The organism is Paraburkholderia caffeinilytica (genome assembly GCF_003368325.1).
Lineage (GTDB): Bacteria > Pseudomonadota > Gammaproteobacteria > Burkholderiales > Burkholderiaceae > Paraburkholderia > Paraburkholderia caffeinilytica.
Map to the genome: position 1 here is coordinate 3,791,103 of NZ_CP031467.1, position 57,671 is coordinate 3,848,773.

The window sequence follows — 57,671 nt, forward strand, 5'->3', positions numbered from 1 at the left end:
AGGTCGGAGGCGTCCGGACTCCATTTGGCGTCGTCAGGACTTTGTCCATCCAGCGCGATTCTACGTGCGCGTGCCATGTCTTTCTTCACGAGCGGCAGTATTTCATCGACGAAATCGATTTGCGGCGTCCCACGTGTAATCAGTGCGTGATTACGAAGTTCTGCAACCGCTTCCACCGTGAAAAAGCGCGCCTGATATCGGCCGTCGACACTCTTCTGATTTATCGCACGGCCTGAAAATGGCAGACTTTTACGCGAATACATCAGTATCCTGGGTTCGCGGCCCGACTTGCGATATTCGAGTCCCTGCTGATTTTCGACGAAAGCGCCGCCGCGCCCCGTCGTCAGATGGGATAAAACATCGTGAGCGGTGAGTCCAAAGCCTTGTATTGCAACGGTGGCGTCGGGAGATACGCGTTCCAGTTGATCGATTGGGTAAGCGTGTGGGAAAAACGCGAGATTGCTGTTCTTGAATGACGAAGACTGGACAAAATCCTCGAATCGCAGATCGTCTTTGTCCTTGCGCCGTTTTCCATGGCCGGTGGTCAGAATAACGAAATCGGATTCCACCTTGAAGCCGCCGCTCAGATGAACGATATGACGCTCGTCTGTGCCTCTTTCAACACCAACCGCGCGATGACGTTGATGAATTAGCTCGACGTTGGCGGGCAATGATTCAGCGATCCGGTCGAACGCCCATGTGAAGTATTGCCCGAGCAGGTGGCGGGGCAAGTAATGCTGGTCATTGATTTCCTCGCCGGCGGTTTCGCCGGTCGGATAGCAGGCGCTGCCGAACTTCCGGTATCCGGCTATCCGCGCCCATTCGCCGAACGAAAGCCCGCCGGCGCGCGTGGCCGCGGTGTCCGGCGGGAAAATCGTAACCTGATTGGCCAGCGTGTTGGTCAGCAGATGATGTGGTTGCCGGGCCGAGTGAGTGCCTTGTCCGCATTCGCCAGGATCGACGAGATTCACAACGAGCTTCTGATTCAGTGATTGGGAACGAACGTGATGAGCGATTCGCTCCAGTACGCTGATTCCCCGTGGGCCCATGCCGATAATAGTAAGAACGGTCTGTGTCAAGGCTGTCACTCCTGGTTATGGTGGCGCGTCGAGCATCCGCGCAATACTCCGCGCTCTCTCAGGGCGGCACATTTGAATCGTTATGCTGAACTTTCCATAGTGGTGGATCACCTTCATCAACGCTTCTCTCGCACTATTGCTGTGCGCATGTCTCATTCCGAGTCGCGATCCTTAATCGCCAAACCGACCGTTCTTTTCGTCGCAAAATATACAGACCGTACTACCTGTTCGCAAGATTATTTTTCTTACAAAAACATTATTTAGTGGCTGCTTATAAAACCAGTAACAATAGAAAACACTCATAAATTACGGGGTTTAACAAAACTGTCTAAGTTCTTTTACAGCTAAATAAATTCCATAGAGGGGGATTGACAATCGAAGTTTGGCGAATATTATGTACAGACCCGTCTACCTGAAAATATGGATCTGACTGAAATTTTCTCGATGGCAGGTACGGTGGGCGCGTTATCCCAACTCAAATTTTCAGAGGTTCTAATGGATAGTCAGAATCGCTCTGCCGCGCTGTTCGAGCGTGGACGCAAGGTCATTCCCGACGGTGTGAGTTCGCCGATGCGGGCATTTGCCCAGGTCGGACGCAATCCGATTTGCGCCGTGTCGGCCAAAGGATCCCGGATCGTCGATGCAGACGGTCGCTCGTACGTGGATTTTCTCAACGCGTTCGGCGCGCTGCTGCTTGGACATGCGCCCGACGAAATCGTCAGCGCGATCTCGGAGCAAGCGGCACGCGGCCCCGTATATGGGCTGTCCACCGAGGGCGAGTACCGCCTTGCCGAACGGATTGTCGCGAGCACGCCTGAGATCGAGCGAATCCGTTTCGTGTGCAGCGGCACGGAAGCCGTCATGACCGCGGCGCGAATTGCCCGCAGCCATACGGGCCGCAATCTGCTTCTGAAGTTTCGCGGCTCGTACCACGGCCATTCGGACGCCTTGCTGGCTAATCCGGCCAATCTGTTGAGTGGGGCCGGCAATGCCAAAGGCGTGTCGAAGGGCATCAGCGATCAGCTGAATCGCGACGTTTTGATCGTCGAATACAACGACGAGCAGGAAGTCGCCGCAGCGTTTGAAACGCATGGCGCGTCGATTGCCGCCGTGCTGGTCGAGCCGCACGCCACGAATATGGGCTTCGTCAAATCGAAACCGCAATTCCACCGGCTTCTGCGCGAACTGTGCGATCAGCACGGTGCGCTGCTGATTTTCGACGAAGTGGTGACGGGATTCCGCTTTCGGTTCGGCGCGGTCTGCACGGCATTCGGCGTGAAGCCGGATCTTGTGACGTTCGGAAAGATCATCGGCGGCGGCACGCCAGTCGGCGCATTCGCCGGCAAGGCCGAGTTTCTCGATCACGTCGCGCTGGGTCGGAACGTATTCCAGTCCGGCACCTTTGCCGCGAATCCGCTGACAGTCGCAGCCGGCAACGCGGCGCTGGATCTGCTGGGCAAGCCCGGCTTCTACGAAGCGCTTGAAGAGAAAGGCGCTTTCGTCGAAGGTCTGCTACGAGCGGGTTTCGCTGAACACGGTATTCCGTTTGTGGTGAGCCGGCACGGTGCGTTGCTGGGTCTCGCGTTCCGCGACAGCGCCGAGCCGCTGCTCAGCTATCGGGACGTTAAGACGCAGGACTACAAGTTGTTCGAGCAGTTCCACATCCAGATGCGCGAGAAGGGCTTCCTTCTGCCGCCGTCGCTCGAAGAGCCGATATTTTTATCGGCGGCGCACACGCACGAGGATCTCGAGCGCTTCGCTCGCGAAGCGGTTCAGACCTTGCATGCGCTGCGCAGCGAGTCCGTACCCGCCTGAAACCATCAACCCGTATCGCTAACCCATAGCTCGAGATAAACCATGAATGCAGTCGCTGAGGTAACCGATAAGTCCGTCGTTGATCCCGTTTCGCGCTGGTACGCCGGCGCCACCGTGCGCAACGCGCCGCGAATCTACGTTCCGCAAAATATCGCGGAAGAGAATATCTTTCCGCCGTCGCGACAATTGCTCGCGGCTCATCCGCTCGTCGAAAAGCTGGGGCAAGAAGCGATCTCTTATGTGCTTGCGCAATCCACGTACAAGTACATGTATGAGATCGGCCTGCTGGAAACGCGCTTCGTTATCGATTGCTCGCTGAAGATCATCAATGGCGAAATCGGCACCGACGTTCCCGAAGAGGATAAGCGCGAAGCGATCACGATCGTGATCGACGAGGGATATCACGCGTACGTCGCGCTCGATTTCATCATCCAGCTGAAGGCAAACACCGGTATCGAACCGCTTTCCGTTCCGCAGACGAACGGCAATCTCGACGCCGTCCACCGCGGTTACGAAGCATTGCCGAGGTCGTTGCACGGCACTTTCCAGCTGCTGGCGACGTGCCTGGCTGAGCATACGCTGACGAAAGACCTGCTCAGTATCGGCAAGGAGAAGGAAGCGACGGTCACGTTCACGAAAGTGATGACGGACCACGTTTCGGACGAAGGCCGGCACGCGAATTACTTCGCGAGGATGCTGAAGGATTACTGGAAAACCGTCGGCACGGACGACCAGAAACTCATCGGCAGTTTCCTGCCGAACTACCTGCGCGACTATCTCGCCGCCGATTTCGAACGCCAATTCGATCGCGACGTGCTGTCGCAACTGGATCTCACTGCCGACGAGATCGACACGGTATTGCAGGACACGGATGAGCGTTATTCGGCCGCCGCGAAGAGCTATATCGACGTGACGATCGCCAATCTGGTGAAGCTGCTCGATCGCAACGGCATTCTGGCCCATCCCGAGACCCGCGCCGTCTTTGTTCAGGAAGGGCTGCTAACCGTGTAACAGCCGGTCTGCATCACCCGTTCACGCATTTTCAAAAGACGCTCCTTGCCTGGCGGTGCTCCTCCAGGCGCAGGACGCGCTCGTACGCTCGAAGCGAATCAAGCGAGGCACTTGCTGCCGGCTGCGTCGGGCCATCCAGATTTCACCGAGGTGAGACATGCTACTCAATCAAATTCTGCTGCATGCTGCCGTCAGTCCTGATCGTGCGGCCGTCGTAGCAGGCGCTGAAGCGTTGAGTTATTCGGAACTGAAGGAACGTAGTGCCGGGATTGCGTCCGTGGTGATCGATGCCGGACTGGCGCAAGGACAACTGGTTGCAGTTTTTCTGGGGCGAACCGTCGACGCGCTGGCATCGATACTCGGCGCGATGTACGGGGGGATGGCATACACGGTAGTCGAAAACGAAGGCAACGCCGAAGAACACGCCCATCGGCTGAAAGCTATTGCACCGGCACTCGTGCTGACTGATGAAGCCGGGGAAAAGTTACTGGCCGGACACGGCTTCAACATTGCCGTTCTGCCGTCGTCGCGATCCGCCGCCGATGCGAAATCCCCGTTACCCGAAGTCAAAATCGACGACCTCGCTTACGTACTCTTCACATCCGGATCGACCGGTGTACCGAAAGGCGTGATGATTACTCATCGGAACGTCGAGCATTACGTCACCGCGATTCGCGAGCGGTTGACGATCGACACGCCGCTGTCGTACGCACACGTGAGCACGCTCGCGGCCGATCTCGGTAATACGTCATTGATGCTGTCGTTATATACGGGCGGCACGCTGCATCTGATCGGTAATCATATGCGCAAGGATCCAGGCGAATTGGCCGATTATCTCGCGCATCACGACATTCGATTTCTGAAGATCACGCCGTCTCACTGGCGTGCGGTTTTCAACGCATTCTCGACTCGCGCACGCGGTGCGTGGAAGCTCGAACATCTTGTGTTGGGAGGCGAGGCGCTAAATCCGGGGCTTGCCGCCGATACGCTCAGGTCCGGCGTGGTGCAGAATCTGGTGAATCATTACGGGCCGACCGAAACTACGGTCGGCGTGATGGCGAACCGGATGCGCGATGCCGACGCCGTGCAAGCGTTGACCTCGAAGACGGTTCCTGTCGGACTGCCGCTGGGACAGACGCGCGCGCTGGTCCGTTCCGAGGACGGCGCATTCCACGAAGCCGGCGCAATGGGTGAGCTATATATCGGCGGACCTTCGGTATCGCCGGGATATCTGCGCAATCCCATGGCCACGAAAGACGGCTTCGTCACGAATGTGGACGGACCGCACCGCTTCTATAAAACCGGCGATCTGGTCAATATCGACGAGAACGGCGTAGTCGAGTTTCTCGGCCGGATCGACCGGCAGGTCAAGGTCAATGGTTATCGCGTGGAGCTGGAGCACGTGGAGAGCGCACTGCGCTCGTTGCCGGGCGTCGAAGGCGCTGCGGCATTCCTTCTCGACATCAATGGGAAGACGGGTATTGCGGCGGCGATTGCGCCGTGTGACACGCTGACGCCGACGCTGAAGGACCGTTTGCGCGAGATCTTGCCGCATTACATGATTCCGAAATGGCTGGAAGCATTCGATGGGTTTCCGCGCAACGCGAACGGCAAGACGAATCTAGCTGAATTGAAAAAAACCATCGAACAGCGTCTGACGGGTTCAACCGTGAACCCGATTCCGCAATCGCCGTCTGCACAATCCGATTCCGTCACCTACATGATTCGCGCGGTCTGGCAGGGAACATTAGGGCACGGCGATTTCACCGACCAGGACGATTTCTTCGAGTTGGGCGGCGATTCGCTGGATGCGATTCAGGTGATCGCCGAATTGCAGGGCAAAGGCTATCGCGTGTCGGCCAATGCATTCCTGCGGAAACCGACGGTCGACGCGCTCGTCGCCCTGATCGGCGCCGAAGAAAAGAAACCGGCGGGCGCGGAACAGGTATGGACTACCGGCGCCGTGGCTCAGCAATTCTCCACCGCACAGCAAGCATTTTTCTCGAAGCACTTCGCGCAGCCGGATCACTACAACCAGTCGATTCTGCTCGAGTCGGATCGCCCGCTTTCAATCGATATCTTGCGAAAAGCAGTAGGTGTGTTGCGCGAGTGGCATCCGTTGTTGCGTGCGCGTTACTGGCAGGCCGACGGCAAATGGGCGATGCAGGCATCGGATACGCGTCCGGTAGTCGGTACGTCGTCGGTGGACGCGCTGGACGAAGACGAAGCAATCGACACGTTGATCCGCACTGCAGCGCAGGTTTATCAAACCACACTGAGTCTCGACGGTGGCCGCGTGTTCGCGGTGCATCTGTTCACGCGCGCCAACGGTCCGCACCAGCTATTGCTTGTCGCGCATCATCTGTCAATCGACGTGATTTCGTGGCGCGTGATCGTCGCCGACCTGACGCGTCTGTATCGCGCCATCGAGACGGCTCAAGCCATACCGGCAACGCCGGCGAATACGCCGTTCCCCGCGTGGGTCGATCATCTGTCGCAGCGCCGCGCGGCGTGGGGAGCCGATGCGAGCTTCTGGCGCGGCTTGCCCGGCAAACTGGCCGGCGCTCAGGTGTCAGAGACGTCGTCACTGGGTACGGAAGAGTTAGCCGAAACCGGTTGGCTGCGATTCTCGGGTGAGGAGACGCAAGCGTTGTCGCTCGAATTGCCGGCGATTTTCAGCGTGCCGTTGCATCACGTGCTGATCGCCGCGTTTCTGCACGTTTTGCACGATGCACAAGACGGCGCGCCGCGCAAAACGCTTGTCGAAGTGGAAAGCCACGGACGGGTCAGCTTCGACGACGACATCGACGTATCACGCACGGCCGGTTGGTTCACGTCCAGCTATCCGCTGGTGCTCGACAGCGCCCACGCCGATTTGAGGCGAAGCGTCGTGCAGGTCCACGACGCATTGTCGGCGGTGCCCAATCTCGGCGTCGCTTATGGTTTGCTGCGCGACGAACTGGTCGGCGAATGGGGCGGCGAACCGGTGCCAGCGGTCTGCTACAACTACCTCGGTGAATTCAATTTCGCGCGCGATCCGGGATTGCCGCTCAAACCGTCGCGCTACTCGACCGGCATCGCTCGCGGACCGGAAAACGAACGCACGCACGACCTGAAACTCACCGCGCGAATTCTGGATGGCCAGTTGCTCGTCGATCTGTCGTTCAACGGCGCGACCCACAGCCGCGATGTGATCGAGAATCTCCTTGTGCGACTCCACGACACATTGCTGAAGGCGGCGGGGCTTTCCTGCGGCGAAGCAAAGGTCGTCGTCGAACGGGGCAGCAGTTCGGGCCTGCTCGCCTATGCACCGGCCTCACTCGGTTGGATCGCGTCCGCGCCGAAGACGACTCGCGACTATGCGAGTGTGCTGCTGACCGGCGCAAGCGGCTACCTCGGCATCTACGCGTTACACGAACTGCTGACTACGACGCAATCGCACGTGTTCTGCCTGGTCCGCGAAAAGGCCGGAGTCGGCGCATTGCAGCGCTTGCAGGAAACGTTCAAATGGTATTTCCCGCAAGCCGAACTGAACGCGTTCTCGACGCGCTATACGGTGCTGTCCGGCGACCTCGAAAGCGACAATCTCGGACTCGCGGCATCGGACTATGCGAAGCTCGAACGCGAGATCGAAGCGATCTATCACTTCGCCGCCGACACCCGTCTGTTTGCCGACGAATCGACGTTGAAACGGCAAAACGTGGACGGCACGCGTCGGATGATCGAACTCGCGCGCAATGGCCGACAAAAGGACCTGCACTACATGTCGACCCTTGCCGTGTGCGGATTCAATCCGGGCGGCGATCCGGTCACGTTCGACGAAGAATCGCTCGATGTAGGTCAGGACTTCCTCAACGACTACGAGCGCTCGAAATTCAAAGCGGAACAGCTGGTCAACGCGTTCATCGCTCACGGCGGAAACGGTTACATCTACCGCACTGGCAATGTATCCGGACACTCGCAGAGTGGACGCTTTCAGCGCAACGGCAGCGACAACCGCTTTGTTCAATTTCTGCGCGCGGTTCTGAAAGTCGGTGAACGGCCGCTCAATCTAGGCGAGGACATCGCACTGAGTCCGGTCGATTTGGTGGTCGGCGGCATTGTCAGGTTGTCTGTCAATGCGTCACTGACGGGACACACGTTTCATGTTGACAGTCCGTGGCAAATCCCAATTGTCGACATTCTGGCCGCGCTCGAAGCCATCGGCGCTAAATTCACGCAGACCCGGTTCGAAACGTTCGCCGACGTCTTCCGGCCACACAACCAGACACGCGACCGCGATATATCCCTTGGCTATTTCTGGGCCAATCGGGAGAAACGTGCGATTACGCTGAAGCACGACCGAACGCTGTCGCAACTCGAACGACTTAACCACAGGTTCGATCCACTGAGTCGTGAATGGCTAACGTTGTTCTTCACCGGTTTGGTGAGCGACGGAACGCTTAGCATCCCCACGGAGTTCAAGGAGGGCGAGATCTTGTCGGTGTAAAAGTAAGGGCAAAGTGGCTGGGCACGTTGGCCCAAATCGCGGTCCAAAAGGCGTTGGGCTGAGGAAGACGTGTGCATTCTTTGATGTTTGAGAAAGCGCAAGCCTACACCCATATTTCGCCCAACCCATTGGACGATGGACGCTTCGTCCAATTCGCAGCGTGGGCGGATCTAGAATGGGCGGGGGAGCACTTGGACACGAGTCTACGAACGAAGTCGTCTTTCGGGCGACGATCTTCGAATCTGAGCAGTAGGGAGAAAACAGAGTGACAACCTTTGCTGAAATCGAACGCCTGTTGCTTCGGCTGGGAGTCGCAATCCCAATCATTCAGGCGCCGATGGCAGGAACCGGGACGATGGCGCTGGCCGCTGCGGTGTCTAACGCCGGCGCATTGGGTTCGCTTGCGGTCGGTGCGATGGATCCCAAGGCCGCACGCCAGTCGATCCGTGGGTTGCGAGAACTGACTAGCAAGCCGTTCAACGTGAACGTGTTCGCTCATGTTCCGCCCATGCCTGATCTGGATCGGGAGACGCGTTGGATCAAGTTTCTGGCGCCGCTTTTCGGCGAAGTCGGCAGCACACCGCCCGCGCGCTTGACGGAAATTTACAGGAGCTTCGTTGCTGACGACGCGATGCTGGAAGTCTTTCTGGAAGAACGCCCCCAAGTCGTCAGTTTCCATTTGGGCCTGCCTTCGAGGGAACGCATCGCCGTACTACGGGAGGCTGGCATTATTCTGTTTGCGACTGCCACGTCTGTTGAAGAGGCACAGACAATCGAGGGCGCGGGCGTCGACGTGATTGTAGCTCAGGGTATTGAAGCCGGAGGACATCGCGGCGTATTCGACCCGGCGGCAAATTCAGACGAAGCATTGAGTACGCTCGCGCTCGTATCGCGGCTGGCGCGACAGACGTCGCTTCCGATCGTTGCTGCTGGAGGCATCATGGATGGCGCAGGTATCGCTGCGGCGTTGGCGGCCGGCGCGCAAGCCGTGCAGCTCGGCACGGCGTTCATCCTCACTCCAGAATCTGCCGCTGATTCTGCGTATCGTGCCGCGCTGACTGACCCATCAGCTCACACAGAGCTAACAGCGGCCATCTCAGGACGTCCCGCGCGCTGCATCGCCAACCGCTTTACCGAGGCCGGACGGCGACTCGACGGTGTGGCGATTCCCGACTATCCGATTGCATATGATGCGGGCAGAGCACTGCATGCGGCAGCCAAAGCGTACGGCAACTTGCAATTTTCGGCGCACTGGGCGGGGCAGGGATTGGCGCTGTCGCGAGACATGCCGGCTGCACAAATGGTCAAGGTGCTCGCAGAGGAGTTACGGAAGGCTGCGCCCACACTGTGCCCGCACTGATCGCGTGTGAACGGTGAGTGATTTTGTTCGGCCATAGAGGAGACTGAAATCGACATGCGTATAGCCTTATTGGGTTCCCGGCGCAGTCCGTTTGTGCGGAAAATTCGCGTCGTTCTGGACGAGAAGAATCTGGAATACGAATTGTTGGAGGTGGAGATATCGAGCTCCAATTCGCCGGTCTTCGCGTACAACCCACTCGGAAAGGTTCCATGCCTTGTCGCCGGAGATATCGATAACGGCGAATCATTTTACGATTCGAGCGTAATCGTTGAGTATCTGGACTTCCTTTCTCCGACCCCCCGCATGTACCCGTCTGGATCGCTAGAGCGGGTGAGGGCCCGCCGCATCGAGGCGTTAGCCGACGGAGTGCTGGATGCAGGGATTCTTGCTCGCTCCGAACTCGTTGAACGCGCTGATGAGCTGCGAAATCCTGAATGGATCTGGCGGCAGATGAAGAAAATCCACTCGGGAGTCGCGGCGCTATCGCAAGCACTCAGTGGCGACCGCTACTATTGTGGTAACACGCTGACGATCGCAGACATCTCCACTTCTGTTACGTTGGCTTGGCTGGATTTCAGATTTCCCGAAGTTAATTGGTCGGCGCGTTTTCCAAATCTCCGGCGGCTCTTATCGGAAACCGGCTCCCGGACATCATTTACCTCTAGCGAACCTTGGGCTAGCTAGTGTGGAGATGCCGTTTTGCTACGTTGCATTACATGCTGCGCGGGGCGCTAACGGGGCCTGACATAGGGAGTCCCTTCGGCAGCCGGTCACGACAATCCGGAGAACGGAACATCCAGACACAACTCGTTAGGTGCGGTCAATCCGCTGCGGGATTAGACGCTCAATGCAGCGATGATCGCCCTGGCCGTGAGCGCGCCGTTGTAGCTCGTGTAGAAGCCAAATACGTCATAGACCGCGCTACCCCAGTCGCCCTGGACTTCGGCCGGCAGAGAAGCGTTTTGAGCGGTATCGGACACGTTTCGAACAAAGGTAAACTGCAACCCCTGTTGCAGACAGACCTGGGCGATGACTGCATCGTCCATTTCAATCACGGCGAAGTTGTCGTAAGAACCCGCCGGCAAACTTGCACATGATGTCGGCATTATCGCAACGTCGCGGCTCGCGGAATTCACCTTCACTTTCTCGGTTCCCCGTTGATAGGCCATCCAGATATAGATGGATCGCAGTTCAGTGTCGCATATGTAGCCGCGCCCGTGCGGTCAGCGCAGCAGCGTTGGGCACGATGTCATCGGGGCTCGATATGGCCAGGCCGCTCCGTCAGCGATTGCGGGCGGTCATCAAACAGCGCCGCGTAGTAGACCGTGTTCGACAACACATTCTTGACGTAGTCGCGGGTTTCGTTGAACGGAATCCGTAGACCGCATTAAAAGTGTCACTGGTTCGCAAGTAAAACTGTCACTTATGGCGTGCACCGCTTCACTCCGAACTTTCTTACGCGTGCGCAGGAATCCAAATATGGAATTCTTTGTTCACTTCAATATGGCGTGCGGATAACGTATTTCACTTCCCATGGCGACACGGCATAAATATGCCGGCGATTCGTGGTGCAAGGTTTCAGTGGATTGATCGTGAGCAGCACAGGCTACAGTTACCGGAGCGAGGTATGTCAACAGAGCTGATTTCCAGGGCGTCGCCGTCGAGCGCATATCCATGCGGGTACGGGCGTCGCCAACGGAATCCGGTTCGCCGTTACGCCGGTATTACCGTGGTTCTGCTGCTGCATGTCTTCTTCATCTGGGCGCTGATGAATGGCCTCGCGAATAAGGTCGTGCAGATCGTGCAGAAGCCGATCGAGACCAGGATCATCGAACCGGTGAAACCGCCACCGCCGCCCCCCATCCCGACGGTGAAACTGCCCCCGCCGAAGTTCACGCCGCCACCGCCACCGCGGCCGTTTGTGCCGCCGCCAGAAGTGGCGCTCACGCCGCCGCCCGCGCCGACGATCACGCATCAGGCCACGCCAGAGCCGACGCCGGTCGCACCGCCGCCCGCGCCCGTAGCGCCGCCGCCGCCCGCGCCCGCGAAGCCGGTTAGCCACGTCATCGGCGTCGTGTGCCCGAACTCGGACGAGATCCGCCGCTCGATGGGCTACCCGCAGGAAGCGCAGGACAACAACATCACGGGCGACGTGACGGTCTCTTTCGTTGTCGACCCGCAGGGGCACGTAACCGACGAGAAGGTCGAGCAGTCCGCCGATCCGATCCTTGATCGAGCGGCCTTCATCGCGGTGAAGAAGTTCAACTGCATTTCGCAAGGACAGCCGGTTCGCGTACAGGTGCCGTTCTCGTTCAACCTGAACTGAGTGGCGCGTGAGCGGTCCTGGCTTGCCTCGATGCAAACCCGTTCAATATCAATGACTGCACCATCTGGAGCATGTATGAAGAAGCGTTCCTTTGCCGCCGTGGCGGTTAGCCTGCTCATCTCGGCTACGGCCGTCAGCTTCCTCGGCGCGCCGCGGGCGGTTCGGGCCCAGGCGAGCGCGCCGGCCGTTTCCGCAGCGGTCACGGCCGGCGCGTCAGGTGTAGACCACGTCCCGGTGGCGTCGCAGACGACAGCGGCCATCGACCAGCCGGTACCGCCGCCCATCGCGGCGACGAGTACCGAGGTGACCAACCCGTACGGTCTCGGCGCGTTATGGGCGAACGGCGACTTCGTCGCGCGTTTCGTGCTGATTCTGCTCGTGCTTATGTCGATGGGAAGCTGGTACATCATGATCACCAAGTTCTTCGAGCAACTGCGTGCTAACCATCGCGCGAAATCGGCCGACGAGCAGTTGTGGAGTGCGCCGTCGCTCGCGCAAGGCGCGGAGCAGCTCGATGAGAATTCGCCGTTCCGTTTTATTGCACAGGTGGGGATAGAGGCCGGGAAGCACCATGACGAAGCCTTGCTCGAAGCGGTGGATCGCAACACCTGGATCGACGTGTCGATCGAGCGCGCCATCACCAACGTGTCGAACCGCTTGCAGGACGGTCTCGCGTTCCTCGGCACGGTGGGCTCGACGGCGCCGTTCGTCGGCCTGTTCGGCACGGTATGGGGGATTTATCACGCGCTCACCGCGATCGGCATCGCCGGGCAGGCGTCGATCGACAAGGTGGCGGGTCCGGTCGGTGAAGCACTGATCATGACGGCGATTGGTCTCGCGGTCGCGGTGCCGGCCGTGCTGGGCTATAACTTCCTCGTGCGTCGGAACAAGTCGGTAATGGAGCGCGTGCGTGCGTTCGGCGCGCAGTTGCACACAGTCCTTCTGCCTGGCACGAAGCGTCAGGTACGCGCGGTCGCGAACGCGCATTGAGCCAACCCAACAGGCGGAGCTAGAAGTCATGGCCATAAACGTTGGACAGGACGGTCAGGAGGATGAGGTGATCGCCGCCATCAACACGACGCCGCTCGTCGACGTGATGCTGGTGCTGCTGATCATCTTCCTGATCACGATTCCGGTCGTCACGCACACCATACCGGTGCAGTTGCCGAAGGAGACGGTGAATCCGTTGCAGACCAAACCGGACAGCATCGAGATCGCGGTCAACAAGGACGGCGACCTGTTCTGGAACGAGAAGCTGGTCGATCGGCCGACGCTGCTCGCGCGGCTGAAGGTGGCGTCCGTCAAGTTACCTCAGCCTGAGGTGCATGTACGCGGTGACCAGATTACACGCTATGAATTCATCGGACGTGTAGTCACGGCCTGCGAGCGTGCCGGGATCTCGAAGGTGTCATTTATTACTCAGCCGCCGGTGCACGGCGGCTAGCTTTGCATGGGATCGGAGTAAGCGCTAAAGCGCTAACTCTGGTCGACAGGAGCACACAATGGGAATGAACGTATCCTCAGGCGGCAGCGAGCCCGACGTGATGGTCGACATCAATACCACGCCACTGATCGACGTGATGCTGGTGTTGCTGATCATGCTGATCATCACGATTCCGATCCAGATGCACTCGGTGAAGATGAACCTGCCGGTCGGCAACCCGCCGCCGCAGGCCGTGCCGCCGCCGGTCGTGCAGGTCGACATCGATTTCGACGGCACGATCAGGTGGAACGGCGCGCCGGTTGCCGCCGGCGCTGATCTTGAGAAGCATATGGCCGAGGTCGCCGGGCAGCCGGACCAGCCGGAGATTCATCTGTTGCCGAACAAGCTTGCACCGTACAGGGACGTGGCCGCCGTGCTGGCGGCTGCGCAGCGCGAAGGGGCGACGAAGATCGGGCTCATCGGCAATGAGCAATATATGCAGTGAGCGCGCGCGACCAGCAGACGGCAGAGGTTTGTCGCCCGGCGTCTGACCGGATGGCCCGCGTCACAAAGGAGATCCCATGAGTACCCTCCACAATGAAATCGACCTGGATGCCGACGGACGTCACGTGGGCTATCTGCGTCTGCCGCACTCGGTTCATCGTTCGGCGTATGGCTGGATTCCGATTCCGATCGCATCGGTGCGCAATGGCGACGGCCCCGTCGTGCTGCTGATGGGGGGCAATCACGGTGACGAGTACGAAGGGCAGGTGCTGGTCTCCAGTCTGATTCGCGAGATTGAGCCGCAGTGGGTGCGCGGCCAACTGATCTTTTTGCCGATGGCGAATTTTCCGGCTGCGGTCGCGGGCCTGAGGACTTCGCCGCTCGACGGCGGTAACCTGAACCGCAGTTTTCCAGGAGACCCGCAAGGCTCGCCAACAGCCGCGATCGCCGACTACATCGAGCACACACTGCTCGCACGCGCGCAATACCTGATCGACCTGCATTCGGGCGGAAGTTCGCTTCTTTACGACGGCGCCAATATGCTGGCTATCGAGCCGCGCGATCCCGAAGAGGAAGAGCGGCTCAAAGCATTGCTCACTGCGTTCGGGTTGCCGCGCGCATTTCTGCATCGGCCGAATCCGGTCCATGCGGCGACCGCCGCGCGGCGCCAGGGCGCGATTTCCATCCTCACGGAGCTCGGCGGGGGCGGCACCGTACAGGCGAGCCTGCTGCGCGATGCGCGACATGGACTGCTGAATCTGCTCGGCTTCATCGGCGTGTTGAGCGGACCACTCGTACCGGACGGTCCGCCCGCGCGGACGCGCTTCTTCACGGTGTCCGGCTCGCGCCACTACGTGTATGCCTATGATCACGGCGTGTACGAGCCACTCGTCGAATTGGGCGATCAGGTCGCGGCGGGCCAGCCCGCGGCGCGAATCCATTTCCCCGACACGCCGCTAAGGGAACCCGTCACCGCATTTTTCGCGAGCGCGGGCGAGGTCGTTTGCAAACGTGTGCCGGCCGCCGTGGAGCGTGGCGACTGCCTGTTCCATCTCGCTGAACCGGTTTAAGGGTGATGTCGGATAAGTCCAGTGCCGCTATCGTGGAAGATTGCACGTTTTATCGGTGATCGCATCTGCGTTCGCAATGAGATGAATGGTGGCGTGGATTTAATTATTCAAATTGGTAGGAAGTGAAAAAATAACGTCGCTATTCTGGAAATTTACACGTTTTATTGGATTTTGAGGCGTGTTTCTATGGTCCGTCTGATCGCGTAGATCCAATATTTGAAGGCAATTTGAAATAATTGTGCAATTAACCGGTGCAAGTTCACGGCGTTGATTTTCTGAGCAATCTATACGAGCGTTGAGCTTCGGCAGTGATGCAATCAGATGGATGAAAGCAATATGAAATACGTGTGCAATAAATATTGAGAAAATTAACCCGCCGTACTGATGGCGAGGTTCTTGCCGCTATCGCGCGGATAACGGCGTGAATTAAATTTACAAGATATACGGAATAACGATCCGTTAAATCTTTGGTTCATTCAGAACGGGTGGCCTGTTATCTTATTTATAGCTCGACGGCAATCAAAGTCGGACGGCAAAAGGAAAGGGATTCAACGACAGGAATGACAGGGATAAGACCTATCCCCTATCCAGCATGACCTACGAAATTATTGATATTACACCGCTGGACCCCGTTGCACGTCCGCTATTGGACGCGCTGACCGTCGAATACACGACACGCTATCGCGACTTCCGGCCGGCAAGCGCGGCATCGGTAAGTGAAGAAATGATGCGTTATCCGGCCGAGTTGTTCGCACCACCCGAAGGCGCGTTCATCGTCGTCGTGCGCGATGGGGAGACGGTCGGCGGAGGTGCGTTCAAGCGCTATGACGCGACGACCGCGGAACTCAAGCGTATCTGGACACACGCCACTCAGCGGCGTCAGGGGCTAGGCCGCCGCGTCGTGCAAGAACTCGAAGCGCGAGCGTTGCGTCAGGGGTATCGCCGCGTCTATCTGACCACCGGCTTTAAACAGCCGGAAGCAGCAGGCCTCTATATCAATGCGGGATACGAGCCTCTGTTCGATCGTTCGATCGCACCGGAGATCCATTTTCGTCTTCCGTTTGGCAAGGACTTGCTGGAACCGGGCCGCGTCGATTCGTTACACGATCTGGTTGCGCCCGCGCCGCTCGGTCAACGGTAGTTACGCGCGTAACGCAGCGCATCGATCAATTTGTTCATCTCACGGGGTATATCGACTCATGAAGCAAAACAGGGGAATCCGGGCAGCGGCGACTGGAACATTTGCCGCATTGGCGATGGGCGTGGCAGGCATCGCACTGGCGGCAGGTACCACCTTCAATCTGAGTCCGGATCAGCACGGTCAGGTCCGGACCACGCCTGACGCAGCAGCCATCAGGGCCGTGCCGGCCACGTTTCCGTTTGTCGCGAAGGATGAGCTGGTTATCGGCATGACCGTGGCATATCCGCCGCTCGGCACGTATGCGACCGATAACAGGACGATCGTCGGTTTCGACCCGGATCTCGCGCAACTGGTCGCGGACGGTCTTGGGCGCAAACTGAAAATCGTGCCGCTCGCATGGGAAGACTGGCCGCTCGCCGTGCAATCGGGCAAGGTCGACGCGGTTCTGTCGAACGTGACGGTCACGGAACAGCGCAAGGAGAAATTCGATTTCTCCACTTATCGGCGTGACGTGCTCGGTTTCTACGTAGCCAGATCGAGTCCGATCAAGACAATCCGTGAACCGAAAGACGTTGCCGGGCTGCGTGTCATTACCGATTCCGGAACGAATCAGGAAAAGATACTGCTCGCGTGGGACAAGGAGAATGTTGCGCACGGGCTGAAACCCGCGCAGATTCAATACTACGACGATATTGCCGTCAGGGACGTGGCACTGCGCTCGGGGCGCGCCGACGCGGTTCTGAGTGTCAACTCGGCGCTTGCCTACGCGGCAGCGCAGAAAGGCGAAATACGCTCGGTTGGCACCATTAGCGGCGGCTGGCCGATTATGGCCGATGTCGCGATTACGACGAAGAAGGGCAGTGGACTCGCTGCGCCGCTCACCGTGCTGCTGAACGACCTTATTCGCAGCGGAAAATACACTCAGGTACTCGACCGCTGGAATCTCGGTTCCGAAGCGATCGATCAGGCGAAAACGAATCCTCCTGGGCTTCCCAAGACTTGAATCATCGAGGTAGTCGAGGCTGCCTCGATAAGCTCAGCTGTAAATAATAAGCATAGCTAAATTGCGGATTTGCGCATGACTGATGTCGGCCGTGTGCCGGAGAAGTGTGTCCGCAAATAACCAACGGGATAGTCGATGCGCGGGAAAAACAGGAAAGACAGGAAGTACGGGACCGATCGGCCCATCATTGGGGTTCGCAGAAAAGTGCTGTCGATTGCGGTGCTGGCCGCCACATGCAACGGCGCGGCATGGGCACAGGGCGCGGCGACGCCAACGGAAGCGAGCGATGCTGCCGCCGTCGCGCCGGGCGCCGCTCAGCCGGATGCTGGCGCGTCCAATGCGAGGCAGACCGGCACGGCCATTACCGTTCAGCAGGATACGGTGGTTGTCACGGGTACGCGCACCGATACCAAGGCAAGCCAGAGCCTGACGCCGGTGGACGTGATCAGCGGCGCCCAGTTGCGTTCCACCGGGCAAAGCAATCTGCGCGACGCGCTGGTTCAGCTGTCGCCGTCGATCTCGCGTGAGAACTACGCAGGCGATGCCGCGGTGCTGACCGACGCACTGACGCTGCACGGACTGAGTCCGGATCACGTGCTCGTGCTGGTGAATGGCAAGCGCCGCCATACCACGGCGAACATTGCACTCGACGGCGGGTTGAATCAGGGCTCGACCGGTGTCGATATCGACATGATTCCGGTCGGCTTGATCGACCACATCGAGGTGCTGCGTGATGGGGCGGCGGCGCAGTACGGATCGGACGCCATCGCGGGTGTCATCAACATCATCCTGAAGAAGAGTTCGCATGGGGGAGAACTGCAGACGACGAACGGCCAGACCTATGCGGGCGATGGCTTCAAGAACGGCGAGTCGGCCAATATCGGCCTGGACCTGGGCGGCAAAGGTTTTCTGGACCTGAGCGCGGAATACAACCGTCAGAACCATACGATCCGTACCGGGCCTGACGATTACTTTGGAACGTTTAAACCGGGGCACGGTTATTACAATCCGATCGAGGGCGATCCGGCGAGCACGCGCGAGTCGGTGGGCTACAACGCTGGGTACTACCTTGGCGACGATGTCGAGTTGTATGGCTTTGGCACGTATGCGCATCGCGACGCGCAGTCCTACCAGAACTATCGTCCGCCTTCGGTGCTGCCGCAAATCTATCCGAATGGGTTCGTGCCGGTGGAGACCGTCAACGAAAACGACTTTTCGGTGACGACGGGTATCAAGGGCCAGAATCTGTTCGGCTGGTCGTGGGATCTGAGTACAACCTACGGTGGCGATCATGACGTCGTCGGTATGCGCAACTCGGCCAACACGGGACTGTATGCTGCGCTGGGCTATACGCCGACCAGTTTCCATCTGGCCACTGTCAGCAACACGCAGTTGACGAACAACCTCGATTTCTCGCGGTCCTTCCAGCTTCCGCTGCTCCCGGCGCCGGTGAATGTGTCGTGGGGTGTCGAGCAGCGCCGCGAGACCTATTCGGTGGGAGCGGGCGATTATGCGTCTTATATCGACGGCGGCTCCCAGGCGCTGCCCGGCCTTGCTCCTGTCAGCGCGAGCGATAACTCGCGTAACGTGGTCGGCACGTATATCGACCTGTCGACCCATCTGACACCGAAATGGACGGTCGATCTGGCTGGACGTTTTGAGCATTACAGCGACGTGGGGAGTACGACGAACGGCAAGCTCTCCACGCGCTACGACTTCACGCCGGCATTTGCCGTGCGTGGCAGCGTCAGTACCGGGTTCCGTGCGCCGTCGCTGGCCGAGGAGTACTACAGCAATGTCAATGTATCGCCGGCATCCGTGGCCGGCCTGCTCGCGGCCAACTCGTCGGCGGCAAAGCTGATCGGTGCCCAGCCGCTGCAGTCGGAGAAATCGACCAACTACAACATCGGCTTCGTGCTGACGCCGGTCCCGGGCCTGCACCTCACACTCGATGCTTATCAGATCGACATCCGCAACCGGATCGTCGAAGGTGGCACGGCGTCGGGCGCGGACGCGATCGCCGCGTTGGAGGCAGCGGGGCTGTCGGTGCCGAGTTCGGTCCCGGCTTCGGCAGTATCCGCGAGCTACTTCACCAACGGTGCGAGCACGCGTACCCGCGGGATCGATCTGACCGGCACCTACCACACCGGTTTCGGCCGCTTCGGGCAGGTCGACTGGGATCTGGGCGTGAACATCAATACGACCTCGGTCACGCATGTCGCGACTGGCGCGAACGGCAAGCCGGAACTCAACGCGCAACAGATCGCCTGGCTCTCCACGTCCACGCCGAAGAACAAGATCATCGTCGGCGGCACGTGGCATCTCGACAAGTGGGGTGTGAGCCTGCACGAGACGCGCTACGGTTCCACGTCGAGCGAGGAAACCTACTTCTCCGGGCCGAACGCGTTCTCGACCACGCAGTTTCTGCATTTCGAGAACGCCGCCCGCTATATCACCGACGTCGAAGTCCGCTACGACGTGACGAAGAAGTTCCAGATCGCGGTGGGGGCCAACAATCTCTTCAACGTCTATCCGAGCAAGCTGCCTTATGAAGCGCAACTAGAAGGCGCGCAGTACGACGCATTCGCGTCGACGACCGGGGTGAACGGCGGTTTCTACTACGCGCGTGCCCGCTACGTGTTTTGACGTTTTCTTGATATGCATAGAAAAATTTGCTCGAACGATTTCGCACCCCGCTAGCGATAATGGGATCAGCGGAATCGTTCAGCGAATTCCAACAAACTTATTTCCTGTGCACTGCAGGGTGCATTGGGGGGCTCGATATGTCCTACTTACTTTCGATTCTCGACAAGAGTCCGATCGCCGACGGAAAGAGTGCCCATGATGCGCTGCGCTTCACTGTGCGGCTCGCGCAGCGTGCGGAGGCGTTGGGGTACAAGCGTTACTGGATCGCCGAGCATCATGGCGCGCCTGGACTCGCGAGTTCCGCGCCGGAGATCGTCGTGTCGCATCTGCTCGCCCATACCTCGCGCATCCGTGTCGGTTCGGGCGGCGTGATGCTTCAGCACTACAGTCCTTTCAAGGTTGCAGAAACTTTCCGGGTGCTCGCATCGCTCGCGCCAGGACGCGTTGATCTCGGCATCGGCAAGGCGCCGGGCGGACTGCCGTTGACAACGCGCGCGCTGCAATGGTTTCACGACAAGGCGAAGAAACCGGATTTCGCGCAACAGTTTGCGGAACTCGACGCGTTCCTGAAGTGGGGCGTGGCCGTTGATCACCCGCTGGCAGGCGCGATCGCGCTACCGACGCCGCCTGAGGCGCCTGAGCGCATTCTGCTGGGCGCGAGCGTGGAGAGCGCGGTACTCGCGGCGCAGCATGGCTGGCAGTTCTGCTACGCCGGCCATTTCAACGGCGACGAAGCCAACATTGAGCGCTCGCTTGACGCCTATCGCAGCGTGACCGGCCGCACGCCGCTGCTGGCGCTCTACGCGTTCGCGGCACCTTCGCGCGACGAAGCCCAGCGGCAGGTCGGCGCACTGCGTATTTTCAAGTTGCAGCTTGCGACGGGGCAGAGCGTCAATCTCCCGAGTCCCGAAGCGGCCGCGGAATTCGCGCGACAAACCGGCGTGAACGACTATCGCCTCGACGAACTTCGCCCCCATGTCATCGCCGGCACTTCGGACGATGTACGCCGCGAACTCGACGCCTTGCACGAACGCTTCGGCATCGAGGAATTCGTGATCGACACCCCGATAACAGACTATGCGCAGCGGCTCGCTTCGGTCGAGGCGTTGGGCAGCGCGGAACAGACCGCACGCGTCTGATTGGCTCATCCTACTTACGGACCAGACTATGACTCAGCGAAATCTCACTTTTGGCATCATGCTGCACGGCGCGGGCGGCCACATGAATGCGTGGAAGCATCCGGCCGGTCCCGCGGATGCCAGCGTCAACCTGGATTTCATCACCGGCGTCGCGCAGAAGGCCGAGGCCAACGGCGTCGCGTTCGCATTCGTGGCCGATGGGCTTTATATCAATGAGAAGTCGATTCCTCACTTTCTCAACCGCTTCGAGCCCATCTCGATCCTTTCCGCACTGGCGACAGCGACTTCGAAGATCGGCCTTGCGGGCACGCTGTCGACTTCGTACAGCCATCCTTTTACGGTGGCGCGGCAGTTCGCGTCGCTCGACCTCATCAGCGGCGGGCGCGCGGGTTGGAACGTCGTGACGTCCCCGCTCGAAGGGTCCGCGAAGAACTACGGCGGTCAGCATCCGGACCACGAACTGCGCTACGAGATCGCCGACGAGTATCTCGAAGTAGTGCAGGGGCTCTGGGATAGCTGGGACGACGACGCCTTCGTTCGCGAACGCGAGAGCGGCCGTTTCTTCAACGGTGACAAGTTGCATACGCTCGATCACAAGGGACGGTTCTTCGAAGTCGCCGGGCCGCTGAACATTCAGCGCTCGCCGCAAGGACAGCCGGTGATTTTCCAGGCCGGTTCATCGGATTCGGGTATCGCGCTCGCCGGCAAATACGCGGACGCGGTGTTTACGCATTCGCCTTCGCTCGAAGAAACGAAGGCGTTTGCCGACCAGGTGCGTCAAAGCGCGGTCGAGCACGGGCGCGCGGCGACCGACGTGAAGATCTTCCCGGGCATCGGGCCGATCGTCGGCACGAGCGCGGCCGAAGCGGAGGCAAAGTATCGCGCGATCCGCGACCTGCTGACCATCGACGACGCGCTTGCCTATCTTGGGCGCTTTTTCGAGCATCACGACTTCACGCAATATCCGCTCGACCAACCGTTCCCCGAGCTGGGCGATCTCGGCTCGAACAGCTTCCGTTCGACGACCGACCGCATCAAGGCCGACGCAAAGCGTACCGGTGCAACGCTACGTCAGATCGCGCTGGAAGTGGCGACGCCGAAAACGCAATTCATCGGCACCGGCGAGCAGATTGCCGATGAGCTGATCCGCTGGTTCGACGCCGGCGCGTCCGACGGCTTCATCCTTGGCTTTCCGGTGCAGGCAGAAGGGCTGGACGATTTCGTTCGCTATGTGATTCCGGCGCTCGAGGCACGCGGACGCTATAGCCGCACGCTGACCGGGGCGACGCTGCGCGATCACCTCGGTTTGCCTCGCCGGGAAAGCCGTTATGTAAGCGCGGAAACCGCCTGATGATGGGCATGCAACGCAGGAGGACAGCATCATGAGCGACACCACCCAGTTCGCGGGTCCCGCGCACGCGGTTCATGCCGGACAGAAGGCCGGCGCCGACGACGGCCACGACTACGCGCACTACCGGATCGTGCCGGCGCGGCATCATGCGCGCACAGCCGCCACCTTGCTCGCCGTGGTCGTGGTCGCGATCGTGCTGAACTCGATACTCGGTAATCCACGCTGGGGCTGGGGTGTCTTCGCGCAGTGGTTCTTCGCCGAACCTGTGCTCTCCGGGCTTGGGCGCACGCTCGTACTGACAGGGCTCGGCGCGCTCTTCGGCTTCGCGCTCGCCACGCCGCTGGCACTCGCGCGCGTATCGCGTTCTCCGCTACTGGCGGGCTGCGCGTGGGCCTTCATCTGGCTGTTCCGCTCGATTCCCCCGATCGTGCTGCTGCTCCTGCTGAACAATCTCGGTTATCTGTACGAGACGATCTGGATCGGCGTGCCGTTCACGCACTTCGCGCTGCTGAACGAATCGACCACCGACCTGATCAGTCCGTTTTTTGCGGCCGTGCTTGGGCTCACGCTGAATCATGCCGCGTTTTCGGCCGAGGCGATCCGCGGCGGGATTCTCTCCGTCGACCACGGACAACGCGAAGCGGCCGCCGCGCTCGGCTTGCCGGGCGGTCGCCAGGTTCGCCGCATCGTGCTGCCGCAGGCCATGCGCGCGATTCTTCCGACAGCGTTCAACGACGTGATCGGGCTCGCGAAAGGCACCTCGGTTGTCTATATCCTCGCGATGCCGGACCTGTTCTACACGGTGCAAATCATCTATCACCGCAACCTCGAGGTGATTCCACTGCTGATGGTCGCGACGGTCTGGTATCTGATCATCCTGACCGTGTTGTCGGCAATCCAGGTTCACATCGAACGGTATTACGCACGTGGCTCGACGCGCGAGCAGGTGGCGGTGTCGCCACTGGCCGCGCTATTCAGGCGGTGGCGTACCGCGCGTGCCGCACGTAGCGAAACCTCGGCTCAGTCGGATCGCAAGCATCGCACGCCAGTGGCGGCAGAAGCGGCAACGGCAGCGGCAGGCTGGGCTCAACGGCGCGTCGGCGGAAGGGTAGGCATCCACAACGTGTCGAAAAGCTTCGGTACACTGAAGGTACTCGATAACGTTTCGTTCTCGTTTCCGTCGGGCAGCGTCACGGTCATTCTCGGCCAGTCAGGCTCGGGCAAGTCGACCTTGTTGCGCTCGATCAATCACCTCGAACGCGTCGACGACGGCTTTATCGATATCGACGACGAACTCGTTGGGTATCGCCGCGAAGGGCGCACGCTCTACGAGCTCATGGAGCGGGACATTCTTCAGCGCCGCCGCGACGGTGTCGGCATGGTGTTCCAGAGCTTCAACCTGTTTGCGCACCTGACGGTGCTCGACAACGTCATCGAGGCACCGCTTGCGGCAGGCGTGCCGCGTGCGGAGGCGCAAGCGCAAGCACGCGTTCTGCTCGCGCGCGTGGGACTCACCGGCAAGGCCGACGCGTGGCCACGCCAGCTATCCGGCGGCCAGCAGCAGCGCGTTGCGATCGCCCGGGCGCTAGCGCTGAAGCCGAAGGTTCTGCTGTTTGACGAACCCACCTCGGCGCTCGATCCGGAACTCGTCAACGAAGTACTGGACGTGATCCGTCAGCTTGCGCGATCCGGCACGACGCTGATCATCGTCACGCACGAGATCGGCTTCGCGCGCGAGGTCGCCGACACGATCGTGTTCATGGACGGTGGCCGCATCGTGGAGTCGGGACCGCCTGCGCGCGTGCTCGGCGACCCGGCTCACCCGCGTACCCGCGAATTTCTTTCAAAGGTGCTCTGAAACGCATGTCACGCAAACAATCCCACCACCCAACTGGATCGATGACGAAACGCCGGACGTTCCTGAGCAACCTGGCCGCGCTGGCTACCGTGCCGATCGCATGGTCCGCCGGGCTCGCACGGGCGGCCACGCAGTCTTACGATTTCAGCCCGCAGCAGCAAGGTCGTGCGCATGCGCCGAAAGATCCCGACGCGCTGCGGCTGATCGCGGGTTATCGCTTCGTCACGCCCGGCGTGCTCACGGTGGCAGTTGCGCCATTCGCTACGCCGATCGCCACGTACGCGACCGATGCCCGCAGCATCGTCGGTTCCGATCCCGACTACGCGCAACTGGTCGCCGACGCCCTCGGCCTGCGACTGCAACTCGTGCCGGTCGCGTGGCCGGACTGGCCGCTCGGTCTCGTCTCGGGGCGCTACGATGCGGTGATTTCGAACGTCGGCGTGACGGAGAAGCGCAAACAGAAGTTCGACTTCACGACGTACAGGCTGGGTTTGCATGGTTTCTATGTGCGGGACGACAGTTCCATCAAGTCGATCAGTGAGCCGCGGGATATCGCGGGGCTGCGGATCATTACAGGCTCGGGTGCGATCCAGGAGCGCATTCTGCTCGAATGGAACCGGCGCAACGTAGCGCAGGGGCTGAAGGAAGCCACATTGCAGTACTACGACGACGGCGCCTCCGAGCGCCTTGCGCTGCTATCGGGTCGCGCGGATGCGATTTTCAATCCGCACGCGCCGCTCGCCTATGAGGCCGCGACGCAGGGGCAAATCCGTCAGGTGGGTACGGTCAACGCCGGCTGGCCGTTCAAGGCCGATGTCGCCATCGCGACCCGCAAGGGCAGCGGCCTGGCCCAGGCGCTGACCAGCGCGACGAATGGGTTGATCCGTGGCGGGCAATATCGTGCCGCGCTTGCCCGCTGGGGACTGCAATCGGAAGCATTGGCGCACTCGGAAACCAACCCACCCGGCTTTCCGGATGCCTGAATAAAGCGCACGCCCTACTGGGAACGCCGACCTTGGTGGGTGGCGTTTCCTGTAGGGCGCCAACGTCTCGCCAGAACAACCACCAGGCTCGTATGTGTGCCGTCCACATTGATCATCTTGCTTTCCTGACGCCCGGCAACTATCCGGATGATGCGCCACTTGCGGGTTTCGAGCAGACGCTCGAACTCTTTCGTATCGGTGAGGCACTCGGCTATGACAGTGCGTGGGTGCGCCAGCGCCACCTCGAGCGAGCGGTGTCGTCCGCCGCGACCTTCCTCGCGGCAGCGAGCCAGCGTACGACGCATATCGGACTCGGCGCGGCCGTGATCCAGATGGGTTACGAGAACCCGTTTCGTCTCGCCGAGGATCTCGCGACCGTCGATGTGCTGTCTCGCGGCCGCCTGAACATCGGCCTGAGCGCGGGCGCCCCCGCGCACGGCATTCTGCTCGGCGAGCGGCTCTTCGACGCTAATCCTGAACTGATCGATTTTTCGCATGCGCGTGTGGAGCGTCTGCGCTGTAATCTCGCGCAAGAGTGGCTGGGCGATGAGGACACGTTCGTCGAATCGGCGGCGGGTCGCGTGCGGCCTCGTGTGACACCGTATGCGCCTGGCTTGACCGATCGGCTCTGGTACGGCGGCGGTTCGAGGCATTCGATCGAATGGGCCGGCCGCAACGGTTTCAATCTGCTGATCGGCAACATCACGACGGGCGAGGGCACCGACGACTATCGCGACGCGCAATCACGCCAGCTCGATCTGTTCCGGTCGCATTGGAGCAAAGCGCGGGCACCGCGTATTGCACTGGGCCGTGTGATCGTGCCGATCGACAGCGCCGACGCCCGCACGCGGCAGCGCTATCGCGAGTTCGCCGAAGGGCGCCACGCGCGCACGCTGACGCCGCATGGCGAGCGGCGCACGCTGTTTGTGCCCGATCTGGTCGGTACGGCTGACGAGATCGTCAGCCGCTTGCTTGAGGATCCGGTCGTCGGGCAGGTCCGCGAACTGCGCCTCGAACTGCCGTACGACCTGCCGTTCGAAAACTATCAGCAGATTCTAGAAGATGTCGTCACGCGCGTCGCACCCGAATTGGGCTGGCGGCCCGAAGCCGCGCGCGAGCCCGCGGCCGCCTAGCAGCAGCTCGCCTGTTGCCGGCGCGATGGCTTCATTGAGATGCCGGCGTAGCACCATCGAACCTGAATACGTATTACTCATCGACTACGAAAGGATTGTTCACCATGAGCCGAGATTTGCTGTTGTTGCTGGAACCAGGTTTCACCGATCCCGCTCATCCCAGCGAGCGCTTTGTGTGTCCGCACGGCGTGGCGATCGAAGGGCTGCTCGCGAGCGACTCCGAACGGGCCGCGCAACTCGATGTGAAGCGCGTGCCGTTCTTGCGGCCAAGACAGGAGGTGGTCGCTGCACTCGACGAAGCGCATCAAGGTTTGCCGGTACTCGTACTAGGCGATGGGCATCCGATACCCGACGACGCGCAGACACTAGGCGACAAGCGCTTTGTCACCGATACCAGGCGGATTCTTGCGCTGCTGGCCGAGCGGCACGGCTTCCCGAAGCTTCATTGAGTTTATTCACACCACGCGCTGGGTTCTGGAGTCCAGCCACACACGCAAGGGGTAAGGCATGGTCGCTGCGTTCTCGTCAGTTGTGCCGGAAGACCGTTTCACCTACGTCTCGGTTCACGACCCGCTGGCTCGTCCTTTGTTCGATGAACTAGCCCACGAGTACGGCAGCCGGTATGCCGGCCTGATCAAGGCCGAGGAGATCTCGAGCGAACTACAGCGCTATCCGGTCGAGGCGTTCGCTCCGCCGCACGGCGCGTTCGTGCTGCTGCTCCGCGACGGGCGGGCGATCGCGGGTGGCGCGTTCATGCGCCATGCCGACGCTGGCACCGCCGAATTCAAGCGCATTTGGGTCAGTCGCAGCCATCGGCGTCAAGGGCTTGCACGTCGTGTGCTGGTTGAACTCGAGGCGCAGGCTGTTGGTCTGCGGTACACGCGTGTATTTCTGAGCACGGGCCCCCGTCAACCCGAAGCCATCGCGCTATACCAGGCCAGTGGCTATACGCTGTTGTCGGCTCATGATTTCGGTGAGGATGAGCCGCCTGGCTACCTGTTCGAGAAAAATCTGCCGACGTTGCCAACCGACTGACGCGGACACGCCCTGTTTCTTTGTCGGTTGATGCACAACTCAGCCACATCCGCCAGAGCACGTGTCGCCCTTCCGACGCAACGACGGACTGCGGATTGTGCTGGCTCCGTACTTCGCGCGCCTGCAGCGCGTCCGGCAGTGATGCCTTGTCACCCGCGCGGCCGATCGTGCTGGCGGCCTGGATCGAATAGGCGTCCGGGACGGCGAACGTCTGGCTGCGTCGAAGGGCTGTGATGAGGTGCGCCCATCGCGAGCGACGCCAGGCGCGATCAGGTTGTCTGGTCCATCGATGTCTCGCGCACCGCGGAGATCCGACAGCGTACGGCCTGGAGCGTGTCAAAACGCGTATCGGCAGGGCCAAACTGGCTGTTCGCTGGGCCGCTGCGAGGAATGCGACGCGCTGCCGTCACCGTGGGCCTGATACGCTCGGTCCAACTTTATTGAAATGTGATGGAGAATAAAATGAGGCAGTACCAATTGAGGCTCGATGGGAAAACTTTCCGCCCCGAGCTCGTGTCGGTATTGCAACCGCAATTGCGATCAAGGGAAGTGCTCCTGCAAATGCAGGCGTGGAGCTTGAATTATCGCGATCTGCTGGTGCTTGATGCGAAATCCACTGCGTCCCGACAGGGCCTCGTGCCGGTGTCGGACGGCGTGGGCGTTGTTGTCGAAGTCGGGCCGGGAGCGGAGAAGTTTCGCTTGGGCGATCGGGTTGCGAACACTTTCTTTCGCGATTGAGTAAGCGGTGGATTCGACGCCCGCTATATCAAGTCGGCATTTGGTGGTGATACACCGGGCGTCCTGTCCGAGTTCGTTGCGCTACCTGAGAGCGCGCTCGTTCGGATTACAGACAAACTTTCATCAACGCAAGCGGCGACGCTGCCCTGCGCGGCGGTAACTGCATGGCACGCGCTCTTTCCGCGCGCGAACGTCAATGAGGATTCGGTGGTTCTGATTCAGGGTACGGGGGGGCGTTTCACTGTTTGGCTTGCAATTCTGCTTGGCGGTCGGTGCCCAAACGGTGATTACGTCATCTTCCGACGAAAAACTGAAACGGGCGAGTTCGCTCGGCGCGAACGATCTGGTGAACTATGCAAAGCATCCGGAATGGGACGAAGAGGTGCTGCGTGTGACGGAGGGTAAAGGTGTCACGCACGTACTTGAGATCGGCGGGCCAGATACGTTTCCCAAGTCGTTAAAGGTGCTGGCAGCGGGCGGGACTATCGCGCAGATTGGCGTCATAACGGGCTTCGGGCCGACGGCAAATCTGATGCGTTTGCAGAGCATCAACGCGAATATCATAGGTATCAGTGTCGGTTCAAGAAGCCACCTCGAGGCAACGCTGGACTTCGTGACAGAGAAACACATTCAGCCGGTCATCGACAAAAAATTTGCGTTTGAGGATGTGCCCGCGGCATTCGATTATCTGCGCAGCGGTTCGCATTTTGGCAAGATTGTCGTAGAGATTTGAGTGGGAACGGGACGCTCTGCACCTAAAACAGGCGAACCTCTATGGGGCACGGTCTTATAGTTTCGATGGGCTATCCTGGATCCCGTCGGGCAGATGTACCAAATCAGCACGAAGGCTCAGCTGGCGTTAGGATCATGGCTTCTGCGAGCTCTGCCAAGACTGCGTTGGAAAGTGCCTGACGGTATCGTCGATACACGAGCTGGCGGAAATCCCGTCCCCGCAAGGATGTAGCCAGTGGATTGACAATCGAGCGGGTATGCTCAGGTTCGCTTGCTTGATCCTGTGGCAGTCGTTGGCATGCTTAGCCGATCAATATAGTCGGCCCACTCCTGCATGACCCTGCGACGATCATCGTCAAACGTTGTTCTATCGTAGGCCTTTTGCACATCGCCACGTTTGGCGTGTGCCAGTTGCGCTTCCAGAGCGTCGATATCCATTCCGAGTCGTTCCCGTCCAACCGTACGAAGCATGCCCCGGAAACCGTGCGTCGCGTGTTTTCCTTGAAAGCCCATCTCCCGCAGTGCTTTGCTCAGTGCATCTCGATGCAAATGAGGAGTCTTCTGGCGGGCAGGGGGACGGAAAGACGTAGTGCCCCTTGCCAGTGAGTGACTGCAACTCGTTCAGGACAGCGATCGCCTGCTTGGGCAATGGCACGATGTGATCGTGCCGCATTTTCATCCGTTCGGCGGCAACGTGCCATTCGCCTGTCTTGAGATTTACCTCGTCCCACGGAACTGCGGCAACCACTCCGGGGCGCAGGCCGGTCAGCATGGTGAGCTTGAGGGCGGCACGCGTAATAGGCGACTTGTAGGCGTCGATAGCAAGAACGAGCGGAGCAATGTCCGCAGGCCTGGTGATCGCGGGTATATGGCCTTTCCTGTGGCGAGGCACAACGCCGCGCAGTATCAAGGCGGCGCCATCTGCGCGCAGTCCGTTCTGGACGGCGTACGTCACGATGCCACCGACATACTGCCGTGCCTTGGTCGCGAGGTTAGGCGCATGAGAGGCAATCGCTTCGAGTACCGGCTTGACCTCTGGCGTGGCAAGCGTTGAGATGGGCTTGTTGCGGAGTGCGGGAGTCAGGTATTCGCGCACGACAAACTCCGCCTTCCGGTAGGTTTCGTCCGCCCATTCCTTGCGTTTGAAGTCGAGCCAGCGCTGGGCCACGAGATGGAAGGCGCCTTCGGCCACGCGTTTGCGGGCGATGGACTCGGCCTGGCGATATGCAACCGGATCGATGCCTTCGTGCACAAGATTGCGTGCGGTAGTGGCCGACCGTCGCGCATCAGTGAGCGTGATATCGGGGTAGGGGCCGAGGCTGAGGAAGTTCTCCTTGCCCGTGCTCGGTCGTCGGTAGCGGAGCAGCCAGGTCTTGCTTCCATCCGGCCAGACGCGTAAGGCAAGCCCATTCCCATCCGTGAGCAGATAGGGACGCTCACGGGGTTTGGCAACACGAAACACCACTTCGGACTTGGGTTCGGCGGGTTTGGGCATGGCCTGGCACCTCGATTCCGTGTATACGCAAGTGCATACGCAAAAATCGTCGATGCCAGTGGAACGCACAGGAACTTCAGGCAACAAAAAACCCCGTAAGACGTTGATCTTACGGGGTTTCTCGAACTACTTCGGCTTATGTTGGAACTAAGCCGGAACAACTGATGGTGCCCAGGAGAGGACTCGAACCTCCACGGTGTTGCCACCGCTAGGACCTGAACCTAGTGCGTCTACCAATTCCGCCACCTGGGCACGTTTTCAAACTAGACTGCTATTTTAGCGTGATGATGCAGCGTGTCAATCCCTGCATGCAAACAAACTACCGCTTCATCAAGCGCCCGGTTGTGCCATGCAGCGAAGCAAAACTTCACTGCCCGACCGCCGCGAGTCAACCGTCCTGCCAACCCCAAGATCCGCTCGAAAAACCAGAATCGGACCACATGGCTTCACACAAAAAATAAAGCCGCCTATGTGAAATGCCAGGCGGCTTTACTTCTGAATCTGGTGCCCAAGAGAGGACTCGAACCTCCACAGTGTTGCCACCGCTAGGACCTGAACCTAGTGCGTCTACCAATTTCGCCACCTGGGCAGGTGATGAACAGCAAAGAACGCCATTATAGCGACAGATTCAGGGCTGTCAAGCGTTTCTCAAAAGTCGCCTCAACATCGCCGCAGCAAGCCTGCATGCGCCTCACAGCGACTATTGACGGGCCGCGTGGCGCACAAGACGGGTGTTAGAATGCCTCGCAGTAGTTCGTTGGCACGGTGCACACGCCCGTCGGACTCAGACTTGAACGAGCCGGACCCGAGCAGTCATTCCAGTGCAATCGCAAGTGCAACTTAAGCGCAACCCAAGCGCCTCTTGAGCCCAGCCACATCGCCGACCGACGTCCATGCAACGAGAAAAAATCATCGACAAGCCCTTGAGCAAATTCCCGTATCCGATCCCGAGCCGCGAAGAAATCCTGGGCGTCCTGCGCACGAGTGAAGCGCCGCTTGCCGCGAACGACATCGCCGAAGCCCTGTCGATCAAGCGCCAGGAGCGCGAAGGATTTTTCAAGCGCTTAGGCGCCATGGAGCGCGACGGCCAGATCCGGCTCGATCAGCGCAATCTCTATCAGCTGACCCATCCGTCGAACTTCGTCGCGGGCCGCGTGCAGGGCCATCGCGACGGCTACGGTTTCCTCATTCGCGACGACGGTCAGGACGATCTGTTCCTGCCCACCGGCGAAATGCAGAAGGTCATGCACAACGATCGTGTGCTCGCGCGCATCGTCGGCTATGACCGTCGTGGCAGGCCCGAGGGCCATATCGTCGAAGTCACGGACCGCGCCAACAAGCGCGTGATCGGCCGCCTGCTCAACGAGAACGGCGCGCTGATCGTCGCGCCTGAAGATAAGCGCATCGGCCATGACATCCTGATCGCGCAGAACACCAAGAAGGCCAAGGTCGGCCAGGTGGTGGTGGTCGAGCTCACCGATTTCCCGAGCCGTCACTCGCAGCCGCTCGGCCGGGTGGTGGAAGTGCTCGGCGACATCGACGACCCCGGCATGGAAATCGAAATCGCGGTGCGCAAGTACGGCGTGCCGCACGAATTCAGCCAGGCCGCGCTCGACGAAGCCGCCAGGCTGCCCGACGAAGTGCGCCCGGTCGACGCGCGCCATCGTATCGACCTGCGCGACGTGCCGCTCGTCACGATCGACGGCGAAGACGCCCGCGACTTCGACGACGCCGTCTATTGCGAGCCGGTTCAGGTCGGTCGCGGCGAAGGCTTCCGCCTGATCGTCGCGATCGCGGACGTGTCGCACTACGTGCATCCAAAGAGCGGTCTCGACGCCGACGCGATCGAACGCAGCACCTCGGTGTACTTCCCGCGCCGCGTGATCCCAATGCTGCCGGAGAAGCTGTCGAACGGCCTATGTTCGCTGAATCCGAATGTCGACCGTTGCGTGCTGGTGTGCGACATGATCGTCACGGCGCGCGGCGAGGTGAAGGCGTATCAGTTCTATCCGGGCGTGATGCACTCGGCGGCGCGGCTGACCTATACGGAAGTGGCCGCGGTGCTGAAAAACACCAAAGGTCCGGAAGCCGCGCGCCGCGCCGCCTTGCTGCCGCAGCTGCAGAATCTTTACGGCGTCTACAAGTCGCTGTTCGCCGCTCGCCAGAAGCGCGGCGCGATCGACTTCGATACGACCGAGACGTACATCGTCTGCAATGCGCAGGGCAAGATCGAACAGATCATTCCTCGCACGCGCAACGACGCGCACAAGCTGATCGAGGAATGCATGCTGGCCGCGAACGTCTGCGCGGCCGACTTCCTCAAGCGCAACAAGCACCCGGGTCTGTTCCGCGTGCACGCGGGGCCGACCGCGGAGAAGCTCGAGAATCTGCGCACCTTCCTGCGCGGCATGGGCCTCACGCTTGCCGGCGGCGACAAGCCGCACGCCAGTGATTACGCCGCGCTGATGGCGCAGATCCGCGAGCGGCCGGACGCGCAGATGTTGCAGACCATGCTGCTGCGCTCGATGCAACAGGCTGTCTACAGTCCGGACAACATTGGCCACTTCGGTCTAGCGTACGAGGCGTATGCGCACTTTACGAGCCCGATTCGCCGCTATCCCGACCTGCTCACGCACCGCGCGATCTACGCGATCCTGCAAGGCCGCAAGTATCAGCCGGAGCCGCCGCAAGGCGTCGAGTTGAATACGGCGCTGTCGCCGCGCGCCCGCGCGATGCAGCAGGCGGACGAGGAAAAACACGGCGCCCGCAACCGCTCGAAAGACGTGGCGATCTGGGAAGAACTCGGTTTGCATTGCTCGTCGAACGAGCGCCGTGCAGACGAAGCCTCGCGCGACGTGGAAGCCTGGCTCAAGTGCTACTTCATGCGTGACAAGCTGGGTGAAGAGTACGGCGGCATGGTGAACGGCGTGACGTCGTTCGGCATTTTCGTGCAACTCGATTCGCTCTTCATCGAGGGCCTCGTGCATGTCACCGAACTGGGCTCGGACTACTTCCAGTACGACGAGATCAAGAACGAGTTGCGCGGCGAGCGCACCGGCATTCGTTATCGTCTGTCGGATCGTGTGCGGGTGCAGGTGAGCCGCGTCGATCTCGACGCGCGCAAGATCGACTTCCGCCTCGTGCGCGATACGCCGATCAAGCCGCCGGCGAGCCGTCCGGCTCTCGCCGACAAGGCCGCCGGCGAAAGCGGCGGTGCGCGTGTGCGCGCATTGCCGCCGGTTGATGGCGGCGCAGGTGGCGCGGCGGCGCCGGGCGGACGGCGCAAGAAGGCCGCGCCGGCGCAAACCGCGGCCGTCAAGGAAGCGCGGGCGGCACGCGGCGCGGCGAAGAAGCACGGCGGCGCGTCGGCCAAGCCGGCCTCGAAACCGCAGGCCCGCAAGAAGCGCTGAAGTCGTTTGACGGCTTGAACCGCGCGCATCGGGTACGTTGACACGTACCGGTTGCGCGCGGTCTTCGTTTCATCGCATTCAAATCAGGTAGCGAGACACGCTACTCAGGCAACACGGTAAGCAGGCTCGTATTCATCACAGCAGCGCGCGTTCAGGGCGCGCTCAATCAAAGGTTTTTCAGTCATGTCACGTCTCAAGGTTCTATACGGTTTCCACGCAGTGACCGCGCGCATGCGGCACGATGCGTCGACGGTCGAAGAGGTTTACTACGACGCCACGCGCAAAGACCGTCGCATGACCGAGTTCCTGCACGCGGCGAAAGAAGCCGGCGTGCGCCTGATTGCCGCCGACGAAACGCGTCTGTGGGGTCTCGCGCATACCGAGCGTCACCAGGGCGTGGTTGCGCGTGCGAGCGACATGCCGCTTGCGCAGAATCTGGCTGAACTGCTCGACGGCATCACCGGTTCGCCGTTGATCCTGGTGCTGGACGGCGTGACCGATCCGCACAATCTCGGCGCCTGCCTGCGCGTGGCCGATGCGGCCGGCGCGCATGCGGTGATCGTGCCGCGCGACCGCGCGGTGGGATTGAACGCGACGGCCGCGAAGGTGGCGAGCGGCGCGGCCGACACCGTGCCGTACATCACGGTCACGAATCTGGCGCGCGCGCTGCGTGAGTTGAAGGACGCGGGCGTGTGGGTGGTCGGTACGGCCGGCGAAGCCACCAAGAGCCTCTACGAGACTGAACTCGACGGCCCGGTCGCCCTGGTGATGGGCGCCGAAGGCGAGGGCATGCGCCGCCTCACGCGCGATACCTGCGACGTGGTCATGCAGATTCCAATGGCGGGGACGGTCGAGAGCCTGAACGTGTCCGTGGCGAGCGGTGTGTGTCTGTTCGAAGCGGTGCGCCAGCGCTCGGTGAAGAAGAAGTAAGGCGCAAGCAGGGCGCCGAATCCCTTGACCCGTCAGCGCGCCGTGTGGGCGATCGCGAGCGTCATCTGCTCCAGATAGCCGTCGAGCGAGAAATCGCGCTGCGCATCGGCGAACGCCTGGTCGGCGAGGCGCTGGGCAAACTCCGGCGCCGCGCGCAGCGTTTCAACCGCATCGACGAAACCCTCCACGTCGCCGGGTTTCACGAGCCAGCCATTCTTGCGATGCCGCAGGATTTCGGTGACGCCGCCCGCCGCCGCCGCGACCACGGGCCTCGCGGCCGCCATGCCCTCGATGATCACGCGCCCGAACGGTTCGGGTTCCGTCGACGTATGCAGGATCACATCCATCGCTTTCATCCACGTCGGCATATCGTCACGGAAGCCGGCGAAATGAACGCGGTCCTCAATGCCGAGCTGCTCGGCCTGGCGATGTAGACTCTGCGCATAGGCGTGTTCGCCGAACAGCGCGGCGCCGACGAGCACAAGGTGTACGTCCGGCATGCGTGCCAGCGCGGCGAGCGCAATGTGCTGTCCTTTCCATGGCGCGAGACGCCCGAACAACCCGGCGAGCCAGGCCTTCTCCGGGAGACCGAGGCGACGGCGCAGCATGGCCATGTCGCTGGCGTCGATTCGACTGAATTCACTGGCATCGATGCCGTTGTGGACGACCGGCACCGCGTCGGCGGAGAGACCGGTAAGTGCGATCAGCGAGTTCGCCGACGCCCGTGAATTGGCGACCACATGATCGACGGCATGCCGCACGAGCCACTTCACAATAAACAGTTGCGCGTGCCCGAAGTGTTCGCGCGACATGATGTCGTGCAAATGCCAGATCACACGTTTGCGATGCAGCGGCTTGCCGAGCGCGCCGAGCACGAGTGCCTTCTGCGTGTTGAGGAACAGCACGTCGAATGGCTTGGCCTGCTCGGCGATCGCGCGCACCTGCCGCCAGATTCCAGGCAGCGCGCGCAGCCAGTTGAGCTGCATCGCGTCGCGGTTGATGCCCGATACGTGCACCTCGTTGATCACCTCCACGTGTACGCCCAATGCTTCGAGCCGTCCGCGAAACGGGCCTTCCGAAAGCAGCACGACCTTGCCGCGCTGGGTACACGCGGACGCGAGCGGCAGCAACGAAAATTCAGCGCCGCCCAACTGACCGCTCTGGTCGACGAACAGCACCGTGGGCGCCTCCGGGAGTTCCTGCGTGGTCGTCTCCGTTTGCGCCGGTTGGGCGAGCGGAAAGTGGCTGGTGAGTTCGGATGCGTTCATCGTCGGGCGTGTAGGATAGCGAAATGAGATCAGTGGGACGGTCAACGAGGCGTGACCTGTGTGGCGTCATTATTCGCGGACTATCACGTGTTCAGTGTGGCCGTGCGTACGCACTGTGACTGACATGACCCTTACACTGGCTTGCTGGCTGTGGGCTGTTTGATAGGTTCCGGGATCATGAATGCGGGCCGCTCGACGGGCACACGGCGGTTTTTTCGGCGAATCCACCCGATAAATCCAGCCTGGCGACGCCACTCCGGTAAACTTGCGGTTTTTACTGCAACCCGCATTCGCCATGACCCAAGACGAACTCAAGCAACTGGTCGGCCAGGCCGCCGCCGACTACGTGAACGCCAACGTGCCCGAAGGCTCGGTGATCGGCGTCGGCACCGGCTCCACCGCGAACTGTTTTATCGACGCGCTAGCCGCCAGCAAGGCCCGTTATCGCGGCGCCGTGTCGAGCTCGCTCGCCACCACCGCGCGTCTGCAATCGCATGGTTTCAAGGTGCTCGACCTGAACGAAATCGATTCGCTGCCGGTGTATGTGGACGGCGCCGACGAAATCGACCACAGCGGCGCGATGATCAAGGGCGGTGGCGGCGCGCTGACGCGCGAGAAAATCGTCGCGTCGGTGTCGGATGTATTCGTCTGCATCGCCGACGCGAGCAAGCTGGTCGGCACGCTCGGCAACTTTCCGCTGCCGATTGAAGTCGTGCCGATGGCGCGCACCGCGATCGGCCGCCGCGTGACGGCGCTCGGCGGTGTGCCGGTGGTGCGCGTGACGAAGGAAGGGGTGCCGTTCATTACCGATAACGGCAACGAGATCCTCGACGTCAAGGGTCTGCGCATCAGCGACCCGCGCACGCTCGAAATGCAAATCAATGCGTGGCCGGGCGTGGTGACGGTGGGGCTCTTCGCGGGCCGCGGCGCGAATCTGTGCATGCTCGGCACGGAGACGGGCGTCGAGACGATCGCATATTAGCGCGCGGCTTGCCCGATCGCCTGCATCATCCGCTGCAAATACTGATCCACCGAAAACCCGGCTTGTGCATCGGCCAGCGCCTGATCCACGAGGCGCTGCGCCAGTGCCGGATCGGCGCGCAATACGCCGATCGCATCGGCCAGCGCGGCCGCATCCCCCGGTTTCACTAGCCAGCCATTGCGCCGATGCCGCACGATCTCGGTCACGCCGCCCGCGGCCGCCGCGATCACCGGGCGCGCGGCCGCCATGCCTTCGACGATCACCCGCCCGAACGGCTCCGGCTCGGTCGAGGTGTGCAAGATCACGTCCATCGCTTTCATCCACGCCGGCACGTCTTCCTGAAAGCCCGCGAAATGCACGCGCTCCGCGACGCCCAGTGCCTCGGCCTGCTCGTGCAGGCGTTGCGCGTACGCGTCCTCGCCGAATAGCGCCGCGCCGACCAGCGCCAGGTGCACGCCGGGCAGCCGCGCCATTGCCTCGAGCGCAATGTGCTGACCTTTCCACGGCGCGAGACGGCCGAACAAACCCGCCAGCCACGCATGCTCCGGCAAACCCAGTCGCGTGCGCAGCGCGGCCATGTCGCTGTCGTCGATGCGCTTGAATGCGTCGATGTCGATACCGTTGTAGACGACCGGCACCGAATCGGCCGCGATGCCCGTCAGCGCGATCAGCGAGCGCTTCGATGCCTGCGAATTCGCAACCACGTGGTCAACCGCGAAGCGCACCAGCCATTTGATAACGCTCAACTGCACACGTCCAAAATGCTCGCGGGTCAGGATATCGTGCTGATACCAGATCACCGGTTTGCGATGCAGCGGTTTGCCGAGCGCGCCGAGCACGAGTGCTTTTTGTGTGTTGAGAAACATCACGTCGAAGGCTCGCGCGCGCGCCGCGATTGCACGGACGTGGCGCAGGATGCCGGGCACGACGCGCAGACAGGTCAACCCGGACGCCTGCCGAACGATGCCCGATACACGCGGGTCGTTCAGCACCTGCACGCGTGCGCCGAGCGTTTCGAGCCGCACGCGAAATGGACCGTCGGAAAGCAGCACGACTTCGCTGCGCGCGATGCAGCTGCCGGCCAGTTGCAGGAGCGCGAATTCCGCACCGCCGAGTTGGCCGCTCTGGTCGACGAATAGCACGCTCGGCATTGTCGTCGGGAGCGTTGCCGGAGTGGCCGCCGCTACCGTTGACGCGGGCGCGGCAGATGGATCGACCAGGGCCTGCTGAACCAGCGGCAAGGAATGGGCGAGTGGCGTAGCGTCGATCGTCGGGCGCATAAAGTGCAAAGTCGGACGAAGTGATCGGGCTCGCCGTTCGCAAGAAGCGAATAGCGAGTCCTCATTATTCGCGGACTGTCGCGCGTCGAATGTGGGCATACGCACGCACGGCAAATGATGCGGAACTTACACTCGTTGCTATGGCCATGGGTCGTTAATCAATAGGCGGGGAGATCATGAAAGTGGCGATCGTGCACGACTGGCTCGTCGCACCCGGCGGCGCCGAGAAAGTGCTCGAACAGATCATCGAGTGTTTCCCCGATGCCGATCTCTTCAGCCTCGTCGATTTCCTCGAAGACCGCGGGCCGGTAGGCGGCAAACCTGTCACTACGTCGTTCATCCAGGGGCTGCCGTTTGCGCGGCGCCACTATCGCGCGTATCTGCCGTTGATGCCGCTGGCGGTCGAGCAGTTCGATCTCTCCGGTTACGACCTCATCATCACGAGTTCCTATGCGGTCGCGAAGGGGGTGCTGGTCGGCCCCGATCAGACGCACGTGAGCTACGTGCATTCGCCGATGCGCTACGCGTGGGATCTGCAACATCAGTATTTGCGCGAAGCGAATCTGATGCGCGGGCCGAAGTCATGGCTCGTGCGTGCGTTGCTTCACTATCTGCGCGGCTGGGATTCGCACTCGGCGAACAGCGTCGATCGTCTGATCGCGAATTCGCAATTCGTCGGACGGCGCGTGATGAAAACTTACCGGCGCGATGCTGCCGTGATTCCGCCGCCCGTCGACGTACACAAGTTCGAGTTGTGCACGCACAAGGAAGACTTCTATCTGACCGCCTCGCGGATGGTGCCTTACAAGCGCATTGATCTGATCGTCGAAACCTTCAACGCGACGCCGCACCGCAAGCTGATCGTGATCGGCGACGGACCGGAGATGGCAGCGATTCGCGCCAAGGCCGGTCCGAATGTAACGATCCTCGGCTATCAGCCATTCCAGGTTCTCAAGGATCATCTGCAACGCGCGCGCGCCTTCGTGTTCGCCGCCGAGGAAGACTTCGGTATCGTCGCGCTCGAAGCGCAGGCGTGCGGCACGCCGGTCATCGCGTTCGGCAAGGGGGGCGCGCTCGAAACGGTGGTGCCGATCGGCGAGCCACGTCCTACCGGCGTGTATTTCGGATGCCAAACGGTCGTGTCGATGCTCGACGCGATTGACCGCTTCGAGCGGCAGGGTGAACAGATCACGCCGGCGGCATGCCGCGCGAATGCGGAGCGTTTTTCCGCGGCGGTTTTCCGGCGCGCCTTCATGGCTGAGGTGACGCGCACGATCGCGGCGTCCGGCTGGCGTTTGAGGGTCGCGGCGACAGAGCGGATCGAACCCGATCTGGCCACCGAGGATCTCGCATGGCCCGGCGAACGGGCGCAAGGAGGGAGTTGGGGACGCTGAATCGGGTGAGTTCGCTTGCAGGTCATGAAGCGCGGCAGACTATCTCTTTATTCGCATATTGCGAACGTCGCAATATGCGAATAAAATGCTTTTGTCGTAAGGCAGTAAGCCATGGCTGGCTGTTCGGCCTATGCCGTCCGGCTGGCTATCGGTGTCGATCCTGTCCTATTAGCCTTGCAGGTAGAGCGTGCATGTTTGGTGCGCGTGTACAGGCGAGGAAATTCGATGCGGGTCATTTCAAAGAAAGCGTTGCAGGACTTCATAAAAAGACATCCGGAGGCGCGCAGTGCGTTGTTGACGTGGTACTCACTGGCGCAGGCTTGCCTCGCGTATGGCTATAACGACCTGAAGCAGACGTTCGCGGGCGTGGACTACGTGCCGCCGCAATACACTGTGTTCGATGTGGGCGGCAACCGGTTCCGGATCATCGCGGCGATTCACTACAACAGGCAGTCGTTGTTCGTTCGTCATGTATTGACGCATTCCGAATACGACCTTTGGACGAGGAAGAATCTAAACTCATGAATGCCGATCGCCTTCCGGGAGCCTTTCCCGACATCGCTCAGACCTGGGCCGCATTGCAAACCCAGTTGCCCATCACACCCATTCGCAGCGAGCAGGACTATCAGAAGATGGTGCGGCTCGCCAACGCGCTCGCCGATCACCTGAACGGTAACGAGGAGGATCCGCTGGCCGATCTGTTTGCGATCGTCACCGACCTGATCGAAAGCTGGGAAGTGAACAACGTGACGATCCCGAAAGCGGAGCCGCGTGAGGTGTTGCGGCACCTGCTGGAAACCCACGGACTCAAGCAGAAGGACCTGATCGGCATCGCATCGCCCACCGTGGTGAGCGATATTCTCGCGGGCCGGCGCGCCATCAGCAAAAAGGTGGCAAAGGCGCTTGCCGTACGCTTTCATACCGACGTCAGCGCGTTTCTGTAAGAGCGGCGCAGCTTCGCGCCGTTCCATACGCCTGAACCTCAAACTTATGCAAAAGGGCTGTGCCTCGATCCGGCACAGCCCTTTTGCGTTGTACGCCTTTAATCCGATCTATCGTGATTCGTGAGTATCGAGCGGATCGCCGGCGGAGTAGGTGTACGCATACGCGTAGTCGTACGTGCCGTTCCTGTTGTGGCTCTTGAGCGGCACCGCATTCATCACGCCGCCCACCACCCGGGCCCGCGCGCGCCGCAGCTTCTTCAGCGTCTCGGCCACGTGGCCTTCCGTGTGAGCGCCGGACCGCATGACCAGCACCGTGGACCCGGCGATATGCGCAATCACCGCCGCATCGGCCACCGCCAGCACTGGCGGCGTATCGACGATCACCAGATCGAACTCCTGCTCGAAGCGCGTGAGGATTTCGCCGAAGCGCATCGACGTCAGAATCTCGGATGGATTCGGCGGATAAGCGCCTGTCGCGATGAAGTGCAAGCCATCCACGCCCGTGGCGCGCGCCGCGACTTCAAGGTCGACCTGGCCGGTCAGCAGTTCGGTCAGGCCACCATTGGGCGAGCGGCCGAGATACTGCGCAAGGCGGCCGCGCCGCAGATCGGCGTCGATCAGCAGCACGCGTTTGCCCGATTCCGCAATCAGTGCTGCCAGATTCGCGCATAGAAAGCTTTTGCCATCCGAGGGCGCCGGGCTTGTTATCGCCACGATGCGGTTGGGCGCGTCGACCAGGCCGAATTCCAGCGTGGCGCGCAATCCGCGCAGGCTCTCCACCGTTGAGTCGTACGGATGGGTCTTCACCAGCAGGGGCCGCATGGGTGTCTTGCCCAACGCAACGACGGTTTGCCTACCGACGTGCACCTTGTTCTCGCGACCCGCCGCCGAGCGAGACCGAAGCATGCGTGCCATGCCCGACGACTGCGCCGACACTTCGGTCGGCGTCGACTTCGGGCTGGGCAGGGCCGCGGCGCGCGCGGCGCTCAACTGCCGGTCGCTACGCGCCTGTTCCGGGCTAAAGGCGATCGAGCCGAAGATCGGCAACTGGAAGCGCCGCTCGACGAACTCGGGGTCGGCCACGCCGGTGAAGAACGTGCGGCGGCAGAACGCGAACAGGATGCCGGCGATGATGCCGAGTACCGTGCCGGCCGAAATGATCAACGCCGACTTCGGCCGCACCGGCGATAACGGCAGCAACGCTTCATCGATGATATGCACGTTGCCGATCGTCCCGGCACGCGAAATCGACAGCTCCTGGGTTTTGTTCAGCAAGGCCACGTAGATTTCCTCGGCGACCTTCGCATCGCGCTGCAAGGCGAGGGCGTTTCGCTCGGAACTCGGCAGTGTGGTGAAGTGATCTTCGAAACGCGCTTTCTCCCGCATCATGGCCGCTATTTGCGAGTCGACCTGCAGGACTTCCGGGCTCTCTGCGGTGAAGCGTTGCAGCAACTGCGCACGCATGATACGCAGCGACGCAATCTGCTTTTCGTAGTCCAGACCGCCGGCGAGGTAGACCCCGGCTTCCTGGGTCGGCTGGAACGAGCCGACTCGGGACTGGTATTCCGAAAGCGCGGTTTCGGCTTTTTTCACTTCGTCGCGCAGATGCGGCAGTTCGCTGTTCAGGAAGCTCAGCATGCGGCTCGCTTCTTCCTGTGCGCGGTCGGTGCGCTGCTTCAGATACGAGGCGGCTACCGCATTGGTGATCGCCGTGATCGCGTGCGGATCGGTGCCCATGTACGACAGTTGCACCACGCCGGTTTCACGGCCTTTCTCGCTGACTTGCAGACCGGAAGAGAGTCCCGCCACGGCGTCCAGCTGGTTGAAGCGCGTGACGTAGAACTCGGTGCCCGGACGCGCCACCAGCGTCTTGACGAGCAGCGTAACGCCGTTGCCGCTGGCTTCCTGGCCGGCCACGCCGGTCAGGATCTGTTGACCGAACCCGTCGCTCAGTTCATAGCGGCCCTGGTCGAGCGCGCGCAGCGTCAGTTGCGCTCCTTCGAGCGGCTTCGGCACCGTGATCGAGCTGACCGCGAATTGCTCGCCGCCCCACGCATACGAAGTCATGCCGAACGCCGCACCGAGCGGATGGCCCGGGCGCGCGAAGAACGACGAGATCTTGCCGAGCACCGGCATGGTCTTCGGCGCCACGCTGAAGTTCAGCTTGAACTGCTCGACCACCGGCTCCACGACCGCGCGGCTCTTGATGATCTCGATTTCCGCGTCGGTGTGCATGGGGCCCACGGACGGCATGAGCGATAGCGCGACCTGACTCGGCGTGCTGTTACCGGTCTGCGCTTCGACCTGAAGCAACGCGTCGGCGGAATAGATCGGCGTAGCGATCTTGCTATAGACCACCGCGGCCAGAATGATGCAGCCTGCGATGCCGATCACCCACCAGATCTGATCGATGACGATGCGCAGCAGGTCGAGCATGACTGCGTCTTCGTCGCCGCCTGGCGCCGGTCCTTGGTCCAGCATGTCATACGTACTCATAGTGATACTCCGTCGCGAGCGTTTTATCTGGACAACTGCACCGTGTAGAAGATGGACTGCAGGGTCGGCGTGATCTGTTCGAGTGCGCGGTTAAAGCGTGCCGAGCTCGCGACCTGCACGTACACCACATCCTTCGGCTGGAGTTCGAACTTGGTCATCAGCATCAACGCGTCGACCTGCGTCATGTCGAGCTGATAGACGTCGGGCGTGAGCGTCTTGTCGGCGCCGCGCACCACGTACACGAAGCGTGGATCGCCGGTTTTGACGTCGAGACTGCCGGCGCCGGTGAGCGCGTCGGCGAGCGTCAGACGGCCGCGGTTCATCGGCAGCGAGGTCGGCTTGTTCACTTCGCCGAGTACGAAGACGCGGCTGTTCGAACGGTCCGGCACGTCGATGATGTCGCCGTCTTTCAGCAGGACGTTCTGTTGCGGATCGCCGGTTTCGAGCAGCGCGGCGACGTCGACCGTGTAGCGTTTGCCGTCGCGGGTCACGCCGACGTTCTGCAGATCCGCGTCGGGCAACGCGCCGCCCGCGCGATTGATCGCATCGAGCACGGTCAGCGGCGTATCGGTAATCGCTTCGGAGGCGGGGGTGCGCAGATTGCCGGTCACCTGCACAGACTGGCTGTTGAAACCCGACACGCGCACGTCGAGTTGAGGATTGCGGATCGTCTTCGCGAGGCCCTTCGTCAGCGACTCCTGAACCTGCTGCGCGGTCATGCCGACCACCTTGATGCGGCCCACGCGCGGAAAGAAGATCGTGCCGTTGTTGGCGACGCGTACGGTCAGTCCGCCTTCACCGCCGCCTGTCAGCGTCGGCGCGATCGGTGTCGCGCCCTGCGTTTGCGTGGGACCGGGCGAGGGTGTCGAGCTGCCGCTGGAAGAGGGGAGCGGGGGTACATTCGCGCCCGTGCCGCCACCGGTCAGTTCCGGGTGATCCCAGACAATGATGCTCAACTGATCGCCGATGCCGAGCCGGTAGTCGTAAGTGCTGCGCGTCTTCGCCGTCAGGCACGACAGCGGGCAGACGGCCGGCACGGCGGCTGCGCGCTGCTGGCGAAAATAGCCGACGTCGATCGTGTGTACCGGAAACTTCTCCGCGGTCTGCTCCGGCGGAGCAGGCGGCTCCAGCCGCTTGCTGTCCAGATAGGGGCCCGGCGCCAGTGAGCAGGCGCATAGCGTTGCGGCCGCGAGCCCTGCGGCGATTGTTTTGATAGTCATTTCGTGGTCCCTCGCGTGAGGCAGCGCACTGATCGATCAGCGCACCGCCTCCTGCCATGCCCCGCGCATTGCGCGTAAACCGACTCTCCATTTGCGAAGCGCAAGTGCTACGCCGCCGCGCTCGGATGCCAACGACAATGCGCGCAGGAACCCCGGGTCCGCACGATTGCCGATCAGCGTCGAGTACGCGACGAACGCCCATCGGCCGGGTGGCGTCAGGTATTCGCACATGATGAGTCGGAGATTGAATGACGCGTTATAGAAAGCGGCGTCGTTAAATGTGAAGCGCTGGTCTTCGTCGCTGCGCTGGGCCGGGAAGTGATCCACCAGTAGTGACGGGTCGTAGATCAAGATCCAGCCGCGCCGTTTTATGTCGAGGCTGAAGCCCATTTCGCAATGCACCTGCGCACCGGTGCCGCGCAAGCGTTCATCAAAACGCACGGTGCCGATCGCTTCGCGGCGAAACGCCATGTTGACGCCCTTGAGCACCTGCACTTCGCGTGCGGCGCCATGGCCGATATGATGATTCCCGATGGTCCGGCCATACCAGCGCACGAGACCCACGCGCGGCTTCTGCCCCTGCAGGATGCCATTGCGTTCATGCACGATGTCGCGTCCGCCCAGGCCGCCGAGTGCCGGATCGATCTCGAACGCGCGGGCAATCCGCGCGACCCAGTCGGCGTGCGGCGCGGCGTCGTCGTCGGTAAAGCAGAGCACGTCGCCGCTGGCGCTGTCGATGCCGAGGTTATAGGCCGCGACCACACCCGGCTTGTGCACCAGCACGATCCAGCGGCGCGAGTCGGGGCGGCTCGTTTCGCGCGTGCGCAGCCAGTCGAGCGTCGCGTAATCGTCGTGGCGGGCGATCACGATCACTTCGTCGGCGCGGCGCTCCTGCGCCTCGAGCGCGGCGAGGCAGCGTGCGAGATCGGCGGTGCGCCGGTACGTCGGCACGATCACGGAGACTTTCAGGGACGGTTTCCGGATTGGCATGATCAATATGCGTTGCGGCCGACGAAGCCCTTGAAAATCGTGATGAACACGATCTTCATGTCGAACCAGAACGACCAGTTATGGATGTAGAAGAGATCGAACTTGACGCGCGTCTCCATCTTCTCGATCTTGGTGGTGGCGCCGCGATACCCGTTCACCTGCGCCCAGCCGGTGATGCCCGGCTTGATCCGATAGCGGTTCATATAGCCGTACACCTGATCCTTGTAGAGATCGTCGTGTTCGATCGCGTGCGGACGCGGCCCGACCACCGACATCTGGCCAAGCAGCACGTTCAGGAACTGCGGCAGTTCGTCGAGACTGGTGCGGCGCATGAAGCCGCCGAGTTTCGTGACGCGCGCGTCGTTGCGTGCGGCCTGTGTGACCTCGCCGTGCGCTTCGTGGTGCACGGTCATCGAACGGAACTTGTAGATCGCGAACGGCTGGCCGTCCACGCCTTTGCGGGTCTGGCGGAAGAACACCGGCCCCGGCGAGCTCAGCTTGATGCCGATCGCGAGTGCGATGAACACGGGCGCGAGCGCGAGCAACGCGGCCGCCGAGAACAGGCGGTCGAAGATCAGCTTGGGCCACATCTGCGGCGACGAGACGGGGGTGGCGCTCAGATTGAGCGTCGGTAAACCGACGACATCGACCAGCGCGTGGTTGAAAAGCGAAAGACTTCGGACATCGGGTATGAAGCGCAGATTCACGAAGTCATGCCTGAAGAGGCGCGTGAAGCGATAGATCGTATGTTCTTCCGAAAGCGGCAACGCGAGCCACACTTCGTTCACGTGTTCGTTGCGCACCTTGGCGGCGAACGCGTTCAGATCGGTCAGCACCGGCAGGCGGCTGAGACGCGCACCATACGTGTCGGCCGCTTCGATGCTGGTGTCGAACACGCACACCGGCTTGAAGCCGGCTTGCGGCGCATGGTCGAGATGCGCGAGCAAGGTGCGCGAGAAACCGGGCGCGCCGACGATCGCGACCGTGCGGAAGTTCATGCCGCGCCGGCGCACGCTGCGCAAGGCCACGTGCACGAGGCACTTGGTGGCGATGATCAGCGCGCCGGAGATCAGCGTCGAGTAACCGAACCACAGGCGCGAAACCGCATCCATGCGGTGCAGCGTGAACGCCAGCACGAGGGAGGTGGCGACCACCACCAGCCACGCGGCGGCGACTCTCAACAGCATGGAAGGCAGAGCCTTGCCACGCCACGTTTCATAGACGCCGAAACCGGGAAACATCAGCAGCACGAGTACGCAGTTGAAGGCAATCAGAAGGCGCTCGGTGTCCGACAATGCAATCGGCGTCGAAAAACGCATCCCGTGAGCGAGTAGCGCGCCCGCAATCACAAAGAGTGCGTCGAGACATCGCGCAGTATTCCTGAACATGGTGATCTACCCCGTAATCGAACGATGCAGCCTTGAGTCGACTGCTTATTCGACGGTTTCAGCCTCGCGAAGACGCGGCAGCAGGCGGTCGAATTCTCGCTTGACGAGGCCGTAGCATTCACAGGCGCGCGCTTCGAGACCTTTGCGATCGAGCACCTTGATGTGGCCGCGGCTGTGATGGATCAGGCCTTCGTCGTGCAACTTGCCGGCCGCTTCGGTGATGCCTTCGCGGCGCACGCCGAGCATGTCGGCGATCAGTTGTTGCGTGACCGTCAGATCGTTCGAGGCCACACGGTCCACCTCGATCAGCAGCCAGCGGCACAATTGCTTGTTCAACGCGTGGTGGCGATTGCAGGCAGCGGTCTGCGCGACCTGGGTGAGGAGCGCGTGCATGTACAGCAGCATCAGGCGGCGCAGGAAGTCGGAGCGTGCGAATTGCTGCTTGAGCGCCTGTGCGCTCATGCGGTAGGCGAAGCCGGCGCATTGCACCTGCACTCGGTTCGGCATGGTTTCGCCACCCGTGAGCACCGGCACGCCGGTCATGCCTTCGCGGCCGACCGCGGCGATTTCGACCGAGCTGCCGTCTTCCATCGTCGAGAGCATCGAGATGATCGCCGTGGTCGGGAAGTAGACGTGATGAATCCGTTGACCTGAGTCGCACAGCAGCTGCTCGGTGCGCAGATGAACCAGTTCGAGATGAGGGGCAAGTGCTTGCCATTCGTGGGACGGTAGTGCGCCGAGCAGATGGTTGCCGTGCAGATCTGATTGAAGTGTCAACATGATCGGTCCTCGCTGAAGCCACGCGCGGCGCGACTTCGTGTTTTTGATCCGATGCCTGCATCCTTTAATGAACGACGTGCTGCCTGGCGAGCAGCGCAGGATGAACAGGAACGGCCCCGTTTTGGCCTTGTGCACCACCGCCGTTGTTGTCGATCTCGTTGCGGCTGCGCGGTGTTGCGCTTTCTCTTTAGCGAGGAGCGTGCCAACCTTAGGGAAAACGAGTGCTGGTGCGGCGCAGCGAACAAAGGTAAGGCAGTGCGGGAAGCCAAATGGGGCTTTTTGTTTCAATTCTGTACAACGTCTGCTTAATGCGCGCCCCCTGCGGAGTGTATTTTTATTCGAGTCAAGTCCTTGATCGGATTGGCTTAGCGCCTGATAAGCACCCCTTCGCGGGCGGTGTCTCAGGGATGAAATAGCCTTTGTGCGCGCGTTGTCGGGGGCCGTCCGGGTTGTGCCGGAATTGATTCAGATGTGCGCCATGGGTTGCGTGCGGTGCCGTACGCAACGTCCTTTCCGTAGACCGGAAAGTCGCAAAAAAACTGACAGTGATTCCGCAGACCAGACAGGTGGCTCCATGCAGCGCGAGATTCTGCGCGGCTTGCGAGGGGATGCCGGGTTCAGCGGCGGGATTCAGCCGTAGAAGATGGCGGAAATCGCATTGATCGCGCGAACTTCGCCGGCAGGCGCCGCACATGTTGCATCGGCTTTAAACACCGCGTTAGGTGCGTGCGCAACGAGTTTCTCAACGGGGACGAGCGGCACGGCGTAGGGGCGGTTCGGCGGCAGATGGAACCAGTCGCGCGTGGCGCGGTAATGCGGGTCGGCGATATGAACGAAGCGCGCAAAGCGCTTCGCTTCGATGATCAGCTGCCAGCCCTCGGCGGTACGCTCGACGCGAACCGTCAGACCGAGGTCGTGGCGCTCGCCGGCGTGCCGCTCCGGCAGATGAACCGCTTCCGACAGGATCTGGCCGCTCGCCGGATCGCGCAGTGTCGCAATCGTGACATCGTGGGCGCGCGGGCCGAAGCGGTATGCGTGCGTGAAATCGAAGAACTGGCCGAGACACCCGGCTGCGCTGAGACACAGCGTGCTGTGGCGCGCCAGCTCGACTGCGCGGCTGGCCGACGCGACCTTGACGCTGCCCTCGCGCAGGCAGACCAGATCCAGCTGTGCGTGCAACGGCCCGGCACCTTCGTTCAGCAGATGGATATCGAGGCCGTTGAGGCCTTCGTCGGTCATGACCAGCTGGATGGGTTGGAGCGTCCGCGCGAGGCCGTGCAGGGCGCTTTTGGGCCGTCCTGTGGCGTCGATCAAGCCCCAGCCCGCGCCGGGGCGCAGATCCTGAAGCTGCCAGACCAGCGCGCCGCCGCACGTCGAGCCGGCGCGCCGCCATTCGGCGAACACGTCGCCCATCAGGTCGGCGACCACGGCGCGCGACAGTTCCAGATAGCGCTCAGGGTCTTCGTAGCGCAAGCGCGCCGGCTCGATGCCGTAGAGCGTCTGAAGATAATGGTCGCGTACGTCGTCGAAATCCCAGCCGGCGCCGGGGTCGCGCGGCACGGCCGCTTTCCAGCGCGGGTCGTGCTGATGAAGCGTGCCCAGCGCGTCGCGCAAGGTGGCGTCGTCCGGCACGTTGGCGAACGCGAGGCATTCGGCGGCGAAGCGGACCTCGGCGCGGCGCACGTCGTCGAGCGGGCGTTGATACGCGCCCACGCCGTAGTAGTGCGTGACGCCCTCATTAGTTGAAAACGGCCACGCGCCGCCCGAGGGCGAGTTGCTCACATACGCTGCGTCCGGCCGTTCGCGTGCGGCGATGGCGCGGAGCTGTTCGGTAAAAAGTGGTTGCGCGCGCATCGAAGCAGGCAGGCCGAACATGGCCGCCTGCTGGTCGGCTTCGCTGCCGCCGCACAGCACCGCGAGCGATGCGAAGCGCCGTGTGCGGGCCAGAAACTGCGTCGCTTCGCGTTCGATGGAGGCGCTGAAGTCGGCATCGGTCGGGTAGTCGAAATTCGCCAGCGCGAAGTCCTGCCAGACGAGCAGGCCGTACTCGTCGGCGAGCGCGTAGAACGCGTTGGACTCGTAGACCATCGTGCCGCCTACCCGCAGCATGTTCATGCCGGCATCGCGGGCGAGCGAGAACGTCTGGCGCAGTTGCGCCTCGGTGCCGGTCAGCGTGACGAGATCCGCGCTCGTCCAGCAGGCGCCACGGCAAAACACCGGCGTGCCATTTACGCGCAACGCGAAGCCCATGCCGTTCGCGCCGCGCTCCACTTCTATGCTGCGAAAACCGACCGATCCCAACGAATGGGATATCGCGCTTTCGTCATCAAGCTGCAACGTCAGAGGATATAAGGTGGGTGCGCCGTGCGTGTGAGGCCACCAGCGTTCGGCATGCGGCACACGCACGCTGCCGTTCAGTGTATATGCATCCTTCCATTGCAAAGACGAAACACAGTCGCCGCATTTCAATGAAGCCGGGCACGTGTCGACGTCATGCGGATGCACGAAATGTAGCGTGAGCGAAACAATGCCGTCGTCGTCTTCGAGGCGGCTTGTCAGGTCGATCGTGTCGAACGCGTGCGGCGCGTCGCTCAACATTTCGATGGGCCGCCACGGACCGACCGCCTGCACCGATGGGCACCATCCGGGCATATGGCCGAGCAGGGTGGTCCGCACGTTGCGCAAGGTGGGCGGCGTGACAAGCCGCGGCCGCCAGCGGGCGCGCGAGCGTTTTGCCGCCAGTGCGGGCGTCAGCGAGCGAAAGCACAGCGCGAGTGTCGCGCTGCCGTGCAGATCGACGTCGAGATCGTGAGCGACGAACATCGAATCCGACTCGATGCGTTTGATTCCGTCGAGCCAGACTTCCGCGAGCGTGGCGAGGCCGTGCAGGCGCAACCGGCGTTTGCCGGTGCCGTTCAGCGTGAGCCGGTACCAGTGATCGTCGAAGGCGAGCGGCGGCGGATTCGCGATGTCCAGCAGGCCCGCGGCCCGGCGCGCGCCCGCCACCGTGCCGGGTACTTGCGCGGCGAGCCAGCCCTGCGCGGGCAAGTCGGCGGGGGAGGCGCATGCACCGGCCGGCGTGCTGACGCACTGCCAGCCGGTGTCGAGTTGCTGTGGCCAGAGGTCCTGGGATAGCGCCCGGGGCGCGGCAAGGTCAGTCGTCAGCGCATCCACGGCGATTCCCTGAAGCTCGTAACGAGCTCGTCACAGCACCAGCGCGGCAAGCGGCGGCAGCGTCTTTTCGTAGGCGCTTTCGAGCACGTCGAAACAGTCTTCACACGAATCGCGACGCCCACGCGCGATGGCCCGCACGAGCCGGAACTGCATCACCATCGACTCCGACGCGATACGCTGCGCCGCCGCCGGGATCGCCGCCGGCATCTCGAAGCCTTGCGCGGAAAGCCACAGCAGATACTTCGAGAGAAACTCGAAGTTCGCGCCGAGCTGCCGCATCAGGTTGAACGAGTACGGGTGAAAGAACGCCTCGCCACGTTCGAGCAGCGTATCGAGATGCGCAGGGAACGCGGCCCGCCACTGCGAGACCGGATTGGTCAGCGGCCGCCGGTTTAGATGCGCGCACAACAATTCCGCCGAGGCTTCGGCGAGCGCGGTGCCTTCCAGCGCGGGCCGCGCCTGTTTGGCGAATTCGACATACGGAAACAGCAGATCGGGCTGCTGCGCGAATTGCGGCAGCTTGCGAAACACGCCGTCGTAGTCTTCACCGTCGAGCAGGTGATAGCCGGTGTTGTGGAAATAGCCGAGGCGGCGTGCCGGGGGATCGATGAAGTCGATCCCCACCGTGGTTTTCGGATGTTCGCGCCGATACGACGTGGCCCGCGTATTCGGCAGATAATAGCCGTCCACTTCCACCAGCACGGTATGGCCGCGCAAGGTCTGCGCGAGTACGCGCGCTTCGAGCGAGTCGTAGATCGCCAGTTCCTGCACCTGGGTGCCGTACAGCCGTTCGAGGTCTTCGAGCGGGAATTTGAAGAACGTGAACTGATCGCCTTCGAAGTCCTGCGTGACGGTAAAGGCGAACGCCGCGCGCGGATCGAGCCCGAAGCCGTGCAGCAGTTCGATCCACAGGTCGACGTAGCAGTTGGTCTCCTGCCAGACGCGCTCGCCCTGATGCAGCGCGTGTGGCGCGTGCTGGCGCAGCGGCAGTGTGGGCACGTCCGCGCCGCTCTGAGCCGGCAGGTCGAGCCGGCGGGACATGGCGAAAGTGGACTGCGCGCCCTTCGGCAAGGGAGTCATGGATGGATTCATGCGCTGTCTCCGGCGCCCTCAACCGACACCGCGGAAGCCGCTTGCATGGACGCCATGCCCTGCGCCACGCGTGCTTCGGTGTCGCCCCACAGCAGCGCGCGCACATCGTCCGGCCATGCGTTGACGTCGAGCCCGTGATGACGGAATAGCGCAAGCGTAATGCGCTCCATGCCGAAACCCACGCAACCCGTATGCGCTACTGCGCCGTCTTCGCAGGCAATCTTCCAGATCGCGCCGAAGTGGTCCATGTGATAGTTGAACGAGAGGCACGCCGTCTTGCCGCGCGGGTCGGCCACCGGAATCAGCAGTTCGAACTTGAGCGCCTGGGCGCGCTGGCTATCGGCGACGATCTTGCCGCCGCGGCCGAAGAACGGATCGTTGGCGAGATCCACTTCCACCGGCAGTTGCAGCAGCGTGATCAGCAGCGAGCCGCGTTCGACCCACATCTGCCGGAACGCCATCACCTGTTCGGCGCTGCCGAGGCGCACGTATTCGCGCTGGCGGAACATCTGCATGCGGCCCGGATCGAGCGAGGGCTCGTGGCGGAAGCAATACGACAGCACGTCGATGGTGCGGCCGTCGGCGGGCAGCGGGCCGCGCCGCGCCATTACCGGATAGATCGGATAGCAGGCGGCCGGCGTCAGCACCACGCGGGTCGGTTTCTGCTGCGCCATCCATTCTTCGCTGCGATCGTCGTCGCTTTCGATCATCGCGTCGTCGAGTGCGCGCAACAGGCGCTGGTGGCCCATGTCGTTGCCGCAGAACGAATGGATCGTGCCGGCGAGGTTCGGGAAGCTCTTCAGATATTCACTGTCTTCGAAATCGGTGCGGCGCATGGCGGGCGGAAAGCGCAGTACTTCAGGCTGCTGGTCCGCGCCGAGATGCGCGATCGCCACGTTCAGGCGCTCCACCACGTCTTCGAAAACCTGGCTGCGGCCGTACAGGCCGTTTTCGCCGGTATCGATCAGGAGGCCCGCGGCCAGCAGTTCGTCGCGGAAGGCCGGCGCCGCAGGTTCGGCCGCGGCCAGCGCGGCGGTATCGGTCATCGTGTTCATATCAGGCTCTCCCCGGGGCGGCAGGACGCTGCGCGAGCAACAGGCTCGCCGTGTTCTGCGCGATACGGTCGTTGTTGATCATCAGCGGCGCGGAGTAGAGGTCGCGCAGATGCCGTCCCACGCTGTATTCCGTGCCGTTCTTGTAGCCTGCCATGCCGCAGATCATCAGCACTTCCTGCACGACTTGCAGGGCGGTGGTCGAGATGCTGGTCTTCAGCGTATTCATGTCCGAAGCGAAGCCGAGCATGGCCGAGAGCGGCGCGTCGGCCTGGCAGCCGCCGTGTTTCGCGTGGTGGGCGGTGCGCGCTGCTTCGAGTGCGACGGACAGGCGCGCCTGCATCATCTGCAGCAGGCCGACCGCTTCGGCGAGGCGCAGACCGGCCGGCGGAATCGAGCCGGGTTTCGAGCGGGCCTGCGCACGAAAGAAGGCTTTCGCGCGATTCACCGCGTCGCTGGCCACGCCGGTCCAGACCGAAGCCCACAGGGTGTGCGACACCGGCAGCATGGTCTGATCGGCGATATCGGCGAACGGCGTCGGCAGGATCTGCTCGGCGTGCCCCGTGGCGACAAGCCGGAAGCCCTCGCTGCAGGTGCCGCGCATGCCCATCGAATCCCAGCCGCCGCGCTTTTCCAGCTGCGTGTCTTCACGCAGCGCCACGATCAGCACCTGGTCGGCCGCGGCCGATTCGGCGGTGCGGCGCGCGGTGACCAGAATGCCGTCGGCGTGCGCGCCGTACGAAATCGTCGGGGCGAGCTTCTCGATGCGAAAGCGCTGGTGGCCCGGCTCTCCGTCGAGTTCGACCGAGCAGGCGCTGGTGCGCATGTTGCCGCCAATGGTTTCTTCAGACGTAGCCGACGCCAGCAGCCATTGATGTTCGACCAGTTGCGCGAGCAACTGCCGGTGCCACGGCGCGTCGCTGCCATGCGCCTCGATGCAGGCCACCTGAATCTGATGCATCGCATACACCATCGCGGTCGACGCGCAGCCCTGCGCCAGCGTCTCGCAGATCGCGCCGACGTCCGCCAGCGAAAGACCCGCGCCCCCGAAGCCGGCAGGCACCATGGCCGAAAGCAGGCGTTCCCGTCGCAGCGCGTCGAACGCTTCGGCTGGGAAACGCGCTTCGCGATCGACCGCATCGGCGTATTGCGCGGCAACCGCGGCACAGCGCTGCGCCGCGGCGCGCCAGCCGGGTTCGAGCTCGACGGCGGCGAGTGCAAGCGGCGCGGCGGCATCCGTAGACGATATCTCCGTCGTCGGCGGCGCCGAGGCGGCTTCGTGTAGCAGAGGCGCGTTCATGCCGCCGCCTTCGCCTGTTGCAATTCGGTGACCGCGGCGGCCATCGAATCGATGCTCGAAAAGAGGCGGCGCGTCAGCATGCGGTCGGGAATCTCGATGCCGAACTCGTCTTCGATCGCCAGCATCAGGTGCACCGTCGCGAGCGAGGACAAGCCCGCTGCGTACAGATCGGCGTCGTCGGCCAGCGTATCGGGCGACACGTCAAGACGTGCCGATTCGGAAAGGATGCGTCGCAATGCGCTTTTCATAGTGATGTGCCCTCGTGTTGGGTCGAAATATTTCTCAACGAGCCGGTTCAAGCCGGTTCAATCCGGCTCAAGCGCCGCCGCGTTCCGTCGTTTCGTATTTAAGGATCGCGAAAGACTAGCGTCAGTGCGATGCCGCACGGAACCATGCGGTTTGCGGACGTACCGTGTAGCCATGCATGACAACGGAGCCTGCCTGTTGAGTCGGTCCATCGAGGGCTGACCTACTGAGCCCTGCTTCGTTAAACACACCGCTAGGGAACGTGATGAACTGGAAAACGCTGGAATTCGAACAGCTCACCGCGCGGGAGTTGTATGTGATATTGCGGGCGCGCAGTGCGGTCTTCGTGGTCGAACAATCGCATGTGCACCTGGACGCCGATGGCCACGACGAAACGTCATTGCATGTCTTCGCGGTCGAAGACATGTCGCGGCCGATGCCGATCCTGGCGTATGCCCGACTGCAACCGGGCGACGTCGAAGATCCGGAGATCGTCATCGACAAGGTGCTGACCAGCCCGCTGCGGCGCGGCGATGGCACCGCCGGATTGCTGATCGAACGGGTGCTGCATGCGATCGCCGAACACTGGCCTGGCCGTGCCGCGCGCGTCACGGCGCCGGTCGGATTGCGCGGCTTTTACGAGCAATTCGGCTTTCGCAAGACGGAAGGCCCGTATCTCGAACACGGCGAGCCGTTTATCGGGCTCACACGCCAGCCGCGCGCCGGCCAGCCGCTGTTCGGCAGTCTGCGCGGTGAACGCGACGGGTTCGCGTTCGTGAACACGTTCGAGTTGTTGTGACGATGCGCACGCCTGGCAAGGGATGTCGGGAGACGACCGCAAGCCGATCAATACGGCGGATGACCGCGAGCGTCGCGTGGCTGTCATGGCCGGGGGCCCAGCCATGATGAGCACACCTTCGACGATGTTGCGCCCGCCACCGCCGCCCGCGCCGCCCTCGTGGCCCACGCCGCCCGCGCAGCCGGCGTCGCTTGCCGCACAGCCGTCGCGCGTGGCTGCCAGGGTGCGCGGCGGCATGCGCCATCCCACGTATCTGCCGATCGCGCTCTTCGCCATCACGCTGCTGCTGATCGTCATGCACCAGGGGCGCCTGGTCGAATTCTTCTACCCGGCCGCGTCGTTCCTGATTGCGTTGCGCTTCTACCGGCGCTCACCCGCGCACTATCTCGGTTTCGTGTGCTGGCTGTTCTTTCTCTCGCCGGAGGTGCGGCGGCTCGCGGACTTCGTGAGCGGCTCGTTCAATCCGAAAAGCCCGGTGATGATCGCCCCGATGCTCGCGGTCGCGCTGTCCGGATGCGCGCTCATCACGAATTTCCGTGCGCTCGGGCAGCGCCGCACCATGCCGCTCATGCTGATCGTGCTCGCGCTGTTCTATTCGTACCTGGTCGGCATGGTGCAGGTGGGGCCGGCCGCGGCGACGTTCACGCTGGTGAACTGGCTGTTTCCGGTGCTGGTGGCGTTTCGTCTCGTTGTCACCTGGCAGGACTATCCGGACTATCACCGCGTGCTGCTCAAGACGTTTGTCTACGGCGGTTTGGTGATGGGCCTCTATGGCGTGATCGAGTATCTGTCGCCGCCGCCGTGGGACGTCTTCTGGCTGATCGCCTCGCAGATGGAGTCCGAAGGGCACCCGGTGCCGTTCGGGATGCGCGTGAGCAGCACGATGAACTCGTCCGGCCCGTTTTCGCAGACGATCATGGCCGTGCTGCTGATGTCGCTCGCGGCACGTGGCAGGATGCGCGTCGCCACCGGACTGGTGGGCATCCCGGCGTTGATGTTCACCTCGGTACGTAGTGCGTGGGGCGGTCTCGCGATCGGCCTCGTGTATCCGCTGACCATGCTTGACGGTCGCAGCCGGATACGGCTGATCGGCGGGGTACTGGGTTTTGCGATGCTGTGTGCGCCGCTTGCGATGGTCGATCAGGTCTCGGACAACTTCATGCAGCGATTCAACACAATCCAGGACCTCGGTCACGACAATAGCTACCAGGTCCGTGCGGAGCTCTACAAGCAGTTCATGTCGGTGGCGTTGACCGACATCGCCGGGCAGGGACTCGGCATGACCGGGCTCGGCACCAAGCTTTCGAGCGACGATTCGCTTCAGTTGACCGTGGTCTTCGATAGCGGTCTGCTGGAGGTGCCGTTCGTGATGGGATGGCCGGGTACGCTGCTGTACACGACCGGCATTGTGATGCTGCTGTGGCGGGCCTTCCGGGCAAGCCGTCAGCGCGCGAGAGACCGCTTTGCGATTTCCGGCGTTGGCGTAGCGATCGCGATGTTCGCAATGATGGTGTTCGTCAATACCTTGATCGGGCTGCCGGGGATGTTCTTTTTCGTCGGCGTGATACTGCCGGTTATCGGTCTGCGTCACGCGCGGGAGGCACACGCTGCCGCGCCGGCTGCGTCGGTGCGACGCGCGGAGGGAGGGCGATGAGCGGCAACCCGATGCGCATACTGATCGTGACGCACCAGGTAACGAAGAATGACGGCCAGGGGCGCGTCAACTACGAAATTGCCCGCGCGGCGCTCGCGGCCGGACATGCGGTGACGCTGCTCGCATCGCGCGCCGCGCCGGAGTTGGTGAATCATCCCCGTGCGCGGTTCGTGAAGATCGGCGAGAGCCGGCTGCCGACGCGCCTGATCCAGTATCAGGTTTTCGCGTGGCGTAGCGGTGCGTGGATCCGCGCGCACCGACAGGCGTTCGATGTGATCCATGTGAACGGTTTCATTGCATGGGCCCGCGCCGACGTGAACGCGGTTCACTTCGTACACGACGGCTGGTACCGCTGCGGCTTCTATCCGTTCCGTTTCTTCCATGGCCCGTATCACGCGTATCAGGTCGTCTACACGTGGCTCAACGCACGCTGTGAAAAGTGGGCGTTCCGGCATGCCGACGTCGTCGTGCCGGTATCGGAGAAAATCGGCGCCGAGGTGCGCTCGCTCGGTATCGACACAGCGCGGCTTCAGGTGATCTACAACGGCGTCGATATCGATGAATTTGCGCCCGGTGCGTCGCAGCGCGAGCGTTTCGGCTTGCCGCAAGCGCCGTTCATGCTGTTGTTCGCCGGCGATCTGCGCGTGTCGCGCAAGAATCTCGACACGGTGTTGCGGGCACTCGCCGCGACGCCCGCGCATGTGCATCTGGTGGTTGCCGGGATTCTGCGCAACAGTCCGTATCCCGCGCTGGCTGCGTCGCTCGGACTCGAGCAACGTGTGCACTTTACCGATCTGGTCAAGGATATGCCCGCGCTGATGCGTTCGGTCGATGCGTTTGTGTTTCCGTCGCGCTACGAGCCATTGGGGCTGGTACTGCTCGAGGCGCTGGCGGCGGCGTTGCCGGTTGTCACCGTACGGACGGCGGGTGGTGCCGAAGTG

46 protein-coding genes and 2 tRNA genes (2 of these 48 cut by a window edge) are annotated in these 57,671 nt (G+C 61.9%); 31 read left to right on the forward strand and 17 right to left on the reverse strand.

Annotated elements, in window-relative coordinates:
* A protein-coding gene (locus tag DSC91_RS33195; RefSeq protein ID WP_115782731.1) for an FAD/NAD(P)-binding protein crosses the window boundary here: on the reverse strand, nt 1-1,049 show its 5' portion. 817 nt of this gene lie to the left of the window's left edge; 1,049 of the gene's 1,866 nt are visible here — the first part of the coding sequence; the start codon lies at nt 1,047-1,049; its stop codon lies beyond the left edge, outside the window.
* A gap of 525 nt (nt 1,050-1,574) precedes the next feature.
* Between DSC91_RS33195 and DSC91_RS33200 the strand changes: the two genes are divergently transcribed.
* The 5 genes from DSC91_RS33200 to DSC91_RS33220 all read left to right on the forward strand — a co-directional run bounded on the left by DSC91_RS33200 (nt 1,575) and on the right by DSC91_RS33220 (nt 10,438).
* A complete protein-coding gene (locus DSC91_RS33200; protein WP_162831495.1) occupies nt 1,575-2,894 on the forward strand; it encodes an aspartate aminotransferase family protein in 1,320 nt (439 codons plus the stop codon).
* A gap of 42 nt (nt 2,895-2,936) precedes the next feature.
* Nucleotides 2,937-3,905, forward strand: coding sequence for a diiron oxygenase (locus DSC91_RS33205; protein WP_115782733.1), 969 nt, complete (start codon nt 2,937-2,939; stop codon nt 3,903-3,905).
* Between the two features lie 157 nt (nt 3,906-4,062).
* Nucleotides 4,063-8,394, forward strand: a complete 4,332-nt coding sequence (locus DSC91_RS33210; RefSeq protein ID WP_115782734.1) for a non-ribosomal peptide synthetase — start codon at nt 4,063-4,065, stop codon at nt 8,392-8,394.
* A gap of 265 nt (nt 8,395-8,659) precedes the next feature.
* Nucleotides 8,660-9,754, forward strand: coding sequence for an NAD(P)H-dependent flavin oxidoreductase (locus DSC91_RS33215; protein ID WP_268238800.1), 1,095 nt, complete (start codon nt 8,660-8,662; stop codon nt 9,752-9,754).
* 54 nt (nt 9,755-9,808) lie between these two features.
* Nucleotides 9,809-10,438: a glutathione S-transferase N-terminal domain-containing protein gene (locus DSC91_RS33220; RefSeq protein WP_229758103.1), complete on the forward strand. Its 630-nt coding sequence runs from the start codon at nt 9,809-9,811 to the stop codon at nt 10,436-10,438.
* A gap of 152 nt (nt 10,439-10,590) precedes the next feature.
* Here the strand turns inward: DSC91_RS33220 and DSC91_RS33225 are convergent, their stop codons facing one another.
* Entirely contained in the window at nt 10,591-10,896 is a 306-nt protein-coding gene (locus tag DSC91_RS33225) for a hypothetical protein (protein ID WP_162831496.1), read from the reverse strand.
* 485 nt (nt 10,897-11,381) lie between these two features.
* Between DSC91_RS33225 and DSC91_RS33230 the strand changes: the two genes are divergently transcribed.
* From DSC91_RS33230 to DSC91_RS38090, 17 genes are all read left to right on the forward strand, one after another.
* Nucleotides 11,382-12,080, forward strand: coding sequence for an energy transducer TonB (locus DSC91_RS33230; RefSeq protein ID WP_115782736.1), 699 nt, complete (start codon nt 11,382-11,384; stop codon nt 12,078-12,080).
* 75 nt (nt 12,081-12,155) lie between these two features.
* Nucleotides 12,156-13,070 (forward strand): MotA/TolQ/ExbB proton channel family protein, encoded by a 915-nt coding sequence (locus DSC91_RS33235; protein WP_115782737.1) that lies wholly within the window; start codon nt 12,156-12,158, stop codon nt 13,068-13,070.
* 28 nt (nt 13,071-13,098) lie between these two features.
* Complete coding sequence (locus tag DSC91_RS33240; protein WP_115782738.1) at nt 13,099-13,524, forward strand: ExbD/TolR family protein; 426 nt, start codon at nt 13,099-13,101, stop codon at nt 13,522-13,524.
* A gap of 58 nt (nt 13,525-13,582) precedes the next feature.
* On the forward strand, nt 13,583-14,008 hold the full coding sequence (locus DSC91_RS33245) for an ExbD/TolR family protein (RefSeq protein ID WP_115782739.1): 426 nt from the start codon (nt 13,583-13,585) through the stop codon (nt 14,006-14,008).
* A 76-nt stretch (nt 14,009-14,084) separates the two neighbouring features.
* Entirely contained in the window at nt 14,085-15,077 is a 993-nt protein-coding gene (locus tag DSC91_RS33250; RefSeq protein WP_115782740.1) for a succinylglutamate desuccinylase/aspartoacylase domain-containing protein, read from the forward strand.
* A gap of 592 nt (nt 15,078-15,669) precedes the next feature.
* Nucleotides 15,670-16,218, forward strand: coding sequence for a GNAT family N-acetyltransferase (locus DSC91_RS33255; protein WP_115782741.1), 549 nt, complete (start codon nt 15,670-15,672; stop codon nt 16,216-16,218).
* Between the two features lie 58 nt (nt 16,219-16,276).
* On the forward strand, nt 16,277-17,221 hold the full coding sequence (locus DSC91_RS33260) for an ABC transporter substrate-binding protein (protein ID WP_115782742.1): 945 nt from the start codon (nt 16,277-16,279) through the stop codon (nt 17,219-17,221).
* A 135-nt stretch (nt 17,222-17,356) separates the two neighbouring features.
* Nucleotides 17,357-19,867, forward strand: a complete 2,511-nt coding sequence (locus tag DSC91_RS33265) for a TonB-dependent receptor plug domain-containing protein (RefSeq protein ID WP_115782743.1) — start codon at nt 17,357-17,359, stop codon at nt 19,865-19,867.
* 137 nt (nt 19,868-20,004) lie between these two features.
* Entirely contained in the window at nt 20,005-21,006 is a 1,002-nt protein-coding gene (locus DSC91_RS33270) for an LLM class flavin-dependent oxidoreductase (RefSeq protein WP_115782744.1), read from the forward strand.
* 28 nt (nt 21,007-21,034) lie between these two features.
* A complete protein-coding gene (locus DSC91_RS33275; RefSeq protein WP_115782745.1) occupies nt 21,035-22,357 on the forward strand; it encodes an LLM class flavin-dependent oxidoreductase in 1,323 nt (440 codons plus the stop codon).
* Nucleotides 22,358-22,388: 31 nt separating this feature from the next.
* Nucleotides 22,389-24,215, forward strand: coding sequence for an amino acid ABC transporter permease/ATP-binding protein (locus tag DSC91_RS38580; protein WP_115782746.1), 1,827 nt, complete (start codon nt 22,389-22,391; stop codon nt 24,213-24,215).
* A gap of 41 nt (nt 24,216-24,256) precedes the next feature.
* Nucleotides 24,257-25,198 carry an ABC transporter substrate-binding protein gene (locus DSC91_RS33285; protein WP_115782747.1) on the forward strand — a complete coding sequence of 314 codons (942 nt, stop codon included), beginning with the start codon at nt 24,257-24,259 and terminating at the stop codon, nt 25,196-25,198.
* 92 nt (nt 25,199-25,290) lie between these two features.
* Complete coding sequence (locus DSC91_RS33290) at nt 25,291-26,331, forward strand: LLM class flavin-dependent oxidoreductase (RefSeq protein WP_115782748.1); 1,041 nt, start codon at nt 25,291-25,293, stop codon at nt 26,329-26,331.
* A 104-nt stretch (nt 26,332-26,435) separates the two neighbouring features.
* Complete coding sequence (locus tag DSC91_RS33295) at nt 26,436-26,780, forward strand: DUF3088 domain-containing protein (protein WP_115782749.1); 345 nt, start codon at nt 26,436-26,438, stop codon at nt 26,778-26,780.
* Between the two features lie 58 nt (nt 26,781-26,838).
* Nucleotides 26,839-27,366: a GNAT family N-acetyltransferase gene (locus DSC91_RS33300; RefSeq protein WP_115782750.1), complete on the forward strand. Its 528-nt coding sequence runs from the start codon at nt 26,839-26,841 to the stop codon at nt 27,364-27,366.
* A 462-nt stretch (nt 27,367-27,828) separates the two neighbouring features.
* Nucleotides 27,829-28,104, forward strand: coding sequence for an alcohol dehydrogenase catalytic domain-containing protein (locus tag DSC91_RS38085; protein ID WP_208645747.1), 276 nt, complete (start codon nt 27,829-27,831; stop codon nt 28,102-28,104).
* 241 nt (nt 28,105-28,345) lie between these two features.
* Nucleotides 28,346-28,837 carry a zinc-binding dehydrogenase gene (locus tag DSC91_RS38090; RefSeq protein WP_268238815.1) on the forward strand — a complete coding sequence of 164 codons (492 nt, stop codon included), beginning with the start codon at nt 28,346-28,348 and terminating at the stop codon, nt 28,835-28,837.
* Between the two features lie 366 nt (nt 28,838-29,203).
* On the opposite strand, the gene DSC91_RS33315 is transcribed toward DSC91_RS38090, so the two are convergent.
* From DSC91_RS33315 to DSC91_RS33325, 3 genes are all read right to left on the reverse strand, one after another.
* Nucleotides 29,204-30,331, reverse strand: a complete 1,128-nt coding sequence (locus DSC91_RS33315; protein ID WP_229758102.1) for a tyrosine-type recombinase/integrase — start codon at nt 30,329-30,331, stop codon at nt 29,204-29,206.
* Between the two features lie 165 nt (nt 30,332-30,496).
* A tRNA-Leu gene (locus tag DSC91_RS33320) sits at nt 30,497-30,583 on the reverse strand.
* Nucleotides 30,584-30,833: 250 nt separating this feature from the next.
* Nucleotides 30,834-30,920, reverse strand: a tRNA-Leu gene (locus tag DSC91_RS33325).
* A gap of 304 nt (nt 30,921-31,224) precedes the next feature.
* On the opposite strand from DSC91_RS33325, the gene rnr reads away from it, so the two are divergent.
* Complete coding sequence (gene rnr, locus DSC91_RS33330) at nt 31,225-33,741, forward strand: ribonuclease R (RefSeq protein ID WP_115782751.1); 2,517 nt, start codon at nt 31,225-31,227, stop codon at nt 33,739-33,741.
* Between the two features lie 183 nt (nt 33,742-33,924).
* On the forward strand, nt 33,925-34,671 hold the full coding sequence (rlmB, locus tag DSC91_RS33335; protein WP_115782752.1) for a 23S rRNA (guanosine(2251)-2'-O)-methyltransferase RlmB: 747 nt from the start codon (nt 33,925-33,927) through the stop codon (nt 34,669-34,671).
* A gap of 32 nt (nt 34,672-34,703) precedes the next feature.
* Here the strand turns inward: rlmB and DSC91_RS33340 are convergent, their stop codons facing one another.
* The gene (locus DSC91_RS33340; RefSeq protein ID WP_115782753.1) at nt 34,704-35,939 is read right to left on the reverse strand and encodes a glycosyltransferase family 4 protein; all 1,236 of its coding nucleotides are present in this window, start codon (nt 35,937-35,939) and stop codon (nt 34,704-34,706) included.
* A gap of 295 nt (nt 35,940-36,234) precedes the next feature.
* On the opposite strand from DSC91_RS33340, the gene rpiA reads away from it, so the two are divergent.
* The gene (gene rpiA, locus DSC91_RS33345) at nt 36,235-36,921 is read left to right on the forward strand and encodes a ribose-5-phosphate isomerase RpiA (RefSeq protein ID WP_115782754.1); all 687 of its coding nucleotides are present in this window, start codon (nt 36,235-36,237) and stop codon (nt 36,919-36,921) included.
* Here the strand turns inward: rpiA and DSC91_RS33350 are convergent.
* A complete protein-coding gene (locus tag DSC91_RS33350) occupies nt 36,918-38,201 on the reverse strand; it encodes a glycosyltransferase family 4 protein (protein WP_115782755.1) in 1,284 nt (427 codons plus the stop codon). The two genes, rpiA and DSC91_RS33350, sit on opposite strands and share 4 nt — an antisense overlap.
* A 176-nt stretch (nt 38,202-38,377) precedes the next feature.
* On the opposite strand from DSC91_RS33350, the gene DSC91_RS33355 reads away from it, so the two are divergent.
* From DSC91_RS33355 to DSC91_RS33365, 3 genes are all read left to right on the forward strand, one after another.
* Nucleotides 38,378-39,595 (forward strand): glycosyltransferase family 4 protein, encoded by a 1,218-nt coding sequence (locus tag DSC91_RS33355; protein WP_115782756.1) that lies wholly within the window; start codon nt 38,378-38,380, stop codon nt 39,593-39,595.
* A 111-nt stretch (nt 39,596-39,706) separates the two neighbouring features.
* The gene (locus DSC91_RS33360) at nt 39,707-40,120 is read left to right on the forward strand and encodes a type II toxin-antitoxin system HigB family toxin (protein ID WP_229758101.1); all 414 of its coding nucleotides are present in this window, start codon (nt 39,707-39,709) and stop codon (nt 40,118-40,120) included.
* Complete coding sequence (locus DSC91_RS33365) at nt 40,117-40,539, forward strand: helix-turn-helix domain-containing protein (RefSeq protein WP_115782758.1); 423 nt, start codon at nt 40,117-40,119, stop codon at nt 40,537-40,539. Before DSC91_RS33360 ends, DSC91_RS33365 begins: the two co-directional genes overlap by 4 nt.
* A 108-nt stretch (nt 40,540-40,647) precedes the next feature.
* On the opposite strand, the gene DSC91_RS33370 is transcribed toward DSC91_RS33365, so the two are convergent.
* From DSC91_RS33370 to DSC91_RS33415, 10 genes are all read right to left on the reverse strand, one after another.
* On the reverse strand, nt 40,648-43,035 hold the full coding sequence (locus DSC91_RS33370) for a polysaccharide biosynthesis tyrosine autokinase (RefSeq protein WP_115782759.1): 2,388 nt from the start codon (nt 43,033-43,035) through the stop codon (nt 40,648-40,650).
* Nucleotides 43,036-43,058: 23 nt separating this feature from the next.
* Nucleotides 43,059-44,255, reverse strand: a complete 1,197-nt coding sequence (locus tag DSC91_RS33375) for a polysaccharide biosynthesis/export family protein (protein WP_115782760.1) — start codon at nt 44,253-44,255, stop codon at nt 43,059-43,061.
* Nucleotides 44,256-44,291: 36 nt separating this feature from the next.
* Nucleotides 44,292-45,245 carry a glycosyltransferase family 2 protein gene (locus tag DSC91_RS33380; RefSeq protein ID WP_115782761.1) on the reverse strand — a complete coding sequence of 318 codons (954 nt, stop codon included), beginning with the start codon at nt 45,243-45,245 and terminating at the stop codon, nt 44,292-44,294.
* Between the two features lie 2 nt (nt 45,246-45,247).
* Nucleotides 45,248-46,633, reverse strand: coding sequence for an undecaprenyl-phosphate glucose phosphotransferase (locus tag DSC91_RS33385; protein ID WP_115782762.1), 1,386 nt, complete (start codon nt 46,631-46,633; stop codon nt 45,248-45,250).
* A gap of 45 nt (nt 46,634-46,678) precedes the next feature.
* The gene (locus DSC91_RS33390; RefSeq protein WP_115783599.1) at nt 46,679-47,413 is read right to left on the reverse strand and encodes a Crp/Fnr family transcriptional regulator; all 735 of its coding nucleotides are present in this window, start codon (nt 47,411-47,413) and stop codon (nt 46,679-46,681) included.
* Nucleotides 47,414-48,043: 630 nt separating this feature from the next.
* On the reverse strand, nt 48,044-50,587 hold the full coding sequence (locus tag DSC91_RS33395) for a glycosyl hydrolase 2 galactose-binding domain-containing protein (RefSeq protein WP_115782763.1): 2,544 nt from the start codon (nt 50,585-50,587) through the stop codon (nt 48,044-48,046).
* Nucleotides 50,588-50,617: 30 nt separating this feature from the next.
* Nucleotides 50,618-51,628 (reverse strand): DUF1839 family protein, encoded by a 1,011-nt coding sequence (locus tag DSC91_RS33400; protein WP_373291819.1) that lies wholly within the window; start codon nt 51,626-51,628, stop codon nt 50,618-50,620.
* A 47-nt stretch (nt 51,629-51,675) separates the two neighbouring features.
* On the reverse strand, nt 51,676-52,734 hold the full coding sequence (locus DSC91_RS33405; RefSeq protein WP_115782765.1) for an amino acid--[acyl-carrier-protein] ligase: 1,059 nt from the start codon (nt 52,732-52,734) through the stop codon (nt 51,676-51,678).
* Nucleotide 52,735: 1 nt separating this feature from the next.
* A complete protein-coding gene (locus DSC91_RS33410) occupies nt 52,736-54,031 on the reverse strand; it encodes an acyl-CoA dehydrogenase family protein (protein WP_115782766.1) in 1,296 nt (431 codons plus the stop codon).
* Nucleotides 54,028-54,279 (reverse strand): acyl carrier protein, encoded by a 252-nt coding sequence (locus DSC91_RS33415; RefSeq protein ID WP_115782767.1) that lies wholly within the window; start codon nt 54,277-54,279, stop codon nt 54,028-54,030. The genes DSC91_RS33410 and DSC91_RS33415 overlap by 4 nt, the downstream gene beginning before the upstream one ends.
* Before the next feature lie 263 nt (nt 54,280-54,542).
* On the opposite strand from DSC91_RS33415, the gene DSC91_RS33420 reads away from it, so the two are divergent.
* The 3 genes from DSC91_RS33420 to DSC91_RS33430 form a co-directional block, all read left to right on the forward strand.
* Entirely contained in the window at nt 54,543-55,076 is a 534-nt protein-coding gene (locus DSC91_RS33420; protein ID WP_115782768.1) for a GNAT family N-acetyltransferase, read from the forward strand.
* Nucleotides 55,077-55,179: 103 nt separating this feature from the next.
* Complete coding sequence (locus tag DSC91_RS33425; protein ID WP_162831497.1) at nt 55,180-56,730, forward strand: O-antigen ligase family protein; 1,551 nt, start codon at nt 55,180-55,182, stop codon at nt 56,728-56,730.
* A gap of 11 nt (nt 56,731-56,741) precedes the next feature.
* Nucleotides 56,742-57,671 carry the 5' portion of a glycosyltransferase family 4 protein gene (locus tag DSC91_RS33430; RefSeq protein ID WP_115783600.1) on the forward strand. The gene runs 249 nt beyond the window's last position, so 930 of the gene's 1,179 nt are visible here — the first part of the coding sequence; it begins with the start codon at nt 56,742-56,744; its stop codon lies beyond the right edge, outside the window.

What these genes read in the sequence shown, in the direction of transcription:
- DSC91_RS33235 (WP_115782737.1), top strand. Translation starts at nt 12,156, where the DNA reads ATGAAGAAGCGTTCCTTTGCCGCCGTGGCGGTTAGCCTGCTCATCTCG.
- DSC91_RS33230 (WP_115782736.1), top strand. Translation starts at nt 11,382, where the DNA reads ATGTCAACAGAGCTGATTTCCAGGGCGTCGCCGTCGAGCGCATATCCA.
- DSC91_RS33355 (WP_115782756.1), top strand. Translation starts at nt 38,378, where the DNA reads ATGAAAGTGGCGATCGTGCACGACTGGCTCGTCGCACCCGGCGGCGCC.
- DSC91_RS33340 (WP_115782753.1), bottom strand. Translation starts at nt 35,939, where the DNA reads ATGAACGCATCCGAACTCACCAGCCACTTTCCGCTCGCCCAACCGGCG.
- DSC91_RS33420 (WP_115782768.1), top strand. Translation starts at nt 54,543, where the DNA reads ATGAACTGGAAAACGCTGGAATTCGAACAGCTCACCGCGCGGGAGTTG.
- DSC91_RS33315 (WP_229758102.1), bottom strand. Translation starts at nt 30,331, where the DNA reads ATGCCCAAACCCGCCGAACCCAAGTCCGAAGTGGTGTTTCGTGTTGCC.
- DSC91_RS33370 (WP_115782759.1), bottom strand. Translation starts at nt 43,035, where the DNA reads ATGAGTACGTATGACATGCTGGACCAAGGACCGGCGCCAGGCGGCGAC.
- DSC91_RS33255 (WP_115782741.1), top strand. Translation starts at nt 15,670, where the DNA reads ATGACCTACGAAATTATTGATATTACACCGCTGGACCCCGTTGCACGT.
- DSC91_RS33405 (WP_115782765.1), bottom strand. Translation starts at nt 52,734, where the DNA reads ATGAACACGATGACCGATACCGCCGCGCTGGCCGCGGCCGAACCTGCG.
- DSC91_RS33410 (WP_115782766.1), bottom strand. Translation starts at nt 54,031, where the DNA reads ATGAACGCGCCTCTGCTACACGAAGCCGCCTCGGCGCCGCCGACGACG.
- DSC91_RS38085 (WP_208645747.1), top strand. Translation starts at nt 27,829, where the DNA reads ATGAGGCAGTACCAATTGAGGCTCGATGGGAAAACTTTCCGCCCCGAG.
- DSC91_RS33285 (WP_115782747.1), top strand. Translation starts at nt 24,257, where the DNA reads ATGACGAAACGCCGGACGTTCCTGAGCAACCTGGCCGCGCTGGCTACC.
- rpiA (WP_115782754.1), top strand. Translation starts at nt 36,235, where the DNA reads ATGACCCAAGACGAACTCAAGCAACTGGTCGGCCAGGCCGCCGCCGAC.
- DSC91_RS33205 (WP_115782733.1), top strand. Translation starts at nt 2,937, where the DNA reads ATGAATGCAGTCGCTGAGGTAACCGATAAGTCCGTCGTTGATCCCGTT.
- DSC91_RS33365 (WP_115782758.1), top strand. Translation starts at nt 40,117, where the DNA reads ATGAATGCCGATCGCCTTCCGGGAGCCTTTCCCGACATCGCTCAGACC.
- DSC91_RS33265 (WP_115782743.1), top strand. Translation starts at nt 17,357, where the DNA reads ATGCGCGGGAAAAACAGGAAAGACAGGAAGTACGGGACCGATCGGCCC.
- DSC91_RS33350 (WP_115782755.1), bottom strand. Translation starts at nt 38,201, where the DNA reads ATGCGCCCGACGATCGACGCTACGCCACTCGCCCATTCCTTGCCGCTG.
- DSC91_RS33250 (WP_115782740.1), top strand. Translation starts at nt 14,085, where the DNA reads ATGAGTACCCTCCACAATGAAATCGACCTGGATGCCGACGGACGTCAC.
- DSC91_RS33360 (WP_229758101.1), top strand. Translation starts at nt 39,707, where the DNA reads ATGGCTGGCTGTTCGGCCTATGCCGTCCGGCTGGCTATCGGTGTCGAT.
- DSC91_RS33390 (WP_115783599.1), bottom strand. Translation starts at nt 47,413, where the DNA reads ATGTTGACACTTCAATCAGATCTGCACGGCAACCATCTGCTCGGCGCA.
- rnr (WP_115782751.1), top strand. Translation starts at nt 31,225, where the DNA reads ATGCAACGAGAAAAAATCATCGACAAGCCCTTGAGCAAATTCCCGTAT.
- DSC91_RS33240 (WP_115782738.1), top strand. Translation starts at nt 13,099, where the DNA reads ATGGCCATAAACGTTGGACAGGACGGTCAGGAGGATGAGGTGATCGCC.
- DSC91_RS33245 (WP_115782739.1), top strand. Translation starts at nt 13,583, where the DNA reads ATGGGAATGAACGTATCCTCAGGCGGCAGCGAGCCCGACGTGATGGTC.
- DSC91_RS33295 (WP_115782749.1), top strand. Translation starts at nt 26,436, where the DNA reads ATGAGCCGAGATTTGCTGTTGTTGCTGGAACCAGGTTTCACCGATCCC.
- rlmB (WP_115782752.1), top strand. Translation starts at nt 33,925, where the DNA reads ATGTCACGTCTCAAGGTTCTATACGGTTTCCACGCAGTGACCGCGCGC.
- DSC91_RS33200 (WP_162831495.1), top strand. Translation starts at nt 1,575, where the DNA reads ATGGATAGTCAGAATCGCTCTGCCGCGCTGTTCGAGCGTGGACGCAAG.
- DSC91_RS33220 (WP_229758103.1), top strand. Translation starts at nt 9,809, where the DNA reads ATGCGTATAGCCTTATTGGGTTCCCGGCGCAGTCCGTTTGTGCGGAAA.
- DSC91_RS33425 (WP_162831497.1), top strand. Translation starts at nt 55,180, where the DNA reads ATGATGAGCACACCTTCGACGATGTTGCGCCCGCCACCGCCGCCCGCG.
- DSC91_RS33375 (WP_115782760.1), bottom strand. Translation starts at nt 44,255, where the DNA reads ATGACTATCAAAACAATCGCCGCAGGGCTCGCGGCCGCAACGCTATGC.
- DSC91_RS33290 (WP_115782748.1), top strand. Translation starts at nt 25,291, where the DNA reads ATGTGTGCCGTCCACATTGATCATCTTGCTTTCCTGACGCCCGGCAAC.
- DSC91_RS33275 (WP_115782745.1), top strand. Translation starts at nt 21,035, where the DNA reads ATGACTCAGCGAAATCTCACTTTTGGCATCATGCTGCACGGCGCGGGC.
- DSC91_RS33380 (WP_115782761.1), bottom strand. Translation starts at nt 45,245, where the DNA reads ATGCCAATCCGGAAACCGTCCCTGAAAGTCTCCGTGATCGTGCCGACG.
- DSC91_RS33260 (WP_115782742.1), top strand. Translation starts at nt 16,277, where the DNA reads ATGAAGCAAAACAGGGGAATCCGGGCAGCGGCGACTGGAACATTTGCC.
- DSC91_RS33210 (WP_115782734.1), top strand. Translation starts at nt 4,063, where the DNA reads ATGCTACTCAATCAAATTCTGCTGCATGCTGCCGTCAGTCCTGATCGT.
- DSC91_RS33270 (WP_115782744.1), top strand. Translation starts at nt 20,005, where the DNA reads ATGTCCTACTTACTTTCGATTCTCGACAAGAGTCCGATCGCCGACGGA.
- DSC91_RS33415 (WP_115782767.1), bottom strand. Translation starts at nt 54,279, where the DNA reads ATGAAAAGCGCATTGCGACGCATCCTTTCCGAATCGGCACGTCTTGAC.
- DSC91_RS33400 (WP_373291819.1), bottom strand. Translation starts at nt 51,628, where the DNA reads ATGTCCCGCCGGCTCGACCTGCCGGCTCAGAGCGGCGCGGACGTGCCC.
- DSC91_RS33385 (WP_115782762.1), bottom strand. Translation starts at nt 46,633, where the DNA reads ATGTTCAGGAATACTGCGCGATGTCTCGACGCACTCTTTGTGATTGCG.
- DSC91_RS38580 (WP_115782746.1), top strand. Translation starts at nt 22,389, where the DNA reads ATGAGCGACACCACCCAGTTCGCGGGTCCCGCGCACGCGGTTCATGCC.
- DSC91_RS33300 (WP_115782750.1), top strand. Translation starts at nt 26,839, where the DNA reads ATGGTCGCTGCGTTCTCGTCAGTTGTGCCGGAAGACCGTTTCACCTAC.